Origin of the sequence: Streptomyces sp. NPDC059718 (genome assembly GCF_042733315.1) — a bacterium.
GTDB lineage: Bacteria > Actinomycetota > Actinomycetes > Streptomycetales > Streptomycetaceae > Actinacidiphila.
Genome location: NZ_JBHWGA010000056.1, coordinates 1 through 56322, shown reverse-complemented (window position 1 = coordinate 56322; position 56322 = coordinate 1). Strand labels below are relative to the sequence as shown.

The 56322-nt window shown below is 71.7% G+C and carries 48 protein-coding genes and 2 pseudogenes (1 of these 50 only partly in view); 27 read left to right on the top strand and 23 right to left on the bottom strand.

Annotation, left to right across the window (positions count from 1 at the left end; translation table 11 throughout):
• Together ACFV3E_RS39665 and ACFV3E_RS39660 are read right to left on the bottom strand one after the other, a co-directional pair.
• Window positions 1–445, bottom strand: the start of a protein-coding gene (locus tag ACFV3E_RS39665) for a family 2 encapsulin nanocompartment cargo protein terpene cyclase (protein ID WP_500540336.1). It extends 605 nt beyond the left edge of the window; 445 of the gene's 1050 nt are visible here — the first part of the coding sequence; the start codon lies at window positions 443–445; its stop codon lies beyond the left edge, outside the window.
• A 16-nt stretch (window positions 446–461) separates the two neighbouring features.
• Window positions 462–1901: a family 2B encapsulin nanocompartment shell protein gene (locus ACFV3E_RS39660; protein WP_500540334.1), complete on the bottom strand. Its 1440-nt coding sequence runs from the start codon at window positions 1899–1901 to the stop codon at window positions 462–464.
• A gap of 503 nt (window positions 1902–2404) precedes the next feature.
• On the opposite strand from ACFV3E_RS39660, the gene ACFV3E_RS39655 reads away from it, so the two are divergent.
• Complete coding sequence (locus tag ACFV3E_RS39655) at window positions 2405–3274, top strand: LLM class F420-dependent oxidoreductase (protein ID WP_500540332.1); 870 nt, start codon at window positions 2405–2407, stop codon at window positions 3272–3274.
• 42 nt (window positions 3275–3316) lie between these two features.
• On the opposite strand, the gene ACFV3E_RS39650 is transcribed toward ACFV3E_RS39655, so the two are convergent.
• Together ACFV3E_RS39650 and ACFV3E_RS39645 are read right to left on the bottom strand one after the other, a co-directional pair.
• Window positions 3317–3607 (bottom strand): toxin Doc, encoded by a 291-nt coding sequence (locus tag ACFV3E_RS39650; RefSeq protein ID WP_500540330.1) that lies wholly within the window; start codon window positions 3605–3607, stop codon window positions 3317–3319.
• A 70-nt stretch (window positions 3608–3677) separates the two neighbouring features.
• Entirely contained in the window at window positions 3678–4892 is a 1215-nt protein-coding gene (locus ACFV3E_RS39645) for an FAD-dependent oxidoreductase (RefSeq protein ID WP_500540328.1), read from the bottom strand.
• A 64-nt stretch (window positions 4893–4956) separates the two neighbouring features.
• Here ACFV3E_RS39645 and ACFV3E_RS39640 point away from each other — a divergent pair, with 64 nt between their 5' ends.
• Window positions 4957–5562, top strand: coding sequence for a PadR family transcriptional regulator (locus tag ACFV3E_RS39640; protein ID WP_500540326.1), 606 nt, complete (start codon window positions 4957–4959; stop codon window positions 5560–5562).
• A gap of 36 nt (window positions 5563–5598) precedes the next feature.
• Here the strand turns inward: ACFV3E_RS39640 and ACFV3E_RS39635 are convergent, their stop codons facing one another.
• Both ACFV3E_RS39635 and ACFV3E_RS39630 read right to left on the bottom strand, forming a co-directional pair.
• Window positions 5599–7014 carry a glycoside hydrolase family 47 protein gene (locus tag ACFV3E_RS39635; RefSeq protein WP_500540324.1) on the bottom strand — a complete coding sequence of 472 codons (1416 nt, stop codon included), beginning with the start codon at window positions 7012–7014 and terminating at the stop codon, window positions 5599–5601.
• 143 nt (window positions 7015–7157) lie between these two features.
• The gene (locus ACFV3E_RS39630) at window positions 7158–8120 is read right to left on the bottom strand and encodes a helix-turn-helix transcriptional regulator (protein ID WP_500540322.1); all 963 of its coding nucleotides are present in this window, start codon (window positions 8118–8120) and stop codon (window positions 7158–7160) included.
• A gap of 90 nt (window positions 8121–8210) precedes the next feature.
• Here ACFV3E_RS39630 and ACFV3E_RS39625 point away from each other — a divergent pair, with 90 nt between their 5' ends.
• Complete coding sequence (locus tag ACFV3E_RS39625) at window positions 8211–8897, top strand: alpha/beta fold hydrolase (protein ID WP_500540320.1); 687 nt, start codon at window positions 8211–8213, stop codon at window positions 8895–8897.
• Window positions 8898–8985: 88 nt separating this feature from the next.
• Here the strand turns inward: ACFV3E_RS39625 and ACFV3E_RS39620 are convergent, their stop codons facing one another.
• On the bottom strand, window positions 8986–10155 hold the full coding sequence (locus ACFV3E_RS39620) for a bifunctional class I SAM-dependent methyltransferase/NUDIX hydrolase (RefSeq protein ID WP_500540318.1): 1170 nt from the start codon (window positions 10153–10155) through the stop codon (window positions 8986–8988).
• Between the two features lie 352 nt (window positions 10156–10507).
• On the opposite strand from ACFV3E_RS39620, the gene ACFV3E_RS39615 reads away from it, so the two are divergent.
• Together ACFV3E_RS39615 and rph are read left to right on the top strand one after the other, a co-directional pair.
• Complete coding sequence (locus ACFV3E_RS39615; RefSeq protein ID WP_500540316.1) at window positions 10508–12871, top strand: glycosyl hydrolase family 95 catalytic domain-containing protein; 2364 nt, start codon at window positions 10508–10510, stop codon at window positions 12869–12871.
• A 253-nt stretch (window positions 12872–13124) separates the two neighbouring features.
• Entirely contained in the window at window positions 13125–15716 is a 2592-nt protein-coding gene (rph, locus tag ACFV3E_RS39610) for a rifamycin-inactivating phosphotransferase (RefSeq protein ID WP_500540314.1), read from the top strand.
• 73 nt (window positions 15717–15789) lie between these two features.
• Here the strand turns inward: rph and ACFV3E_RS39605 are convergent.
• The 3 genes and pseudogenes from ACFV3E_RS39605 to ACFV3E_RS39595 form a co-directional block, all read right to left on the bottom strand.
• A pseudogene (locus tag ACFV3E_RS39605) lies at window positions 15790–16470 on the bottom strand (alpha/beta hydrolase fold domain-containing protein); the annotation flags it as partial.
• A gap of 7 nt (window positions 16471–16477) precedes the next feature.
• Window positions 16478–17722, bottom strand: coding sequence for an RNA-guided endonuclease InsQ/TnpB family protein (locus ACFV3E_RS39600; protein ID WP_500540312.1), 1245 nt, complete (start codon window positions 17720–17722; stop codon window positions 16478–16480).
• A gap of 291 nt (window positions 17723–18013) precedes the next feature.
• Window positions 18014–18331, bottom strand: coding sequence for a putative quinol monooxygenase (locus ACFV3E_RS39595; protein WP_500540309.1), 318 nt, complete (start codon window positions 18329–18331; stop codon window positions 18014–18016).
• Between the two features lie 143 nt (window positions 18332–18474).
• Here ACFV3E_RS39595 and ACFV3E_RS39590 point away from each other — a divergent pair, with 143 nt between their 5' ends.
• The 6 genes from ACFV3E_RS39590 (at window position 18475) to ACFV3E_RS39565 (ending at window position 27545) form a co-directional block, all read left to right on the top strand.
• Window positions 18475–19365, top strand: coding sequence for an AraC family transcriptional regulator (locus ACFV3E_RS39590; RefSeq protein ID WP_500540307.1), 891 nt, complete (start codon window positions 18475–18477; stop codon window positions 19363–19365).
• Between the two features lie 364 nt (window positions 19366–19729).
• The gene (locus tag ACFV3E_RS39585) at window positions 19730–20836 is read left to right on the top strand and encodes a maleylacetate reductase (RefSeq protein ID WP_500540305.1); all 1107 of its coding nucleotides are present in this window, start codon (window positions 19730–19732) and stop codon (window positions 20834–20836) included.
• Window positions 20829–21716: a dioxygenase family protein gene (locus tag ACFV3E_RS39580; protein ID WP_500540303.1), complete on the top strand. Its 888-nt coding sequence runs from the start codon at window positions 20829–20831 to the stop codon at window positions 21714–21716. The genes ACFV3E_RS39585 and ACFV3E_RS39580 overlap by 8 nt, the downstream gene beginning before the upstream one ends.
• Window positions 21697–24618 (top strand): AfsR/SARP family transcriptional regulator, encoded by a 2922-nt coding sequence (locus ACFV3E_RS39575; RefSeq protein ID WP_500540301.1) that lies wholly within the window; start codon window positions 21697–21699, stop codon window positions 24616–24618. The genes ACFV3E_RS39580 and ACFV3E_RS39575 overlap by 20 nt, the downstream gene beginning before the upstream one ends.
• 106 nt (window positions 24619–24724) lie before the next feature.
• On the top strand, window positions 24725–25204 hold the full coding sequence (locus ACFV3E_RS39570; protein ID WP_500540299.1) for a flavin reductase family protein: 480 nt from the start codon (window positions 24725–24727) through the stop codon (window positions 25202–25204).
• Window positions 25205–25289: 85 nt separating this feature from the next.
• Entirely contained in the window at window positions 25290–27545 is a 2256-nt protein-coding gene (locus tag ACFV3E_RS39565) for a winged helix-turn-helix domain-containing protein (protein ID WP_500540297.1), read from the top strand.
• Here the strand turns inward: ACFV3E_RS39565 and ACFV3E_RS39560 are convergent.
• Complete coding sequence (locus ACFV3E_RS39560; protein WP_500540295.1) at window positions 27518–29032, bottom strand: 4-hydroxyphenylacetate 3-hydroxylase family protein; 1515 nt, start codon at window positions 29030–29032, stop codon at window positions 27518–27520. The genes ACFV3E_RS39565 and ACFV3E_RS39560 overlap by 28 nt on opposite strands.
• 159 nt (window positions 29033–29191) lie before the next feature.
• Here ACFV3E_RS39560 and ACFV3E_RS39555 point away from each other — a divergent pair, with 159 nt between their 5' ends.
• From ACFV3E_RS39555 to ACFV3E_RS39540, 4 genes are all read left to right on the top strand, one after another.
• The gene (locus tag ACFV3E_RS39555; RefSeq protein ID WP_500540293.1) at window positions 29192–32017 is read left to right on the top strand and encodes a helix-turn-helix transcriptional regulator; all 2826 of its coding nucleotides are present in this window, start codon (window positions 29192–29194) and stop codon (window positions 32015–32017) included.
• A gap of 649 nt (window positions 32018–32666) precedes the next feature.
• Window positions 32667–33260: a malonic semialdehyde reductase gene (locus tag ACFV3E_RS39550; protein ID WP_500540346.1), complete on the top strand. Its 594-nt coding sequence runs from the start codon at window positions 32667–32669 to the stop codon at window positions 33258–33260.
• Window positions 33261–33494: 234 nt separating this feature from the next.
• Entirely contained in the window at window positions 33495–33971 is a 477-nt protein-coding gene (locus ACFV3E_RS39545) for a cupin domain-containing protein (RefSeq protein WP_500540291.1), read from the top strand.
• A gap of 47 nt (window positions 33972–34018) precedes the next feature.
• Complete coding sequence (locus tag ACFV3E_RS39540) at window positions 34019–34663, top strand: RraA family protein (protein WP_500540289.1); 645 nt, start codon at window positions 34019–34021, stop codon at window positions 34661–34663.
• Window positions 34664–34767: 104 nt separating this feature from the next.
• On the opposite strand, the gene ACFV3E_RS39535 is transcribed toward ACFV3E_RS39540, so the two are convergent.
• Window positions 34768–35982: an RNA-guided endonuclease InsQ/TnpB family protein gene (locus ACFV3E_RS39535; protein ID WP_500540287.1), complete on the bottom strand. Its 1215-nt coding sequence runs from the start codon at window positions 35980–35982 to the stop codon at window positions 34768–34770.
• Between the two features lie 50 nt (window positions 35983–36032).
• Between ACFV3E_RS39535 and tnpA the strand changes: the two are divergent.
• The 3 genes and pseudogenes from tnpA to ACFV3E_RS39520 form a co-directional block, all read left to right on the top strand.
• Window positions 36033–36343, top strand: a pseudogene (gene tnpA, locus ACFV3E_RS39530) (IS200/IS605 family transposase); the annotation flags it as partial.
• Between the two features lie 16 nt (window positions 36344–36359).
• Window positions 36360–36857, top strand: a complete 498-nt coding sequence (locus tag ACFV3E_RS39525) for a hypothetical protein (protein ID WP_500540348.1) — start codon at window positions 36360–36362, stop codon at window positions 36855–36857.
• A gap of 112 nt (window positions 36858–36969) precedes the next feature.
• Window positions 36970–37593 carry an isochorismatase family protein gene (locus tag ACFV3E_RS39520; protein ID WP_500540285.1) on the top strand — a complete coding sequence of 208 codons (624 nt, stop codon included), beginning with the start codon at window positions 36970–36972 and terminating at the stop codon, window positions 37591–37593.
• Between the two features lie 72 nt (window positions 37594–37665).
• Here ACFV3E_RS39520 and ACFV3E_RS39515 read toward each other — a convergent pair whose 3' ends face one another.
• Window positions 37666–38841 (bottom strand): alpha/beta hydrolase family protein, encoded by a 1176-nt coding sequence (locus tag ACFV3E_RS39515; RefSeq protein ID WP_500540283.1) that lies wholly within the window; start codon window positions 38839–38841, stop codon window positions 37666–37668.
• Between the two features lie 318 nt (window positions 38842–39159).
• Here ACFV3E_RS39515 and ACFV3E_RS39510 point away from each other — a divergent pair, with 318 nt between their 5' ends.
• Window positions 39160–39612 carry a MarR family winged helix-turn-helix transcriptional regulator gene (locus ACFV3E_RS39510; protein WP_500540282.1) on the top strand — a complete coding sequence of 151 codons (453 nt, stop codon included), beginning with the start codon at window positions 39160–39162 and terminating at the stop codon, window positions 39610–39612.
• Window positions 39613–39616: 4 nt separating this feature from the next.
• Here ACFV3E_RS39510 and ACFV3E_RS39505 read toward each other — a convergent pair whose 3' ends face one another.
• Complete coding sequence (locus ACFV3E_RS39505; RefSeq protein ID WP_500540280.1) at window positions 39617–40396, bottom strand: SDR family oxidoreductase; 780 nt, start codon at window positions 40394–40396, stop codon at window positions 39617–39619.
• A 184-nt stretch (window positions 40397–40580) separates the two neighbouring features.
• Here ACFV3E_RS39505 and ACFV3E_RS39500 point away from each other — a divergent pair, with 184 nt between their 5' ends.
• Together ACFV3E_RS39500 and ACFV3E_RS39495 are read left to right on the top strand one after the other, a co-directional pair.
• A complete protein-coding gene (locus tag ACFV3E_RS39500) occupies window positions 40581–41123 on the top strand; it encodes a DUF302 domain-containing protein (RefSeq protein ID WP_500540278.1) in 543 nt (180 codons plus the stop codon).
• Between the two features lie 100 nt (window positions 41124–41223).
• The gene (locus ACFV3E_RS39495; protein WP_500540276.1) at window positions 41224–41751 is read left to right on the top strand and encodes a DinB family protein; all 528 of its coding nucleotides are present in this window, start codon (window positions 41224–41226) and stop codon (window positions 41749–41751) included.
• Between the two features lie 23 nt (window positions 41752–41774).
• On the opposite strand, the gene ACFV3E_RS39490 is transcribed toward ACFV3E_RS39495, so the two are convergent.
• Entirely contained in the window at window positions 41775–43283 is a 1509-nt protein-coding gene (locus ACFV3E_RS39490; RefSeq protein WP_500540274.1) for an FGGY-family carbohydrate kinase, read from the bottom strand.
• A gap of 222 nt (window positions 43284–43505) precedes the next feature.
• Between ACFV3E_RS39490 and ACFV3E_RS39485 the strand changes: the two genes are divergently transcribed.
• The gene (locus tag ACFV3E_RS39485) at window positions 43506–44144 is read left to right on the top strand and encodes a hypothetical protein (RefSeq protein WP_500540272.1); all 639 of its coding nucleotides are present in this window, start codon (window positions 43506–43508) and stop codon (window positions 44142–44144) included.
• Between the two features lie 249 nt (window positions 44145–44393).
• A complete protein-coding gene (locus ACFV3E_RS39480) occupies window positions 44394–45143 on the top strand; it encodes a lysophospholipid acyltransferase family protein (protein ID WP_500540270.1) in 750 nt (249 codons plus the stop codon).
• Window positions 45144–45269: 126 nt separating this feature from the next.
• Here ACFV3E_RS39480 and ACFV3E_RS39475 read toward each other — a convergent pair whose 3' ends face one another.
• Window positions 45270–45413 (bottom strand): hypothetical protein, encoded by a 144-nt coding sequence (locus tag ACFV3E_RS39475; RefSeq protein ID WP_500540268.1) that lies wholly within the window; start codon window positions 45411–45413, stop codon window positions 45270–45272.
• Between the two features lie 113 nt (window positions 45414–45526).
• Between ACFV3E_RS39475 and ACFV3E_RS39470 the strand changes: the two genes are divergently transcribed.
• Window positions 45527–45985 (top strand): SDR family NAD(P)-dependent oxidoreductase, encoded by a 459-nt coding sequence (locus ACFV3E_RS39470; RefSeq protein ID WP_500540267.1) that lies wholly within the window; start codon window positions 45527–45529, stop codon window positions 45983–45985.
• Here ACFV3E_RS39470 and ACFV3E_RS39465 read toward each other — a convergent pair.
• Both ACFV3E_RS39465 and ACFV3E_RS39460 read right to left on the bottom strand, forming a co-directional pair.
• Window positions 45975–46703, bottom strand: coding sequence for a DinB family protein (locus ACFV3E_RS39465; protein WP_500540265.1), 729 nt, complete (start codon window positions 46701–46703; stop codon window positions 45975–45977). The genes ACFV3E_RS39470 and ACFV3E_RS39465 overlap by 11 nt on opposite strands.
• 116 nt (window positions 46704–46819) lie before the next feature.
• On the bottom strand, window positions 46820–47845 hold the full coding sequence (locus tag ACFV3E_RS39460; RefSeq protein WP_500540263.1) for a C40 family peptidase: 1026 nt from the start codon (window positions 47843–47845) through the stop codon (window positions 46820–46822).
• Between the two features lie 421 nt (window positions 47846–48266).
• On the opposite strand from ACFV3E_RS39460, the gene ACFV3E_RS39455 reads away from it, so the two are divergent.
• On the top strand, window positions 48267–48623 hold the full coding sequence (locus ACFV3E_RS39455; RefSeq protein WP_500540261.1) for a hypothetical protein: 357 nt from the start codon (window positions 48267–48269) through the stop codon (window positions 48621–48623).
• Window positions 48624–48677: 54 nt separating this feature from the next.
• A complete protein-coding gene (locus tag ACFV3E_RS39450; protein WP_500540259.1) occupies window positions 48678–49742 on the top strand; it encodes a hypothetical protein in 1065 nt (354 codons plus the stop codon).
• Window positions 49743–49814: 72 nt separating this feature from the next.
• Here ACFV3E_RS39450 and ACFV3E_RS39445 read toward each other — a convergent pair whose 3' ends face one another.
• Entirely contained in the window at window positions 49815–51062 is a 1248-nt protein-coding gene (locus tag ACFV3E_RS39445) for a phosphodiester glycosidase family protein (protein ID WP_500540257.1), read from the bottom strand.
• Window positions 51063–51326: 264 nt separating this feature from the next.
• On the opposite strand from ACFV3E_RS39445, the gene ACFV3E_RS39440 reads away from it, so the two are divergent.
• Window positions 51327–51878, top strand: coding sequence for a hypothetical protein (locus ACFV3E_RS39440; protein WP_500540255.1), 552 nt, complete (start codon window positions 51327–51329; stop codon window positions 51876–51878).
• Window positions 51879–51893: 15 nt separating this feature from the next.
• Here the strand turns inward: ACFV3E_RS39440 and ACFV3E_RS39435 are convergent, their stop codons facing one another.
• The 4 genes from ACFV3E_RS39435 to ACFV3E_RS39420 form a co-directional block, all read right to left on the bottom strand.
• Window positions 51894–53153 (bottom strand): L,D-transpeptidase, encoded by a 1260-nt coding sequence (locus tag ACFV3E_RS39435; RefSeq protein ID WP_500540253.1) that lies wholly within the window; start codon window positions 53151–53153, stop codon window positions 51894–51896.
• Window positions 53150–53956, bottom strand: coding sequence for a L,D-transpeptidase family protein (locus ACFV3E_RS39430; protein ID WP_500540252.1), 807 nt, complete (start codon window positions 53954–53956; stop codon window positions 53150–53152). The genes ACFV3E_RS39435 and ACFV3E_RS39430 overlap by 4 nt, the downstream gene beginning before the upstream one ends.
• A gap of 386 nt (window positions 53957–54342) precedes the next feature.
• Window positions 54343–55575 (bottom strand): CU044_5270 family protein, encoded by a 1233-nt coding sequence (locus ACFV3E_RS39425; protein ID WP_500540250.1) that lies wholly within the window; start codon window positions 55573–55575, stop codon window positions 54343–54345.
• Window positions 55572–56162 carry an RNA polymerase sigma factor gene (locus ACFV3E_RS39420; RefSeq protein WP_500540248.1) on the bottom strand — a complete coding sequence of 197 codons (591 nt, stop codon included), beginning with the start codon at window positions 56160–56162 and terminating at the stop codon, window positions 55572–55574. The genes ACFV3E_RS39425 and ACFV3E_RS39420 overlap by 4 nt, the downstream gene beginning before the upstream one ends.
• Between the last annotated feature and the right edge of the window lie 160 nt (window positions 56163–56322).

Below are 56322 nucleotides of genomic sequence, written 5' to 3'. Positions count from 1 at the left end.
CTTGCCGCCACTCCTCCTCCAGTGCGGGGGTGCCGTGGTACGGGTCGAGTGCCGACTGGGCGATGACCAGGCGCCCGCCGAGGCCCTTGCGCGCTCCCCCGCGGCCCTCGTCCTCCTCGCAGTAGCAGGAGTCGACGATGTTCTCGGCGAGCAGCAGCTTGCCTGCGGCCGTGAGGCGCTCCAGGTCGGCGGCCCCCGGGTGCTGGAGCACGACGGCACGGCCGAACTGGAAGCCGGCGAAGTCGCCCTGCCAGGCCGCCGGGAACAGGTCGTTGGCGCGGGCCCAGGCCTCCACGCGCAGGTCGACCTCCTGCACCTTCTCAGGGTCGGCGGGCACCGCGGGCCGGTACAGCAGCCCGGGGATCGCGCCGTGGCGCCGCGCTCTCGCGCTGCGGGCGGGGCTGGGGGGTCCGGGCAGGGTGAAGGCGGTGGGGTGTGTGGTCACGGGATGCTCCAGGCCGTCATTCGGGGAGCCGGCCGACCTGGACGTTCTCCAGGATCCCTGCCGCGTCGGGCACGAGGATGGCCAGCGAGTAGTAGGCGGTGACGAGGTAGCTGATGATCGCGGCGGAGTCGATGCCCATGAACCGGACGTTCAGGCCCGGCTGGTACTCCTCCGGGATGCCGGTCTGGTGGAGGCCGACGACGCCCTGATCGGCCTCGCCGGTGCGCAACGCGATGATGCTGGTGGTCTGGTCGTCACTGATCGGGATCTTGCCGCAGGGCAGGATCGGGACCCCGCGCCACGCCGGCACGTCGTGGCCGTCGAGGTTCGCGGTGCCGGGCATCAGGCCGCGCCGGTTGCACTGCCGGAAGAAGGCGGCGATCGCCTTGGGGTGGGCGAGGAAGACCTTCGTCTTGCGGCGCATCGACAGCAGCTCGTCCATGTCGTCCGGGACCGGCGGGCCGGAGAAGGTGCTGACGCGCTGGCCGTAGTCGACGTTGTGCAGGAGGCCGAACTCCCGGTTGTTGACCAGCTCCCACTCCTGGCGCTCGCGGATCTCTTCGACGGTCAGGCGCAGTTGCTGCTCGGTCTGGTCCATCGGGTCGTTGTAGAGGTCGGCGACGCGGCTGTGGAGCCGCAGGACGGTCTGGGTGAGGGACAACTGGTACTCGCGCGGGGCGAGGTCGTAGTCCACGAAGCCGCCCGTCAGCGTCGGCTCGCCCACGTGGCCGGCCTGCACCGGGACGTCGGCCTCGCCCTTGCGGTTCATCGGCCGGTGCTGCCGGTCGACGTAGGACCGCAGATGCGCGCCGAGGGAGGGCGCACGCTGCGTGAGGTCCTCGACGGCGGCCCAGGGCATCGCGAGGACGACCCCGGCCGTCTCGGCCCGCACCGAGGCCGACCACAGCGGGTCGGGCTGTCCCACGGCCTCGTCGCCCAGTTGGTCGCCGTCCGTGACGACCCCGATGATCCCCTCGTCGCCGTACTTGCCGCAGGTGTAGCGGGTGAACCGGCCGCGGACGACCAGGTACACCTCCGTCACGGGCTGGCCGGCCTCGAAGAGCACCTGTCCGGCGCGCACCTCCTGGGGCCGGAAGTGGCCGGCGATGTCCCGCAGGACGTCCGTGTCGGCGTAGCCGCGCAGGATCGGCAGCTCCGTGAGCGACTGCGGGATGACGCGGATGTCGTCGCTCCCGTTGTGCTCGAAGTGCACACGGCCACGGTTCGTGCGCAGTTGGAGGCGTCGGTTGACCCGGTACGTGCCGCCCTTGACGTCCACCCACGGCAGGGCCTTCAGCAGCCACCGCGAGGTGATGGCCTGCATCTGCGGTTCGGACTTGGTGGTCGTGGCGAGCTGGCGTGCCGCGCGGGTGCTCAGGCTCGTGAGCTGCTCGGCCGCGGGATCAGGCGCGGGTTCTTCGACGGCGGGACCGGTGGCGCTGTCCAGTGTGGACACATTCCCTCCAGCAGGGCTGGTGAACGAACACGGGGCGACCGCCGCGGTCGGTGACGACGTGACGGCGGCGACCCCGTGATCCACTCAATCAGGACGGTCCGGGCGCGGGGTACGGCGTGAACGGGGCGGATCAGCGCTCCGGGGGTGGCAAACCTGCTGTTGGGGGCGGGGGTGGCCGACAGTGTGCTCCTGCGCCTCCGGACCGCTTCCGTGAGCCGTGTGACATCACCCTCCGGAGAAGATTGACCACCACGAAACCACCGCCCAAACACCCGGGACACCAAGACGCCGGGACATACGGCCCCCGACATCCCGGGCCCCGCCGCCGAGGGCCGAAGGCGTCCAGGCGAACGTCGGGCCTGGCCGGGCGTGAGGTCGGTCCACGACACCGGCGGTGGCCTCGTCCGTCCGGGTGACACGCTGCGCCACCACCCCACGCGGCGTGCCACGTCACCCGTGCGCGTCCGCACTGCACACCTAGGGTGACGCCCAGGAGGTGGCGGATGCGAGTGGGGTTGCACGCGCTCGGCATCGGTGACGGGGCCCGCCCGGAGGTCATCGGGGCGGTGGCCACGGCCGCGGAGACGCACGGCTTCGCCAGGCTCTGGTGCGGCGAGCACGTGGTCCTCGTGGACGCGCCCGCCTCTCATTACCCCTACTCCCCGGACGGCCGGATCGCCGTACCCGCGGACGCGGACTGGCTGGACCCGCTGCTCGCCCTCAGCTACGCGGCAGCCGTCACCAGCCGGATCGGGCTCGCCACCGGCGTGCTCCTGCTGCCCGAGCACAACCCGGTCGTAGTCGCCAAACAGGCCGCCACACTCGACGTCCTCTCAGCCGGACGCTTCTGCCTCGGGGTCGGGGCCGGCTGGTCGGCCGAGGAGTTCGCAGCGCTCGGGGTCCCCTTCGCCGGGCGCGGGCGGCGCGCCGAAGAGTACCTCGCCGCGATGCGCGTCCTCTGGACCGAGGATCCGGCCTCCTTCGCGGGCGAGTTCACCCGCTTCGACGCGATCCGGGTCAACCCGAAGCCCCTGCGCGGCGGCCGGCTCCCGGTCGTGGTCGGCGGCCACAGCGACGCCGCCCTGCGCCGCGCGGTCAGGCACGCCGACGGCTGGTACGGCTTCAACGTCCCGGTGGCCGACGTCGGCTCGCACGTGGCCGTCCTCGCCGACGAGTGCGCCCGACACGGTCGCGCCTTCGACGAGCTCACGGTCGCCGTCGCGTTGAGCGACGGCACGCCGGAGGATCTGCCGGGCCTCGCCGCGGCGGGCGTCTCGGAACTCGTCGTCGTCGGCGCACCCCCGAGCGGTCCCGACGCGGCAGCCACCTGGGTCGCTGAACTCGCCCGGACGTGGATCAGCCGGGCGGAGTGACCCTGGTGGGGCCGTCGGCGCAATGACCCGCAGACCCGGGCCCTAACGCTTCAAGCTCGCCAGGAGCGGATGCCGTTCGGCGGCGGTGAACACGTCGGCCTTGCCGCTGACGATGTCGCGGGCGAGTTCCACCGGGGCGTAGGGCGCGTTGAGGGTGTGGCCGCCGGCCGTCATGTAGGCCACCGCGGCCATCGCGCCGAACAAGGCGTTGCGAGCGGGGAGGGGGCGGAGCTGGATGATGGTGTGCATCAGGGCGGCCGCACGCCAGGCCTCGTCGTAGTCGGCGCCGAAGGCCGGGGTGTTCACGCGGTGCCGGGCGACGACAAGGATCACCCTGCGTTGCCTACCACGGACATTCAGTAGCCGACCGGGGGATCCCTCGCAGCTCAGCGGGTTCCGGCCGTCAGGCCACCGGGGCGTCGAAGTCGATCGGGTACCGGAACTGCCAGGCGTTCTTCTCGGGCTTCGTCAGCTTGAACATCGTCGGCAGCAGCGCGTCGCGGATCACCCGCGCGACCGGGCCCGCGGCCTTGCGGGCGTTGGTGCGGGCGGTCTCCTTGATGATCCGCTCCACCCTGGGCCGGCGCAGTTCCTCGTAGCGGGCCAACGCCTGAGGCAAGGGCAGGTCGCGCAGGCAGCGGGCGAGTTCGACGGAGCTCTCCGCGGCGAGCGAGGCGCCCTGGCCGGAACTGGAGGAGGGCGCATGGGCGGCGTCCCCGGTGAGGACCATCCGGCCGCGGCTCCAGCGCACCGGCTGCGGCATGCTCTCGGTGCTGCCGGCGAAGACCATCGTCTTGGGGTCGGTGGCCGCCAGCATCCGTCCGGCCGGGGTGGCGTCGCCTTCGCAGACCTTCGCCAGGTGTTCCAGCCAGTAGGCACCGCCGCGCTCGCGCTGCTCGTTGACCGAGAGCGGCTGCGCCACCGGCAGGTTGACGAACCACAGGCCCGTGCCGTCGGCGAAGACCTGCCAGGCGAAGAAGCAGCGCTTGCCGAAGGCCATGTGCATCATGCCGTCGGTGGGCGCGACTCCGGCGTCGGCGACCATGGCGCCGAACCCGGCCGTGCCCGCGAACCGCGGTGCGGAGGCGGTCGGGTCGATCAGGCCGCGGACCGTGGAGCGCAGTCCGTCCGCGCCGATGAGCACGTCCGCGGTCGCCGTGCTGCCGTCCTCGAAGCGCGCGGTGACACCGTCGGCGTCCTCGCTCGCGTCGACGATGCGCCTGCCGTAGACGGTGGCCACGCCCCGCTCCCCGGCGGCCTCGCGCAAGGTCCGGAACAGCTCCGCGCGGAACACGAAGCGCGTCGGATCGATACCGGGCAGCGTGCCGAACTCGGCCAACTTCCTGCCGTTCCAGCTCTGCAGCACCATGCCGTTCATCTCGGTGCTGACCGCGCGGATCGCGTCGCCCACGCCGATCGCGTCGAACGCCTGGAATCCGTTCGGCGCCAGTCCCATGCCGCCGCCGACCTCGTCGGCCGGGCCTTCGTACGCCTCGAAGACCGTCGCCTCGATGCCCGCCTGCTGGAGCGCCATCGCGGTGACGGGACCGGCGATACCGCCGCCGATGACCAGTGCGGAGCGGACCTTGCCATTCGTGGTGCCAGTCGAGTTCGTCATGACTGGATAGTTGCACTGCAACTAGTCTCTAGTCAACTAGTTCAACCGTGGGTAGCATCGAGCCATGAGCACTGCGCCCCGGAGTTCCCCCCTCGCCCTGACCGTCCTGGCCCTGCTGCACTACAAGCCGCTGCATCCCTACGGCATCCAGCGGCTGCTCAAGGAATGGGGCAAGGACCAGGTCGTCAACGTCGGTCAGCGGGCCGGCCTGTACCGGACCATGGAGCGCCTGCTCGCCGCCGGGCTGATCGCGGTCCGCGAGACGGGCAGGGACGCGCAGTACCCGGAGCGCACGGTCTACGAGGTCACCGAGACGGGCAGCGAGACGGCGCACCGCTGGCTCGACGAGATGCTCTCCACGCCGAAGCAGGAGTTCCCCGAGTTTCCCGCCGCGCTGTCGCTGATCATGATGTTGACGCCGGAGGCACTGCGGGATGCGCTCGGCCGCCGCGCCGAGGCCCTGGAGGCCGCCCTCACCAAGCACGACGCGGACCTCGCCCGGGAAACGGACAGCGGGCTGCCGCGGATCGCGACGCTGGAGCTGGGGTACGTGCGCACGATGACGGCGGCGGAGCTGGCATGGGTCCGGGGCGTCCTGGCCGATTTCGCCGACGGACGCCTGGCCTGGTCACCCGAGGAACTCCTCGCACACGCGGGCGACGACGGGTGACCGCCGGGGCGGCCGGGGCGGCCGGGCAGTGCCGCGTCACTTCCCGGCAGGGCCTCCGGTGCCCGGGGCCAGCAGCCCGCGCAGGACGTTGCCCTCCGTCGTCAGATAGCTGGAGCGGTAGTCGAAACGGCGCGCCCGGGCGAACATCAGGAAGTAGTACTTGGCGTTCTCGCTGAACCAGTACGCCGGGGTCAGGTCCCCCAGCTTCATCGGGGACGCCGTCACGTCCCGGACGACCGTGTAGCCGTTGCGGACCTTGCAGTAGCGCTCCTGACGGCCGAACATCTCGCGGGCACGGGCGCGGTACAGCTCCTTCCCGGTGGTGAGCCACAGGAGCAGACAGGAGTTGGCGTACTCCGGGCGCAGCGGATAGGACGGGTCGATCGCGCGCAGGGTGCGGTAGTCGAAGAGGTCCGGCGGCAGGCGGAAGGTGTCGAGCGCGGCGGTCCAGCTGTCGAGGTAGCTCTCGCCGCCGGCGAGGCGGCCGCTCTGGGCGAGCAGGCCGGCGTAGAAGGCGGTCAGCCCGGACTCGACGTGGCCGGCGGGGCGGCCCGTGGCCATCTGCGCCTGCCGGAACCACAGCCGCCCGGTGTCCCGGTCGGCGAGGTACCTGAAGATCCCGGCGGTCAGCGTGGTGTACCAGGTGTGCAGTTCCTCGTCGCCGTAGAGTGCCCAGCCGTGCCACAGACTCTCGTAGAAGGAGTCGACCGGCGGATCGAGGGTGGCGGTGGTACCGGTCCACGCCCCGGTGTCGACGTTCATGCTGGTGCCCACGAGGTCCAGCCGCGAGCGGCGTTCGTAGACGGCACGCAGCGCCCGCTTGGCCGCACCGTAGTAGGAGCGGTCGCCGGTGAGCCGGGACAACTCCCCGAACTCGGTGATGCAGGTGCCGATCTCGGCGAGGTAGTTGACCCCGCCGCCGACCGCGCCCGTGGAGAGGTTGACGTAGCGGTAGGGGGCGCCCGTGGGCGACTTGACGAAGGCGGGCATCAGCCGGTCCGCGAGGTCGCGGGCCAGATCCAGCAGCACGGGTTCCCTGGTCGCCAGGTGCCCCGACAGCAGCCCGCCGACCAGCCGGATGATCGATTCGAAGACCTGGACCGGCACGTCCTGATCGAGGACGAGTTCGTTGCGCACCCAATGGACGGCCGCGGCCAGGTCCTCGTCCAGCTCCATCAGGTACAGCGTGTCGAGCGCCTCGACGATCGTCAGGCCGAACGTGTGACCCCGGGCGAAGAAGTCCGCTCCGCGGCCACGCAGCGGCCGCAGCTCGTCACGGCCCCAGGCCAGCCGCCGGTAGGCGTCCCACGCGCGGCGGAACGAGGCGACGGCCTCCTCACCCAGGTCCGCGTACGGATCGGGCGCGGCGTCGGCAGCCGCACGCGGCACGGCCGGCACGGCGGCGACGGGCGTCAAGGCGGCGACGGCACCGAGCAGCCTGCGGCGTGACACTCCGCCAGGCCTCACGAAACTTCCCATAACCGCACACATGCCCCAAAAGCTGCCCCTCCTTGCCCGGCCCTGGGAGACATCACCACATTGACGGGACATCCTTCCGATGACCGGCTCAAGCGGCGACGCCGACCCCGTAGCGGTCAGGGGCTTTCCGCCACCGCGGCGGCGAGACGCGCCACGAGCGCCGCAACCGCGGCACGCAGCTCCTCCCCGCCCTCGACGCGGAAGGCGAACGGCACTCTTGCCAGCCATTCCTGCGCGTACATCTCCGGGTTGCGGGTACTGCCGACCAGCACGCATCCCTCCCCCGAGGGCTCCAGCCGCCCCATGGGCGGCCGGATCCACGGGGCCACCTCGGACAGGGGCGCGTCGAACACCACGCGGGTGGAGAACTCCCACCCCAGACCCAGGTTCTCCTCGAGCGCCGCCACCGGGTCCAGGCCCTCGGGCGGCTCGAATCCGTGACCGGTCGGCCGGACCGCACGGATCCGGTCGAGCCGGTAGGTGCGGATCGCGTCCGCACGATGGGAGTGGCACAGCACGTACCAGCGCCCGTAGCGGACGACGATGGACCAGGGATCCACCTCCGCCTCCCACTCGTTGCCGGCCTCACTGCGGTACGTGACCGACACGCGCCGCCGGGCCGCGACGGCGTCGACGAGTTCGCTGGTGATGGCCGGATCGGGGCGCGCCGCGTACGGGTCCCCCGCGGCCGACGCGTACTCCCGCAGCAGCGCCGCCTGTTGGCCGACGCCCTCCGGAAGCGCCTTGACGACCTTGCCCAGGGCGGCGCCGACCAGGTCGTCGGTGTCGGCCGCGGCCGGCTGCGCGCTGAGTACCGCCATCACCAGGCCGAGGGCCTCGGACTGCGTGAAGTGCACCGGAGGCAGCCTCGTCCCGCGTCCCAGCCGGTACCCGCCATGCGGCCCCCGTGCCGACTCCACGGGGATGCCGGCCTCCCGGAGGATCCCGACGTACCGGCGCGCGGCGCGCTCGGTGACGCCCAGCCGCACGGCGAGTTCCCCGGCCGTCGTACCGGGGCGGGTCTGGAGGATCTCCAGGGCGCGCAGCGCCCGCGCGGTGGGGCTCAGATCGTTCGGCACGGGAGCAGGTTAATCCCAATGAACCGGCAGTGGATCGTCCGGATCTCCTCCTACGGTGGCGTCCACGAACTTGGAGAAGGGAAACCGACCATGGACATCCTGCTCATCGGCGGCCTGTGGCTGAACGGATCCGTGTGGGACCGCGTCGCGCCCGCGCTGGAATCGCTCGGCCATCGCCCCGTGCCACTCACCCTCCCGGGCCAGGGGGACGGCTCCGTGTCCGCCACCCTCGACGAACAGTTGGCCACGGTGCTCGCCGCGGTGGACGCCGCACCCGGCAAGCCCCTGGTGGTGGGGCATTCCGCCGCCTCCACGCTGGCCTGGCTGGCTGCCGACCGGCGGCCGGAGCGGGTCGCCAAGGTCGCCCTCATCGGTGGTTTCCCGACCGCCGACGGTCAGCCGTACGCGGACTTCTTCGAGGTGACCGACGGCGTCATGCCCTTCCCCGGCTGGGGCCCCTTCGAGGGGCCGGACGCCGCCGACCTCGACGACGGGGCCAGGCGAGAGCTGGCGGCCGCCGCGATCCCCGTGCCCGCGGGCGTGTCCAAGGCAGTGGTGCGACTGACGGACGAACGGAGGTTCGACGTCCCGGTCGTGGTCGTATGCCCCGAGTTCACGCCCCCGCAGGCGCAGGAGTGGATCAACGCCGGTGACATCCCGGAGCTCGCCCGGGCCAAGCACGTCGACTTCGCCGACATCGAATCGGGCCACTGGCCCATGATCACCCAGCCCGCCGAACTGGCCCGGATCCTGGCCCGGGCAGCCGACGCGGCCTGACGAGGGGTCCACCGGGCCCGGACGCAGAGCGGCGGAGATCATCCGGACCGCGGTGGCCCAGGGTGACCCGCCGACCTGCAACGAGAACTCATACGTCGCGGCGGGCCCGCACGGCGCCGGTTCCCCGCAGGGGATGGAGCCGGGCGGGTGGGTGCTCGATCGGCAGGTCGGGGCGCCAGGTGGTCAGGCACTGGGCACTGGGGACGAACAGGCCGTTCGGGAGCCGGTCGAGCGGCCACCACCGCCAGTCGCCCACGCTCTCGCCGGGTTGGTCGGCCGGCTCGCCGTCCCATGCGGTGATCACCGCGGCCACGGTCGCCCGCAGCACGCCCTGGGCTTCGTCCAGGAGCAGGCCGAGCAGCTCGACGTCCTCCTCGCGTACGGTGCAGCCGGTTTCCTCCTTCACCTCACGGGCGGCGGTGCCGGCCAGGGACTCCCCCCTTTCCACCGAACCCCCGGGCAGCTCCCACGTACCCCGCCGGTGCCGGCCCAGCAGAAGACCGCGGGGGCCGTGGAGGATCGCCCCGACGCCGAGGGCGGTGTTCGGCGGCGGCGGGCCGGTGGTGCGGGGGCGGCTGGTGACCCGGGTGCGCCGACGTACGCGGAACAGGCGGCAGGACGTCGGGACACCCTCTTCCGGCGCGTCAAGGACCTCGATCCGCTCGACGACGAAGCCGTGCTCCTCCAGTAGGTCCCGCCACAACTCCGGTGTCAGGATCCACATCTGCACGATGAGCTGCCCGCCGCCTGCCAAGGGCAGGATCTGCGGGCGGGCCGTGACGGTGTCCGAGGGGCCCTGGCCGTCGGAGTCGGTGTGCAGGACCGAGAACACCAGCCTGCCGCCCGGTGCCAGCGCGTCCGCGACGGCGGGCAGCAGCCGGCGCGGGTCGACGTACGCGAAACCGTGGACGGAGTAGATCACCTCGTACGGATCCGCCCGCCGCAGATGGTCGACCGCGTCGGACAGGATCAGGCGCAGTCCCGGCACGGCGGAGTAGCGTGCGGCGGCGCGCTCGTACTGGGTGGGCGAGGCTTCGACGGCGTCGACGTCGGCACCGTGCGCGCGGACCAGATGGGCGGCATGCCTGCCCAGACCCGATCCGAGGTCCGCGACCCGCCGGCCGCGCACGTCGCCCAGGGCCTCCACGCCGTGCCCGTCCGGCCAGAAGCCCCAGGAGATGTCGTCCGCGTCGGGAACGTCGGTGCCTCTGGCCACGTGGTGGGCCCCGTAGGCGGTCCAGGCGTCGGCGTTCGTCACTTCCGCAGGATCCACAGTGCTGTCCTTACCCCACGGTGCGGCCGCGCCTGCCCATGACGGCCATTCGACACCACACCACGCGCCGCCGTCGATGAGCGTGCGTGCGCCGAAACCCGACGAGCCGTCAGATCACTTTCGCCGTCGCACCGTAGACATCCGACCTACTCACGTCGCGGAGCCTTGAACCTCACGCCGGAGATGGGGAAATCACGGACTAAAAGTCCATAAGATCAACAGCGGCGAGGGCAAAGGTCGGGTTAATTTGGCATCAGCCGTTGACATGGGCGAAACAAGTTGATTATTTATGAATACTTTTCGTGGGCTGCTGTGACCCTGGAAGGGAACCCTTGCCGTGTCCGCTTCTTCCCGACGTGACTTCCTCCGCCTGGCCGGCGCCACCAGTGGCGCTCTCGCCCTGTCGAGCGGCCTCTACCCGTTCGCCGCACATGCCGCTCCCGCCCGTCCGACCAGCGTGGACATCGTCCCGGAAGGGAAGGCCACGTCGATCTGGTACCGCACGCCCGCCAACGAGGCGCGCATCATCCAGGAGGCACTGCCGGTCGGCAACGGCCGGCTGGGCGCGCTGGTCGGCGGCGATCCGGCGGACGACTTCCTCTACCTGACCGACGGCGCGTTCTGGACCGGCGGCACCAACGACAACCTGACCGACGACGGCCAGTTGCCGTACGGTCCGGACGACTTCGGCAGCTTCGGCCTCCTGGCCAAGCTCCGGATCGCGCTGCCCGGCCACTCCGGCGAGGCGGTGAGCAAGTACCGTCGCCGGCTCGACCTGAGCAACGGCGTGGTCTCCGCGGAGTACCTGCACGAGGGCAACCTCCACCGGCGCGAGGTGTACGCCAGCCATCCGGACGACGTGGTCGTCGTCCGGCTCAGCGGCGGGCCGCACACCGGTACGGTCTCGCTGGCCGGCACGCACGGCGAGACCACCGCGGGCGGCAGCGGGCACGTGTCGTTCGCCGGGACGCTGAAGAACGGTCTGCGCTACGCGGCGGCGGTGACCGCGGTCAGTGCGTCGGGCCGGGTCAGTGTGGAGGGCGACAAACTGTCCTTCGCCGGGTGCCGGGAACTGCTGATCGTGGTGTGCGGCGGCACCGACTACTCCCCCGACGCCACGAAGAAGTTCCGCGAGCCGGGCACCGATCCCCTCGCGGTGGCCCGCGCCAAGATCGCCGCCGCGGCGAAGGTGCCCGGCAACGAACTCCTCAAGACCCACGTGTCCGACTACCACCGGCTCTACAACCGGTTCAGCATCGACCTGGGCGAGTCGTCGGCGCTGCAGCGGTCCCTGGACTCCTGGTCGCGCATCGCCGTGAGGTACACCGACGCGACCACGCCGGACCCGGAACTGGAGGCCGCCTACGTCCAGTACGGCCGCTACCTGACCATCACCGGCTCCCGCGACTGGCTGCCGATGAACCTGCAGGGCATCTGGGTGCACAACAACAACCCGGACTGGTACGCCGATTACCACACCGACATCAACGTCCAGATGAACTACTGGCTGGCCGACCCGGCCGGCCTCGGCGAGAACGCGTACGCCCTCGCCCGGTACTGCGTGTCCCAGCTGCCGGTCTGGACCGACGTCACCAAGCGGCTGTACAACGACGAACGCAACCGGTTCCGCAACAGCACGGGGAAGATCGCCGGCTGGGCGGTCGCCTTCTCCACCAACATCCACGGCGGCAGCGGCTGGGCCTGGCACCCCTCCGGCAACGCCTGGCTGTGCAACTCCCTTTGGCGGCACTACGAGTACAGCCAGGACCGCGCCTACCTGGAGCTGATCTACCCCGTCCTGAAGGGGGCCGCGGAGTTCTGGCAGGCGCGCCTGATCACCACCACGGTCACCGGCACGGACGGCACGTCCCAACAGGTCCTGATCGACGACACCTCCTGGTCCCCGGAACACGGTCCGGACGGGAAGGGCAACACCTACGGGCAGGAACTGGCGTGGGAGCTCTTCGAGGAGTTCAAGGCCGCCTCCCGCGTGCTCCACCGCGACACCGAGCTGGCCGCCGAGCTGAGCGCGATGCAGGCCAAGCTCTACCTGCCCCGGGTCAGCCCGAAGACCGGCTGGCTCGAGGAGTGGATGACCCCCGACAACCTCGGCGAGGTCACGCACCGGCACCTGTCTCCGCTGATCGGCTTCTACCCGGGCGACCGGATCGCCGCCGACACCAGCCCGGCGGAACTGCTCGAAGGGGTCCGTGCCCTGCTCACCGCGCGCGGCATGGACAGTTTCGGCTGGGCGTGCGCGTGGCGGTCGCTGTGCTGGTCCCGGCTGAAGGACGCGGAGAAGGCCTACCAGCTGTACCTGACGGTCCTGCGGCCGTCCATCACCAACGGCAACGGCACCTCCGCCAACTGGTTCGACATGTACAGCCAGGGCAGCTACACGATCTTCCAGATCGACGCGAACCTGGGCGGTGCCACCGCCGCGCTGGAGATGATCCTCTACTCTCGGCCGGGCGTCATCGAGCTGCTGCCCGCACTCCCCCAGGCCTGGGCGGCCAAGGGTTCGGTGACCGGCGTCGGCGCCCGCGGCGGCTTCGAGGTGGACCTGTCCTGGCGCAACGGCAAGGTGACCGAGGCCACCGTCCGCAGCACCGGCGGGACCGCCACCGAGCTGCGCGCCGGCGCCTTCCGCAAGCAGCTCACCCTCAAGCCCGGCAAGTCCGTGACGATACGCATCCCCTAGCCACGGTCTTCGTGACGGCCCGCCGGTCCCCCCGGCGGGCCGTTTCGCATTCCCGGTTCCGCTCCGCGGCCGCATCCGTGGCCCGGTGGGACGTCCGGCTCGCCGGTTCCAGCAGACGGGAAAAAGCAAAGGCAAGGAGACCTCTCTCCTCGCCACTCTCAAGGTATAGCGCACCGGGGGGCTTGCGGCAAGGCCCGGGGGGTGGCGCACAATCGTCGGCCGAAGCCACAACCTGCGGAAATGAGGGCACGACGTGCAGTACGTGATCGATCTGCCAGAGGTCGACGAAACGCAGGTCACTGTCGTCGGCGGCAAAGGCGCGCACCTGGGCGGGCTGTCGCGGATCGACGGCATCCGCGTGCCGGGCGGCTTCTGCGTGACGACGGACGCCTTCCGGCGGGTCATGGCGGAAGCCCCGTCGATCGACGACCGGCTCGATGAGCTGTCGCGCCTGGACCCGGACGACCGCGAGGCGATCCGCACGCTCAGCGCGCAGATCCGCCGGGCCATCGAAGGGATCGCCATCCCGGACGATCTCGCGGCGGCGATCGCCCGCCCGCTCACCCGGCTCGGTGAGCAGGCCGCCTACGCCGTGCGGTCCAGCGCGACGGCGGAGGACCTGCCGACGGCCTCCTTCGCCGGCCAGCAGGACACCTACCTGAACGTCGTGGGGCCGGCGGAGATCCTCCGGCACGTCAGCCGGTGCTGGGCCTCGCTGTTCACCGAGCGGGCCGTGACCTACCGCCGGCGCAACGGAATCGACCACCGTACGGTCCACATGGCCGTGGTCGTGCAGCAGATGGTGTTCCCGCACGCGTCCGGCATCCTGTTCACGGCCGACCCCGTCACGGGCAACCGGAAGCTCGCCACCGTGGACGCCGGCTTCGGCCTCGGCGAGGCCCTGGTCTCCGGCCTGGTGAACCCGGACGTCTTCACGGTGCGGGACGGCGAAGTCGTCACCAAGGCGATCGCCGCCAAGCAACGTGCCGTTCACGCCCTGCCGACCGGCGGCACGCACGAAGTGGCCATCGACGCGCAGCGGCAGGAGCAGCCGGCGCTGACGGATGCGCAGGTCGTACGGCTCGTGCAGCTCGGGCGGCGGATCGAAGCGCACTTCGGCCGCCCGCAGGACATCGAATGGTGCCTGGTCGACGACGCCTTCCAGATCGTCCAGAGCCGGCCAATCACGACGCTGTTCCCCATCCCCGAGGCCGGGGACGAGGAGAACCACGTCTACGTCTCCGTCGGCCATCAGCAGATGATGACCGACCCCATGAAGCCCCTGGGGCTGTCCATGTGGCAGCTGACGGCCATGGCGCCGATGCACGCGGCCGGCGGGAGGCTGTTCGTCGACGCCACCCGGCGCCTGGCCTCACCCGCGAGCCGCGCCGCCCTCCTGGACGTCATGGGGAAGGGCGATCCACTGGTCAGGGACGCCCTGGAGACCGTCCTCGACCGCGACGACTTCGTACCGTCGCTCCCGGACGCACCTCCCGGCGGGCTCCCGTTCGGCGCTGCTCCCGCCCCGATCGAGACCGATCCGGCCATCGTCACCGAGCTGATCAAGCGCAGCCAGGTGTCCATCGCCGCCCTGGAGCGCGACATCCAGGCGAAGACCGGCCCGGCGCTGTTCGCCTTCCTGCTGGAGGCCTTCGAGGAGCACAAGCGGGCCCTCGGTGATCCGCTGAACATGCAGGCGATCATGGCGGGGATGGAGGCCACCTGGTGGCTCAACGACAAGCTGCAGGAGTGGCTGGGCGAGAAGAACGCGGCTGACACACTCACGCTGTCCGCCCCCGACAACATCACGTCGGAGATGGGACTGGCGCTGCTCGACGTCGCGGACGTGATCCGCCCGCACGCGGAGGTGGTGGCGTTCCTGCAGGGCGTACAGGACGAGGGCTTCCTGGACGAGCTGCCGAAACTCGCGGGCGGGACCAAGGCGCGCGACGCCATCGAGACCTACCTCGACCGGTACGGCATGCGCTGCGTCGCCGAGATCGACATCACGAGGCCGCGCTGGCGCGAGCGCCCCACCGCGCTCGTGCCCGTGATCCTCGACAACGTCAGGAACTTCGAGCCGGGCGCCGCCGAGCGACGCTTCGAGGAAGGTCGGCAGAAGGCGCAGGAGAAGGAACAGGACGTGCTGTCACGCCTGCGGGCCCTGCCGGACGGGGACCGCAAGGCCGACGAGACCAAGGGGATGATCGACCGGGTCCGAACCTTCATCGGGTACCGGGAGTACCCGAAGTACGGCATCGTCAGCCGCTACTTCGTCTACAAGCGGGCCCTGCTGGAGGAGGCCGAACGCCTCGTGCGGGCCGACGTGCTCGCCGACAAGGAGGACGTCTTCTACCTCACGTTCCAGGAATTCCACGACGTGGTGCGCTCGCACCAGGTGGACGCCCCGCTCATCCAGCAGCGCAAGGACGCCTTCCGGTCGTACCAGGCGCTCACACCGCCCCGGGTCCTCACATCGGACGGCGAGGCCCTCACCGGGGCGTACCGGCGCGACGACGTGCCGGCCGGCGCCCTGATCGGCCTCCCGGTCTCCGCCGGGACCGTCGAGGGACGTGCCCGCGTCATCCTGGACATCGCGGAGGCCGATCTGGAGGCGGGCGACATCCTGGTCACGACCTTCACGGACCCCAGCTGGTCGCCGCTGTTCGTCGCCATCGCGGGCCTGGTGACCGAGGTGGGCGGTCTGATGACCCACGGCGCGGTGATCGCCCGGGAGTACGGCCTGCCGGCCGTCGTGGGCGTGGACCAGGCCACCCGGCGGATCCGGGACGGGCAGCGGATCCGCGTGCACGGAACCGACGGGTACGTCGAGATCCTGCCCTGACGGAGAGGGGGTTGTGCGCCGGGAATCGGGCGCACAACCCCCCGCACCCATCTCGGGACCCACGCGTGCGGCGTTACGCGGCGGGGTGGGGGGACAGGAGCCGGGCGAGCCAGTCGGTGCGGGTCCGGCGGGCCGTGGCCGAGATGCGCGCCTGCGGGTACAGGGCGTCGAAGCCGTGGAAACCGCCTGCCCAGACGTGGAGTTCGGCTTGGCCGCCAGCCGCCCAGATGCGGGTGGCGTAGTCGGTGTCCTCGTCGCGGAAGACTTCCGCGGAGCCGGTGTCGACGTAGGTGGTCGGCAGGCTTGAGAGGTCGTCGGCCAGCGCGGGCGAGACGTACGGGGACACCTCGTCGCCGGTGCGGTCACCGAGGACCGCGCGCCATCCGAACGCGTTCATCTCGCCGGTCCAGACGCCGGGCCCGCCGGAGTACTGGCGGCTGGAGACGGTGGTGTCGCGGTGGTCGAGCATGGGGCAGATCAGCATCTGGGCGGCGATGGCGGGGGTGCCGAGGTCGCGGGCCAGCAGGGTGACTCCGGCCGCGAGTCCACCGCCCGCGCTGGCACCGGCGACCACGATCCGGGCGGGGTCGATACCCAGTTCCTCGGCGTGTTCGGAGATCCAGAGCAGGCCCTGGTAGCAGTCCTCGACGAGGGTGGTGCCGGTGGCCTCGGGGGCGAGCCGGTAGTCCACGGAGGCGACGACCGCGCCGAAGGTGTCGAGCCACTCCAGCGGCATGTCGATCTTTGACATCCTCCCCGTCCTAATGGACGGGGATTCCTGGCTCACGTGGGCTGGGGACCAGCGGTCCTCCAGCGCTTACACGATCGGCACCAGCCGGGTTGAGACCAGCCCGGACCAGCATCACGCGGGCGGAGTTCTTGTCCCTGGGGGACACGGCTCCGCACGCGGTGCAGGTGTAGGTACGTTCCGAGAGTGGGAGTGCGTGCTTGGTTCTCGCTCCGCACGACGCGCAGTCCATGGTGGTGTGCGCGGGATGCACCAGGCGGACGTCCCGCCCGTGCTTGCGGCCCATCTCGATCAGAGCCGTCTTCGTGGCGCCGATCGCGGCGTCCGCCGCCTTGCGCGCCATGGTCGTCTTCGCGAGGAACTTCGGCCGGAAGTCCTCGACCGCGATGACGTCGTGGTCGCGCACGACGCGCTTGGCCCACTTGCGGGCGGTGTCCTGCCGCCGGCGCGCCACCTTCTTGTGCAGCTTCGCCGTCTGGTGCCTGGCCTTGCGGTAGCCCCTGGACGCGGACTGCCCACGAGCAGGCTTACGGCGGGCCATCATCTTCTGGTACCGCGCGAGACGCTGCGCGGCGGTCTTGCCGTGCCGGGCGTGCGGCAGGTCGTGGGCGTCGCTGGTGGTCGTCGCGGTCTCACGCACGCCCCAGTCGATACCGATCACGGCGCCGGTGGCAGGTAGCGGCTCCGGGGTAATGGCGATGACGAACGAGGCGTACCAGTGGCCGAGGCGGTCCCGGTACACGCGTACCGACGTGGGTGCGGACGGCAGGTCGCGGGACCACACCACCGTGAGCACGATGCCACCGGCCAGGTGCAGACGTCCGTCCTTGAGCCTAAAACCCCGGGTGGTGTAGTTCAGTGTCGGCGCGGCCTCCCGCTTGCGCTTGATGCGGGGCATCCCGGCCCGCTGCCTCATCGGCAGCCGCGTCGCGATGTCCTTCAACGCCTTGGTCCGGGACTTGGCGAAATCCCGGATGACCTGCTGCTGCGGCACCGAACTGCCCTCCCGCAGCCACGCCATCGACCGCCGCGCCTCGGTCAGCATCCTGTCCAGCTGCGCGGGGCCGCACGTGATCTTCTGCCCGGCACTCTTGTTCAGGCCGTGGACCTTGCGGGACACGGTCACGCACTCGTTCCACACCCACCGGCAACGCGCCCACTCCGCCTCCAGAGCGGCACGCGCCGTGGACGACACACGCAGCCGGTAGGTGTACCGGGCATGCCCGACCCCCTGCTCGGCCACCACGGTCGTCGTCATGCTCCGGAACCTAACAGCCCCCACCGACAATGGAAGAGAGCGCATGTCAGGACGGATATGCAGAGAGCTCCGCCGCTTCGCGGCTCCGGCTCAAGGACCCATTCCTCCCCGGCCTGAAAGCCCGGGCATCCATGTCGGCCAGGAGATCACGCAGTTCGGGGTCGAGGGCGGGTCGCGGCGTGGTCGTGGAGGTGGTCGCGGGCATGCTCGCGCTCATGGTCGTGGGCCTTTCGTGAGGTGGTGACGGACGGCAGGTCGGGGACGGGGTCACCCGGGCAGCGGCTTCCGGCTTCAGAAGGCGGCCTTGCCGCGGACCGGGACGTAGTCGGTGTACGCGGGCTCTTCGGCCAGCAGTCCGGCGATCTGCGCCACGATGGCCTGGGCGGCCTCGCCGGCGAAGATCCGGTGGTGGTCCTCCTCGCTGGTCCATCCCTCGGTGACGTGGACGACGTCGGGATCGGAGGCGGAACGGGAGACGAGGTAGACGAGGCAGTGTTCGCTCGCGCCGGGGCTGCCCTCGTTCAGCCCGGTCAGCAGCAGGTCGACCAGCCGGTCGCCCGTGCCGGGCCTGGCGGTCAGGGTGGCGTTGAAGCCGTACTGCGCAATCATGGATTCCTTCTTCCCGGTGATGGAGTGGGGTGGTTCCATTGAACCGAGCTGACCTGCGGAAATGTTAGAACGATGCTCGCTCGTCCTTGCACGTTCCTCTCATGCAGGGGAGCTGTCGTACGCGATGGTGCTGCAATGGGCGCATGCCCTTCGAAGAGCTCCGCACCCTGCTGGCCCGGCACGCCCGCCCCGACTCGACCACGGACATCGACGGCGTCCTGGTCTCGAGGGTGGACCGGCGGGATCCGCCGGCGCCCTCGACGTCCGGCACGGTGCTCGCGGTCATCGCCCAGGGCGCCAAACGCCTCGCGCTGGGCGACCGGGTCTACGAGTACGGCCCCGGGCAGTACCTGGTCGCATCCGTCGACCTGCCCGTGACCGGGCAGTTCACCCAGGCGGACCCCGACCGGCCGGCGTTGGGCTTCGGGCTCACGCTGGAACCTTCCTCCGTCGCCGAGTTGCTGTTGCAGGCCGGCCCGGGGGACATCCCCCGGGCCGGCGGGAGCGCCCCGTCGGGGATCGCCGTCAGCGACGCCCCGGCGGCGCTACTGGACGCGGTGGTCCGGCTGTTGCGCCTGCTCGACGAACCCCGTGACCGCGCCGTGCTGGCCCCACTGGTCAAGCGCGAGATCCTGTGGCGTCTGATCACCGGCGAGCAGGGTGCGGCGGTGCGCCAGCTCGGCCTGGCCGACAGCGGCCTCAGCCACGTCTCCCGTGCCGTGCGCTGGATCCGCGAGCACTACGCCGAGCCGTTCCGGGTCGAGGACGTGGCGCGTCGCTCCGGGATGAGCGTCTCCGCCTTCTACCGCAACTTCCAGGCGGTGACCGCGATGAGCCCGATCCAGTTCCAGAAGCAGATCCGGCTACAGGAGGCACGACTGCTGCTCGCCACCCACCCGGGCGACGTCACCGGGGTCGGCCAACGCGTCGGGTACGACAACCTCTCGCAGTTCAGCCGCGAGTACCGCCGCCAGTTCGGCGCTCCCCCGAGCCGGGACGCCGCGCGCATGCGGAACACCGCGCACACCCCGTAGGCGCGCAAGGAAGCGGGAACGAGGGCCCATTGAGGCCGCCCAGGCGATCCCGGCTTGACGTGTCGTCAGTGACGGCCGGCGGCCCGGCGTTGTTCGGTACGCGACCGGCTATCGGGCGGCGGCGTTTCCTTCGTCCGTGCCGACGGTGGCGTTTCCGCCGCACTCCTCCATGGGCGGCCCTCACGCCGCGCATCACCAGTATGGGTGATATCCGCTGCGGTCCCCTGATCCAGGGAGCCGGCTGTTCGTCGCGTGAATGGGGTAATCGGCGCCATGCGCGCGCGATCGCGCGAAACATTCATTGACGCATCACCGCGCGGCCGATGAGACTCCATTTCCGGTAAAGAATGTGCAAGGGGCAACTATGAAGTCGTTCGTGCATAGAGGACAGATCACTAAGGTGGTCTTCGGCAGCGGAACGCGCAAGCGGCTCGCCGACGAGGTCAGGGCGCTGGGACGCGGCCGGGCCCTCATGCTGTGCACCCCCGGCCAGACCGACCAGGCCCGGGAGGTGAGCGAGCTCCTCGGCCCGCTCGCCGCCGGGGTGTTCGACCAGGCGGCCGCGCACACGCCCGTACCGGTCACCGAGCAGGCGGTCCACGCGGCCCGCGCGGCCGGCGCGGACTGCCTGGTCGCCGTGGGCGGCGGCTCGACGATCGGCCTCGGCAAGGCCGTCGCGCTGCGCACCGGGCTGCCGCAGCTCGCCCTTCCCACCACCTACGCGGGTTCGGAGATGACCCCGATCCTGGGCGAGACCCAGGGCGGCGCGAAGACCACCCGGCGGCTGCCGGAGATCCTGCTCGACACGGTCGTGTACGACGTCGACCTCACCCTGACCCTGCCCCCGCACGTCGCCGCGGTCAGCGGGCTCAACGCCTTGGCGCACGCCGTGGAGGCGCTGTACGCCCAGGACGGTGACCCGCTCGCCTTCCTCACCGCCGGTGAGGCCCTGGACGCCCTGGCCGCGGCCCTGCCGGCGATCCTTCGGGATCCCGCGGACACCGAGGCGCGCGCCGCCGCGCTGTACGGGGCATGGCTGGCGGGGACCTGTCTGGGCACCGTCGGCATGGCCCTGCACCACAAGGTGTGCCATGTCCTCGGCGGTTCCTTCGGCCTGCCGCACGCGGAGACCCACGCCGTCGTGCTGCCCCACGTCATCGCGTACAACGCCCCGGCGGCCGGGGCGGCCATGGCCCGGATCGGCCGGGCGCTGCCCGGCGCCGACCCCGCCACGGCGGTCTTCGACTTCGCGGGCGGCATCGGCGCGCCCCGGGCACTGCGTGACCTCGGCATGCCCGAGTCGGGCATCGGCGAGGCCGCCGACCTGATCGTCCGGGACGGCTACTGGAATCCGCGGCCGGTGCGGCGGGACGCCGTGCGCGACCTCCTGCAACGGGCCTGGGCGGGCGAACCGCCGCACCGGGCCGCCGACGACCATTCCTCCGACCCGACGGGAGCCCGTCATGCGTGACCTCACCGATTCCACCATCACCGGGGCCGTCGTCTCCACGGTCAGCGGCGCGAAGGACGACCGCCTCGCCGAGATCCTCGAGTGCCTGGTCCGGCACGCGCACGACTTCGTCCGTGAGACCGGCCTGACCGAGCAGGAGTGGGCGCGCGGCGTGGACTTCCTCACGCGTACGGGGCAGAAGTGCACCCCCACACGGCAGGAGTTCATCCTGCTGTCCGACGTGCTGGGGATCACGATGCTGGTCGACGCGCTCGGCAACCGGCGGGCGGAGGGATCGACGCAGAACAGCGTCCTCGGTCCCTTCTTCCGTGACGACCGCCCGCAGGCGGCCGACGGCGCCGACATCTCCGAGGGGCTGCCGGGCACGCCCTTGTTCTTCGAGGGACTGGTGACCGACGACCACGGCGCGCCGGTCGCGGACGCGGGGATCGACGTCTGGCACAGCGACGCGGACGGCCACTACGACGTGGACGTCCCCGGCCTGTCCGACCCGGCCATGCGGGCCCTGCTGCGCACCGACGGCGAGGGGCGCTTCCGCTTCCGCTCGATCCGCCCGTCGAGCTACCCCATCCCGGACGACGGTCCGGTGGGCGAGATGATGCGCGCCACCGGCCGGTCCGTGATGCGGCCGGCGCATCTGCACGTCGTGATCGCCGCCGAGGGGTTCCAGCGTGTGACCACGATGCTGTTCCCCTCCGACGACCTGTACCTCGACCAGGACCCGGTCTTCGGCGTCAAGCAGTCGCTCGTGACGCAGTACGCGGGCCACCCGGCCGGCACCGGCCCGTACGGCACGCTGACCGACCAGCCGTACACGCTGCTCCGTCACACCTTCGTGCTCGAGCCGGGACGGTCGGCTCATGACCCACGGCCTTCCTGACGGGCGGCGCCCGGCCCTGCCGGACCTGCCGGCGCACGTCGTGCCCCGGCCGCGGGTGACCCGCCGCGTCCTTCAGGCGCTGGCGGGGCATCCGGTGCTGGTCGTCGCGGCCTCCGCCGGGGCGGGCAAGACCACCGCGGTGCTCCAGGCGGCACGGGCCCTGCCGGGCCCGGCCGCCTGGATCCCCCTGGGCGGGCTCCCCGCCGGGGACGGCGCCGGTGAGGTGCTCCGCGGCCGTCTGGCGGAGGCGGTGTCCGGCGCCGGCGCGGGGCCGCCCGTGCTCGTGGTCGACGGGCTGGAGCACGTCGCGGGCCGGGCCACGGCCGAGGAGGCGCTCACCGCGCTCGTCGTGGAACCGCCGCGGGGGCTGCGGCTGGTGCTCGTCACGCGCGCAGAGCCGCCCCAGGGCGTCGGAGGTCTCGCAGACGTCCATCGCGTGGCGTTCCTCGACGACACCGACCTCGCCTTCGACGTCTCCGAGGCGGCCCGCGCCCTGCGTCCCACCGGGCAGGACGGCCGGGCGCTGTTCCGGGTGCGGGCCACCGGGGGCTGGGTCACCGGGGTCCTGCACGACTGGTGGGCCACGGACCCCGCGGCCGCGCCGGGCAGGCTGGACCTGCTCTCCTCCGACCTGCTGCGGCAACTCACCGAGGACGAGACGGCGCTGCTCGTGGCCACCAGCGTGCTGGACGAGGTGACCGCCGAGTCCGCCAACGCGCTGGGGCTGTACGGGCCGGACCGGGTCATGGCCTCCCTCCGCCACCGCCGGCTGCCGCTGACCTGGTCCCGCGACGGCACCTGCATGCGGGCGCTGCCACGGTTCCGTCAGTATCTGCTCAAACGCGCCGACGCCATGGAAGTGGGCGCCCGGCGCGAGCTGAGACGCCGGCACGCCGCGTTGCTGGAGACGGCGGGCCGTCACGAGGACGCCGTGACCGAGCTGCTGATGGCCGGGGAGTCGGCGGCCGCCCGGCGCGCCGCAGAACAGGTCCTGCCCGGCATCCTGGACCGGCTGGACCTGACCACGGCGGAGAGCTGGCTCGACCGGATGCGGCCGGTGCCCGGGCCGCCCGCCCCGGGGCTCGCGTCCGCCGCGCTGCGCGTCGCGTTCGGCCGCGAGCAGTGCTGGCGCGGGCTGCGGCTGGCCGACCACCACGGACCGTCCTGGTGGGGCCGGCTGCCCGAACAGCCCGGCGGCAGCGAGGACCTGGCGCTGCTGGTGTGGTGCTTCTGGCACGCGGGCAGGCTCGACGAGGCCCGGCGGATGCTGCGGGTGATGCCCCCCGGCCGCCACCGCGACATCGCCACCGCCCTCATGTCGCTGGCGGACGGCGGCCCCCTCACCCCGCTCCCGGACCTGCGGGCCGACGCCGCGGGCCCGGTCGAGGTCATGCTGATGCGGATCGCCTACATGGGCGGACGGCTCGCCGAGCTCCAGGACGATCCCGCCCCGCCCGGTGCCTGGCGCCGGGCGACCGGCGCCCCGTGGACCGTCGCCGCGCTCCGCGCGACCGGCCGCATCTCCCAGGCCGGCGAGATGTACGCGTCCCTCGGGGACGGACCCCGGCCGGTGTGGCTGACCGCCATCGACGACGTGGAGCTGATGGCCGACCTCGGACGGCGCGAGGAGGCCTGGGCCGCGCTGGCGGCCGGACGCCCGGCCATCGCCGCGACCGGCTCCCGCGTGTACGAGATCCTCAGCCTGCTGCTGGAGGCCAAGCTCGCGCTGCGGCTCGACCGCGACCTGGCGCGGGCCGCCCGGGCGCTGACCGCGGCCGGCCGTCGGGGCAGCGCCCGCTACGCCTTCACCGGGGAACTGTCCGGCACGTGGCGCGGCCTGCAACTGCTCCTGGCGGGCCGTGACCAGGAGGCGGCCCGCCAGCTGGCCGACGCCGTCGCCGCCATGACCGTGGGCGACCGGCTGCTGGAACTGCCCACCGCGGCCGTCTACTTGAGCGAGGCGATGTGGCGCGCCGGTGACGTGGAGGCCGCGGACGCCGCGGCCGACCTGGCCCTGGGGGTGGCCGCCGCCCACGGCGGCCGCCACCTGCTGCTGCAGGCGCTGGACGACATGCCGGCGGTCGCCGTGCGCAGGGCCGACGCCGAGCCCTCGCACTCCTCGCCCTGGCACGAGCTGGTGGCGGCGCGGTCCTCCGGTCCGGCGCTCAGCGCCCCCGCCGCACCGCGGCTGGTCCTCGAGGAGTTCGGCGCGGTCCGGCTGTCCGCGGACGGGCGGGAGGTCCACCCGCGCCTGGCCAAGAGCACCGAACTGCTGGCGTTCCTGCTGGCCAGGACCGCCGCGACCGCGCGGCGCCCGCTGCTGCTGAGCGCCTTGTTCCCCGGCCGGAGCGACGCCGCGGGGCGCAGCTACCTGCGGCAGGCGGTGTACCGGCTGCGGGAGGTGCTTCCGGAAGGGCTGGCGCTCCTGCAGGACGGCGACGTCTACCGGCTGACGCCCGAGGTGTCCGCGGCGGGCTCCTCGGGCACCTTCCGGCGGCTGCTGGCCGAGGCCGGCAGGCAGGACGGCGAGCACCGGCTCCACACCCTGCTGCAGGCGCTGCGGACCGCGGGGCGCGGCCCGTACTTCGAGGGCGTGTCCACGCCGTGGCTGGACGCCCGGCGCGAGGAAATGGCGGCCGCGCTCATCCAGGCGCAGGTCGACGCCGGCGCCGTCGCCCTGCGTCTGGGCCGGATCCGTGAGACGCGGGAGCTGGCGGGAGCGGCGCTGGAACGTGATCCGTACCGTGAGCAGGCCTGGCGGCTGGCGCTGGCCGGCGCCGAGGCGGCCGGGGACGACGACGAACTCATCGAGCTGTACCGGGGTTACCTGCGGGCCATGGCCGATCTCGGCGTGCGCCCGTCGGAAGAGATGAGACGCCTGGTCGAGCGGCTGCGCCGATGAGCCGTGAACCCCCGGCCACACTGCGGTTTCCCTCCTATTAACAGGTGGCGGCGCACAGTTCACCACGTCCACCAGGGCTCGGCACACTCCTTCCCGGAGGTCTCCCATGACTGAAACCCTCGACATGACCGTCGCCTTCCGCGCCACGATGGGACGCCTGGCCACCGGGGTCAGCGTCATCACCACGCGGACCGCAAGCACCCCCGTGGGCATGACGGCCAGTGCGGTCTCCGCACTGTCGCTGGACCCGCTGCAGCTGATCGTGTGCATCGGCAACCACCTGTTCACCCGCACCGCGATCGCCGAGCACGGCCGTTTCGCCGTCAACGTCCTGGGCGAGGACTGCGAACACCTGGCCCGCACCTTCTCCGCTCCGGTGAAGGACCGCTTCGCGGGCGTGAGCGTCGACGAGGACCACGGCGTGCCGGTGCTCAAGGAGGCGATCGCCACGATGGTCTGCGACGTCTCCCAGGCGCTGCCCGGCGGCGACCACACCATCTTCGTCGGCGACGTCCGGCACTTCGAGCACAAGACGCAGGCCCGTCCGCTGCTCTATTTCGCGGGCGGATTCGGCGTCCTGAGCTAGGTCCTGTCGTCACAGTCCCCCCGGTGCCCGGTGCCGTGTCGTGCCCGCCGGGCACCGGGGACCCTACGGCCCGGTGGGAGGCTCCATGAACACCATTGCCGAGTACAAGCTCCACCCGCCCGCGCGGCCACGGCAGTTCGTGCCGCGGCCGCGGCTGCTGCGTCGTCTGGACGCCGCGGTGGAGCCCGTGGTCGTCGTCTCGGCGCCGCCGGGCGCCGGGAAGAGCTTGCTGCTCGCCGACTGGGCCCGCGCCCTCCAGGCCCGTGACGGCCAGGTGGCGTGGCTGGAGCTGGACGCGTACGACAACACCCCGGCGCGGCTGTGGGCCGGGATCCTCACGGCGCTGCGCCCGTTCCGGCCGGGGCTGCCCACTCCCCCGCCCGCCGCGGCATGGACGCTGGAGGTCTGGGTCCAGGACCTGCTGCCCCGCATCCTGGCGGCGCCGGCGGGCGGATCGCCGCTCACCCTGGTGCTGGACGGGGTGGAGTGGCTCACCGACCAGGCGGCCCTGCGCTGCCTGGGGGACTTCCTGACCGCGCTTCCCGCGGGCATGCGGGCCGTGCTGGCCACCCGCCACTTCCCCGGGGCGCCGGTGCCGGCGCTGCGCGCCCGGGGGCTCGCCGCCGACCTCGCGGCGGACGAACTGCGCTTCACCCCTGAGGAGGCGGCCGCCCTGCTGGCGAGCCGCTCCGGCGGCCCGGTGGACGAGCGGAGCGTGCGCGAGCTCTACCACCTGACCGAGGGATGGGCGGCGGGCCTGTGCATGCTGGGGCGCACGCGCGCCGGGGCCGCGGCCGGCGCCCGTCCCGGCGGGCCTGCCGTCGACGGCGCCCGCGCGGTCGCCGACTACCTCGGCACCGAGGTCCTGGACCGGCTCACCACCGAGCAGCGCGCCTTCCTGCTGCGCACCAGCGTCCTGGACGAACTGAGCCCGGAGTCCTGTCATGCCGTCACGGGCAGCGACCGGGCCGGAGTGCTGCTGCGCGACCTCGCGCGGACCGTGCAACTGCTCGTGCCCTCGGGTACGGCTGCGGGGGCCTACCGGCACCACCCGGCGTTGCGCGCGCTGCTGTCCGGGGTCCTGGCCACCGAGCAGCCCGGTGGGGCCGCGGCACTGCACCACGCGGCCGGGCACTGGTACGGCGAGCGGCGTCGGACGACGCCCGCCGTACGGCACTTCGTGGAGGCCGGCGACACCCCCGGCGCGCTGGCGGCCGTCCTGCAGGCCTGGGAGGAGACCCTGGCCGCGGGCCGGACCGCGGACGTCGCACGGTGGCTGCGCATGCTGCCGGCTCGCGCGGTCCGCGTCGACGCCCGGCTGTGTGTCGTGGCGGCGATGACCGCGTTGTGCGAGGGCGATCCCGAGGCGGCCGAGCGGTGGCTCGACGTGGCGAAGGCCCGGCCGTGCGGGCCGGGCACCGTGGGGGAAGGGGGAACGGTGGCGCAGGCGGCGGCCGTTGCCCGTGCCCTCGTCCGCTGTCTGCGGGGGGAGGGCCCCGCTCAGGTCCGGCTCGACGGGGCGGACGTGCGCCGTCCCGCCGCGCTGACCGCCTGGCGGGCGCTGGCCTGCGTCGCCCAGGGCACCGCACTGCTGTGGCAGGGGCGTACGCAGGAGGCGGACGCCCGCCTGGCCGAGGCGGTCCGCGACGCGCACGGCGCCCGGCACTCGCTGGTCCTCGTCCGCGCCCTGGGCTCGCGGGCCCTGTGCGCGTATCTGGACGGGAAACGGGAACGGGCGCGCACCCTGGTGGAGCAGGCGCTGGACACCGCCCGTGCCGACGGACTGACCGGCCACTTCACCGCCGCGCCCGCCCATCTGTGCCATGCGGGACTGCTGTTGGAGGACCTCGCCCGCACCGAGGCCGCCGAGTCCCTGTCCGGCGCGACACGGGCGCTGACGGCGACCGTCCACGGCGGCGAGCCGCACTTGTGGGCGCTGGCCGGCGTCGTCGCGTCGGGTCTGCCACGCGGCGTTCGCGGCGCCGTCCCCGTGTCCGTGCCCGAGGAAGGCGGTGCCGTTCCGGAGGTGCTGGGCGGTCTGCTCGCGCGCCTTGGCACGGCGCGGCCCGAGCCGGCCACAACAGCAGCACCGGTGCCGCGAGCGCGGGACCTGTCCCCCGGGGAACGCCGCATCCTGCGCGCCTTGTGCGGTCCGCTGACGCTGCGGGAGATCGCCGCCGAGCTGCACGTGTCCCGCAACACCGTGAAGACCCAGGTCAGTTCCCTCTTCCGGAAGCTCGACGCGCACAGCCGCAGCGGCGCGGTGGCCCGGGCCCGGGAGTGCGGTGTGCTGCATCCCGGGCCCGGCACCTCCTACGAGGCGTCCTGCCGGCGGGCGTAATCCGCCTGGGCCGTGTACGCGGTGTCCTTCTCCTCGGCGGGACCGTCGATGCCGCACACCTTCCGGGCGAGGTCGGCGATGGGCCCGCTCGGGGACAGTTCGGCGCGCTTCATGGTGAGCGTGCGGATCGCCAGCAGCGGCGTGCCGTTGAAGTTCTCGAAGGTGCTGATGCGGTCGCCCCAGTCGGACAGGAACAGGTCGCGAATCACCCGGCTGATCTTCAGCCGGTCGTGCGGCCTGCCGACCGGGCCGGTCTGCAGTGCCTCCAGCCAGGGCCGCAGCTCCGGGCGCTGCCACTGCCCCTCGGTGGGGAAGATCAGCGAGGCGCGCCCGGCCAGGTCGATCACCTCGTTGACCATGCGGGCGATGTTCTCCAGGTAGTACGCCCTGCCGTAGTCGAACATCAGGACGTTCGGCTTGTACAGGCCGCCCGGGGTGGTGAAGCCCTCGTCCTCGCAGGCGAGCACGTGGGCCTTCAGCGTCTGGTGGAACCCCGCGAACTGCGAGATGCGCGCCTGCACCGGGGGCAGCTGGTACGTGCCGATGTGCTCGGTGATCAGCAGGGTCAGTCCGAGCATCAGCTCGGCGCGCACCATCTGCCGCACGAGCGCCTGGTAGTGCAGCCAGTCGAAGACGCGCTGCGGGTACAGCGCGGCGTGCTGGGGGTTGCCGATGTGGAACACCCGGTCCCAGGGGATCAGCACGTCCTCGAAGAGGATGACGCTGTCGAGCTCGTCGCCCTGCGAGGCGAGCGGGTGCTCGACGTCCTCGCCGTCGCGGACGTTGCTCTCCCGGCAGATGACGGTGACGCCGGGCGCGTTGGGCGGGACCGCGCCGAAGACGACCTGCTCCGGCTGGATGCCCGGGCGGTAGAACACGCCGATGTGGATCCAGTCGCCGAAGGCCGCGCCCGTGCCGATGGCCTTGACGCCCCGGACGGTGATGCCCTCGTCGGAGGTGGCCACGACCTTCAGCGCGGGCGATTCCGCCTGGGCGGACTCCCGGGAACGGTCGGTCTGCGGGTCCACGAACGCCGGCGTCGTGTTGAGGTCGCCGTCCCGCGCCTGCCGCCAGAAGTCGAGGATCCCCGCGGTGAGGTCCCGGCCGTCGGTCCCCACGGCCTGGCTGCTCCAGGGCTCGGGGTCGTCGACGTAGGTCAGCAGGACGTAGTTGTTGACGTCGGGGGTGCGCGGGGTGGCGCCGCCGCCCAGCTCGCGCAGCACGGTCTCGATGTAGCGCCGCTTGCGCTTCAGGTCGTCCTTGCTGCGGTGCTGGAACCACGTCATGGACCGGCGGACACCGTCCTCGTCCACGAACGTCATGACGTCCTGGAGGTCCGGGCGGTGGTGCAGGTCGTAGAACTCGGCGATCCGCCGGGCGTACGCCCTGGTCTTCGGGTGCGTGGCGACGTTGTCGACGAGCTCGTCGCCCACCCACACCTTCCGGCCGTCGTCGAGTGCCGCCAGGTATTCCTTGCCTGTACGCACGTCGTGCTCCTTTCCGGGACACGGGATCTGGACGGAACGCAGCCTGCGCCCCAACGGGGTGAGAGCGAGCCCCGCCGCGGCACATCACCCCGGGTGAAACCGCCGGTCACAGGCCCTCCGGCATTGAGGAGGCCCGCTCCCGTGCGGCACCATTGCGGCATGCACGATGCGGTCTCCCGGACGACGCACTCCCCCCGCCTGAGGGGCCGCGACGACGAGATCGCCGCCCTGCGCGCGGCCCTGGACGGGGTGCTCCGCGGGGAAGGCGCGTGCGTGCTCGTGGAGGGCGCGTCCGGCACCGGCAAGAGCGGACTGCTGACCCGCCTGGGAGAGCTGGCGGACGCGGCCGGTTTCGACGTCCTGTGGGTACGGGCCGACGAGCTCGACCAGTACGCCCCACTGGCCGCGCTGTACGCCGCGGTGCACGGCCCCGCCGCCGGCGCGGGCCGGGCCCCCGACGCCACCGGCGACCGCCGGCTGTGGCTGCTGGACGGCATCACCGACGCCCTGGAGGACCGCGCGCAGCGCGCCCCGGTGGCGGTACTCGTCGACGACGCGCAATGGGCGGACCCGGCCACCGTGTTCGCCCTGCGGACGCTGCCCGGGCGGCTGGCGGCCTCCCGGGTCCTGTGGATGATCGCCGTACGCTCCGGCACCGAACGGACCGACGTCACCCGGATGAGCCGTACGCTGCGCGAGCGGGGCGCGCGCGGCCTGGCCCTCGGGCCGCTCCCGCCCGCGGCGCTGCGGCAGCTGGCGGCGGACGTCCTCGGGGCGGCGCCCACCCCCGCCCTGTCCCGGCTGCTGGACGGCAGCGCGGGCAACCCCTTCCTGGCGATCGAACTCCTGCGCTCGCTGCGCGACGCCGACGCCGTCGGCATCCATGACGGCACCGCGACCCCTCTGTCCCAGGAGATGCCCGCCGGATTCCGGCGCAGCGTCCAGGAGCGGCTGGACCGGCTCCCCGAGGACGCACGGCATCTGCTGCAGATCGGCTCGGTGCTGGGCCGCGCGTTCGACCTCGGCGTCGCCGCCCGGATGCTCGGCAGGCCCGTCGGCGGGCTGCTGTCCGCCGTGGACAGCGTCCTGGGTGCGCAACTGCTGGTCAGCGCGGGCCGCCGGTTCGCCTTCCGGCACGACCTGATCCGGCAGGCCGTCCACGACGACCTCCCGCTGCCCGTGCGCGTGGCCCTGCACCGGGAGGCCGCCGACGCCCTGCGCGACGGCGGCGGCGACCGGGCGGAGATCGCCTGGCACCTCGTCCTCGCCGGCGGCACCATCGACGACGCGTCCGTGCACACGCTGACCACCGCCGTCCGGGAGCTGTCGCGAACGGTCCCCGGCTCCGCCGCCGACCTCGCACGTCAGGCGGCGGACCTGCTGCCCGCCCACGACCCGCGGCGCGTCGAACTGCTCACCCACGCGGCCGAACTGCTCGGCTGGACCCGGCGGGTCAACGAGGCCCTCGAACTGGTCGACGCCACCATCTCCGACGGACTGCAACCCGCCCAGGAGGCCGCGCTCCGGCTGGTCGGCGGCGAGATCCACCAGGCGGCGGGCGACGACGCGGCCGCGATGAGCCATCTGCGGCGGGCCCTGGAGCTGCCCGGCCTCCCGGAGGACCTGCGCGTCCGGCTGCTCAAGGCCAAGGCGACCGCCCACATCCACCGCCGCGAGATCGCGGCCGCGGAGGAGACGGACACCGGGCTGGTCGAGGCGGCGTACCGCAGCGCCGACCCGGCCGTCGTCGTCAGCGCCATGGTCTTCCAGTCGCAGACCGCCTTCTACCGCGGCCACCTGGCCCGCGCCCTCGAACTCGCCGAGAACGCATCCGGACGGGCCGCCACGACCGCCGACGGCCTGCGGCTGCGGCCGCCCCGCATCCCGGCGCTGTGGCTCGCCATCGTGATGCTGTCCACCGACCGGCTGGAGGACGCCCCGCGGGTACTGCGCGAGGGGCAGCGCTCCGCCGAATCCCTCGGCCTGGGCTGGTCACTTCCCCACTGGCACGCCTGCCGGGCCATCGCCCTGCTGGAAGGCGGCGCCCTGGACGACGCGGCCGTGGAGGCCGAAGCCTGCCTCACCGTCGCCGCGGAGCTGGAGACGGCCCGCGCGGTACCCCTGGTCCGCGCCGTCCTGGCCCTGGTCGACACCGCGCGCGGCGACCTCGCCCAAGCCGGTGCGCATCTGCGGGCCGCGACGGCGGCCGCACCGGGCGGCACCCCGTACGGCCCGTGGACGGCGCTCGCCCACGCCCGCCTCCTGCGGGCCCAGGGTCACGACACGGCGGCGGCCGAGGCACTCGGCGCCTTCTTCCACGCGGGCGACCGTACGGCCTGGCTGCTCTGTCTGCCCCCCGGCCACTGGCCGGCCCTGGCGCGTACGGCGCTGCGCGGCGGCGACCGGGCGACGGCCGAGGCGGTGGCCACGGTCGTGCGCGACGTGGCCGAGGCGAACGGCGGCCAGGACGTCGTCCTCGCCGTACGGGACCACATCGACGGGCTCCTCCACGACGACCCCGCGGCACTGGGGGCGGCCGTCGCAGGACACCGTCTCGGGGGCCGCCTCCGGGCGGTGGCCGCGGCCCACGAGGACCTGGGCACCCTCCTGGCCGCACACGGCCGTACCGATGCGGCGGTCGCGTCGCTGGAGGAGGCCGCGCGGCTCACGGCGGCGGCCGGGGCCCTCCACGACAACGAGCGTGTCCGCCGCCTCCTGCGGGACCTCGGCGTACGCGCCTCCGGGATGCCCCGCCGCGCGGCCGCCACCTCCGGCTGGGACAGCCTGACCGAGTCCGAGCTGAAGGTGGTGCCCCTCGTCGCGGAGGGGCTCACCAACCGGGCCATCGCCGACCGCCTCTACCTGTCCGTCCACACGGTCAACACCCACCTGAAGCACGTCTTCACCAAGCTGGGCATCAACACCCGCGTGGAACTGACCCGGTTGGCGATGGAACGGACCCGCGTCGGCACCGGCCGGACCTGACCGCGGCCTGATCGGGGCTGATCGCGGCTGATCGCGGCTGATCGCGGCCTCACCGCGCGGGCCGCCAAGATCCCTTGAATGGGCGATGCCCGCCCATGGCCCTCCTCCCGATGCTGGTGGCGGGGCAGGCCTCCGGTCCGGTGGCCGCCCCACTCAGTTCAGGGAGTGAGGGACCATGACGACCGCGCGCGGATACCGCGGCTCTCTCCAGGGCATCGTGGCGGCCGGCGCGGCACCCCACGGCTACACCCTGGCCCTGTGGACGGCCACCGCCGTGACCGCGTCCGCACGGGACACACCGTCCGCCGCGGAGGTGATGGCGCTGCTCACCGGCGCCACGCTCACCTACGTCGCGGTGGGGGCCGCCGCCCACGGCGGCCCCGGGCGTCCCCTGGCCCGCACGGCACCACCGGCCGGCCCCGTCTGGGCCGCACTGCACCTGCCCACGGTCGCCCTCGGCGCCGTGCTCAGCGCACTGCTGGCGCACGTCCTGTCCGGCCCCCTGCTGTGGGGCCTGGCGGGGGCCACCGCCACCGGCGTGTACCTGCTCGGCGCGGGCGCCCAGTTCTGGTGGGCCAGGACCGTACGGCGCCTCTCACCCCCGTCACCCGGACCGACCGTACCGACCGTACCGACCCGAGGAACCACCATGACGCTCGTACTCGACCCCGCCGCACAGGACCTGCTCTTCCGCGAGGCCCGCACCGCCAACACCTTCACCGACGCCCCGGTCACCGACGAGCAGGTCCAGGACATCTACGACCTGGTCAAGTACGGCCCGACCTCCATGAACCAGCAGCCGCTGCGGGTGGTCCTGGTCCGTTCCGAGGACGCCCGCGCACGCCTGGTCCAGCACCTGGCCGAAGGCAACAAGCAGAAGACCGCGACCGCGCCGCTGGTCGCCCTGCTCGCCGCCGACAACGAGTTCCACCAGGAACTGCCTGCCGTCTTCCCGCACTTCCCGCAGGCCAAGGACGTGTTCTTCGCCGAGCGCGCGGTCCGCGAACGCTCCGCCGCCCTGAACGCCGCACTGCAGGTGGGCTACTTCATCGTCGGCGTCCGCGCCGCCGGGCTCGCCGCCGGCCCGATGACCGGCTTCGACGCCGACGCGATCAACAAGGAGTTCTTCCCCGACGGCGACCACTGCGTCCTCGCCGTCGTCAACATCGGCAACCCGGGCACGGACGCGTGGTTCGCGCGCAACCCGCGACTGGCCTACGACGAGGTCGTCAGCACCGTCTGAGCCGGACGGCGAGGATGGGCGCGCTCAAGCCCCCGGGGCCGATCCCGGGGGCTTGAGCCATTTCGCGCGGGCCTGAATTCAGCCCGATCGTCAGTCGACAGCAAACCAGGCGGAGGGACCGATTCCGCTTTAGGATCCTCGATGGGTCGGCTGCCGCAGGGGATTCGCATTCCGGAACCCTTCGTATTGCGCGCCGCACATCGCAGAATTCGAACAGGAATAGGAGAGCCGCGCATGACCCCGATGGCGTTCCGTCGTGGCATTCTCACTTTCGGCCTCACCATGGCGGCTGTCGCCGCATGCGCCCCCGCGGCGAAGGTCGACAACGGCGAGGCGCCGGCTGCCGTCGTCGCTCCGGAAACGTCCATGCGGCCGACCGACAAACTGTCCGTCCTGCTCGAGCAGGCACTCCCGAACGTCAAGGGCAAGACGTTCACCTCAGCGGTCGTCGACTACCCGCCCGATGGGAGTACGCCCCCGCATCGGCACGGGGATGCCTTCGTCTACGCCTACGTGCTCAAGGGCACGGTGCGCAGTCAGCTCGCCGGAGAGCCGGTTCACACCTACCGCAAGGGTGAGTACTGGGTCGAGTCGCCGGGCGCCCACCACGTGCTGTCGGAGAACGCCAGCCGAACGGAGCCCGCGCAGTTGCTGGTCGTCTTCATCAGCGACACGGGGGATGCGATCAAGGTCGACGATCCGGCGAGCTAGGACATCGGTTGCGGTCGGCACCGCCGCGGCAGGCTCGGAGGAGAAGCATGAGCAGCCATGACGACGCGGATTACGCGGCCAGGGCGGCACGGCTGGGCTGTGCCACGCTGGTGGACGCGATGGGCCGCGTCCACAGCCATCGCGCGCACATCCTCGCCCTGTCCAGCCCTGATCCTTCCAGGACGCTGTTCGGGCCGGCCGTCACCATCGCGTACCAGCCCTACCGCGACGATCTGCCGCAGGCCGGGATCGGCTTCGGTGAACTCTTCGACCAGGCGGTCGGCGACGACCCGGCCGGGAAGGTCCTCGTGCTGTCCAGCGGCGGGTACCCGGACATCTCGCACGGTGGCGGTACGAAACTGTCTCGGGTCAAGCGTCACCAGCTCGCCGGTGTGCTGGCGGACGGCAGGCTGCGGGACTTCGCCCAACTGCGCGACCACGGCTTCGCGTCATGGTGCCGGGGCGAGGCGACGCGCTGGGGCGGCGACGTCGTCATGCCGTACGCGGCCGGCGTCGCCGTCGAAGTCGCGGGGGTGTGCATCACTCCCGGTGATTACGTCTTCGCCGACGCGGCGGGAGCCGTGGTCATCCCTCAGGCCGGCTTGGAGCGGGTGTTCCAGGAGGCGGCCAAGGTCGAAGCCGAGGAAGCCGAGTCCGTCGCCCGGCTCCTCGACGAACGCCCGCCCCGGTAGCGGCGCGGATTCCCGGCGGCCGCAGGCCCACGACACGAGACACGACACGACACATCGCTCCTCGCCACGTGACTCCTCCCCCGGTTGAAGTCGGGGGCTTCTCGTTACGCCGGGTTGGCGTCGCGACGGACCAGCCCGGCCCGTAAGACGTTGAGAGCTCCCACTGTGTCGGCGTGCGCGGTATGGCCGCAGGCGACGCAATGGAAATTCTCCTGTGTGGGCCGGTTCTCCTTCGCGGTGTGCCCGCATCGCGGGCAGGTGCGGGAGGTGTTGCGGGGGTCCACGGCGACCACTTCCCGTCCGGCGCTTTCAGCCTTGGCGTGCAGGATCGTCAGGAACACCCCCCATCCGGCATCGTTGATCGACTTGTTTAGCCCGGCCTTGGCGGCGGCCCCGTTGGGCAGGAACGTGCCTGGCTGATCGGGGTCGGGCTTCGGTGCGGGAGCCTTGCTCATGTTGCGGATCTTGAGGTCTTCGTGCGCGATGAAGTCGTGTGCACGAACCAAGCCGAGTGCGGTCTTGTGCGCGTGGTCAAGCCGCTGGCGACGTACCTTGCCGTGGAGCTGGGCAACCTTGTCCACCGCGCGTTGGTGGTTGGCGGTGCGGTCCTTCCTCTTACGGCGCGGGAACCGGGACAGGGCCTGCTGCGCTTCAGCAAGCTTCTGGGCCGCCCGGCGGCCGTAACGCGGCCCTGGCACGAACTCGCCACCCGAGTCGGCAAGGAAGTTCGCGATACCCAGGTCGATCCCGACCACGCTACCGGTCGCGGGCAGCGGTTCGGGCTGGTCCTGCTCGGTGGTCAGCACGACGAACCACTTGCGGCCCTCACGCTTGACCGAAACGGTCTTGATCCGGCCGGTCACGGCACGGTGCTGGTTGACCTTGACGTGGCCCACGCCCTGGAAGCGGACCCGGGTGACGAGATCGTGCGGGGTGGAGTTCCAGCGGCAGCCGTCCCCGTCCTTCGGGAAGTCCACCGTGTCGAACCAGTTCACCCCGCGAAAGCGCGGGTAACCCGGGGCATCACCAGATGCGACCCGGCGGAAGAACCCGGCGAACGCTTTGTCCAGACGGCGCAGGGTGGCCTGCTGCGAGGAGAACGACCAGCGGCCCTGACGCTCCGGGTCGAACGCCCGGATGTCCTTGAGCTGCGCGGACTGCATCCCATACGTCACGCTCGTCTTTGACGCGTGCCGGAAGGCGTCGCGCCGTTCCTGCAAGGCCCCGTTGTACAGGGAGCAGTGATCCCGCAACATCTCACCCAGCGCCTGCTCCTGGCGGACAGTGGGCCGCATGAGGAACTTGTACGCACGGATCATCCAACCCACCCCCTCCAGCCGAGTTTCACGTGATCCTACTGCGCTGGCGTATGTCACTGCGTTGGGAACCAAATCCCGACATCAGACGGGGAAACCACGTCGTTCACCACCTGCACGCACACTTGGTGTTCGTCACCAAGTACCGGCGTAAACCAGCGACAAGCTGCTGACACGCAGCGTGGTGATCATGCGGGACGTGTGCAAGAGCTTCGCCGCGGAGCTGCACGAATTCAGCGGTGAAGGCGATCACATCCACCTGCTCGTGTACCTTCCGCCGAAAATTGCCCTGTCCAAGCTCGTCAACTCCCTCAAGGGCGTCAGATCCCGACACCTCCGGGCGGAGTACACCGGCCGGATCAACCTGCGAAGAACAGGTGATGGACAGGTTGTCGGTCGAAACCGGCCGGTCGGTGGTCCTGTCCTTGTGGGGCGCGTCCGGTCCCGTGGTCTCGCTCGTCTCGGAGGCCGGCACGCATCCGATCCTGATCACCGTCCGGATCGGCTCGACCCTGGGGCCCGACTCGGCGCAGACCCGGCTGTTCGTCGCGCTGTGCAAGGACGAGGAGCGGGTGAAGAGGTACCTGGCCCGGATTCCGGACGAGGCGCGGACGGCGCTCGAGGGCACGCTGGAGCCGTGCCGGTCCCGCGGCCTCAGCTGGATCCGGGTGCCCTCGATCGACGGCGTGGTACTGGCCGCGGCCGTCTTCGACGAACACGACGTCGCGGCCACGGTGGCCTTGGTGGGCACCACGTCCTCGTTGCCGGAGCACGCGACGGAGATGGAGTCGGCGCTCCTGCGGACGGCAGCCGCCATCACCGAGGAACTGGGCGGCTCCGGCACCCGCGACGCGGCACTCGGCGACCCGGGCGTCTGAGCCCGCGGCCCGACCGCTTGCACACGGGCGGGGCGCGAGTTAGCCTCCGAATATAGTCACTTATGTTGACTATCGAGGTTTGTCCATCTCTCCGGCTGCAGGAGCGTGCACCATGCCGGACAACAAGTTCCACGAGTTCCTGACCCCCGACAACAGCGCCCTCGTCCTGGTCGACCACCAGGTGGGCCTCTACAGCGGCGTGCGCGACACCGGTCTGCTGGAGCTCAAGCACAACGTGGTGGCCTTGGCGAAGGCGGCACAAGTGCTCGAGGTCCCGACCGTCGTCACCACCACCTCCGCGGACAGCCTGTGGGGTCCGCTGATCGGCGAACTGGCCGAAGTGCTGCCCGACGGGGCCAAGGTCATCGACCGCAGCACGGTCAACGCCTGGCACGACGACCGGGTACGCGAGCGCATCACCTCCACCGGACGCGGGAAGCTCATCTTCTCGGGCATCTCGTTGGAGGTGTGCGCGACGCTGCCCGCCATCGCGGCCGCCGCGGAGGGCTACGACACCTACGTCGCGCTCGACGCGTCCGGGACGTTCTCCGACGCCAAGCGGGAGGCCGGCCTGATCCGGCTCCAGCAGGCGGGTGTCATCGTCAGTGACTACGCCACGCTGATGGTCGAGATCCTCGGCGACAACGCCTCGGTCAAGGCCGCCGAGGTGTACGCGGCCCTCGACATGCCGTTCGCCGTGCTCGTCGGACAGATCTCCGCCGCGTACGGCACGTAGCGGCCGCGAGTCGTGTTCCCGGTGCCGGGACCGCCATCGGCCCCGGCACCGGGATGACGCATGTCGGCTCGGCTACTCGCCGGTCTGCTGCCGCAGCCGCTCGTCGAGCCAGGCACGGGCCACGCCCCAGGAGTGCCCGTCCGGGTCGATCACGTCGAAGTGGTCCGCTCCGGGTGACATGACGAGGGTGACGTCCGCTCCCTTGGCCGTGGCCGCTTGCGCGTAGGTCTCCGCGTAGGCCGGCGGGATCACCTCGTCGGCGGAACCGTGGATGACCAGGACCGGGACCCCGCCGTCGGCGAGTTCGACGGGGGAAGCGACCGCGTACCGGTCGGCGTGTTCCGCGACGCTCCCTCCGAGCAGCAGCCGGGCGATGCCGTCCCCGGCCCGAGCCGCCACCGCCGGCCACACGTCGGTGTGGGACGGCGGCGGCGCGTTGGGCGGGACGTCGGCATCGGAGTCCGTCATCCCGTTGCCGAGTGCCACCGAGTCGGCGTGGACCAGGTCCAGCACGCCGGCCAGCGACACCACTGCGATGGGCTTGATCCCGGGACGCGCGCCGGGAACGCCGTCCGGCAGGGCGGAGCGGTGCGCGACCCATGTGGCCAGGTGCCCGCCCGCCGAGTGTCCGACCACCAGAACACGGCTCGCGTCGACCGCCGGGTCGAGGTGGGCGACGGCGTCGACGGCCGCCGCCATGTCGTCGAACGTCCCCGGCCACCCGCCGCCGGGTTCGCCGATCCTGCGGTACTCCACGTTCCAGACGGCGTAGCCGCGTGCCACGAGGTCCTCGGCCAGCGGTACGACCTGCCGGCGGTCGAACATGGCCGTCCACCATCCGCCGTGCACCAGGACCACGACGGGGAAGGGCCCGTCGCCCTCGGGGAGGTACAGCTCCCCGACCTGGGACGGCTGGGGTCCGTACGCGACGGTCCGCACGGCTCGGGAGCCGTCGGCCGCGTCGTCGTAGCGCACACCGCTGTCGGCGCTGACGAGCCGGTCGATCGTGGCGAAGAACGCGGCGATCTCGGGGAGGTTGCCCCCCTTCGCGCGCGACTCGTCGAAGGCCAGCGCGTCCGCCCATTCGACGACGTCCAGCCAGGTGTCGTCGGCGAGGCGCACCAGGCGTGCGCCGATGAAGCCCCTGCGGTCCTTGCGGAACGCCGACAGCATGCCGGAGCGCGCCGACAGCATGTCCGACGTCCTGTCCGGTGCGACGACGAACGTCGTCAGCTCGATCACAGACATCCTCAGCTCCTGACGGGTGATGCACGGAACACGTTTGGTGATTAGTGAGCAAACTTGATAGTCACTGATCTTGACTATTCAACCTTAGGTGTCCGCGGGGACGGCTGCAAGCGAGAGCGGAGGCCGGGCGGAGGGCCGGACGGCATGCGCGTGGGCATCCACCGCGGTGAACACACGGGCGGTGCGCCCCGGATGCACAGCGGGCACCCGGCGAGGCCGCCACACTACGATCGACCGTAGTGAGGGACTCCAGACGCAAAGGGGTGGCCGGCCGTGCGGCGCAGTGAACGGAAGGTGACGGATCCCGACATCGGGATCATGTCCGCACGCGTGCTCTTCTCGGTCCAGAAGGAACTCTTCGAGAAGCTCGCCGAGCAGGGCCATCCCGAGCTGCGCCCTCAGCACGGCGCGGTGCTGGGATACATCGACGAAGAGGGCAGCCGGGCGACGGAACTGTCCCGGCTGTCCGGCGCCCACAAACAGGTCATCGGCAATCTGATCGACGAACTCGAAGCCCTGGACTACGTGGAGCGCCGCCCGGACCCCAGTGACAGGCGCGCGAAACTGATCGTGCCCACCGCCCTGGGACGCGACCAGATGCGCAAGTCCGACGCCATCATGGCCGCCATCGAGGGGCGTCACGCCGAGGAGATCGGCAAGCAGGAGTACGCACGCTTCAAGGACGCGTTCCGGCGGATCACCGCGCTCCAGACCGAGCGGTTCGACGAGGCCGCGACGCCCCGGCGGCGGCGCCCGGCGGCCGGAGACTGACCGTCTACAGGCGGGCGGTCATCCCGCCGTCTATCGCGAGCGCGGCTCCGGTGATGAACCCGGTCTCGTCGCTCAGCAGGAACGCCGCGAACGCGGCTATCTCCTCCGCCCGGGCCATCCGCCCGAGCGGGTGCATCGCTTCGGCCGAGCGCCAGGAGTCCTCCGGTGCCAGGTCCGGGTCGGCCCGCGCAAGAGCCCGCGACAAGGGCGTGTCGACGCCGCCGGTGACCAGGGCGTTGACCCGGACGCCGGCCGCGGCCGCGTCCAGCGCAGCCGACTGGGTGAGCCCTATGACGCCGTGCTTGGCCGCGTTGTAGGGGGCCATGTGCGGGTAGGCGGCGACGCCGCAGACGGAGGCGTTGTTCAGGATCGCGCCCCCGCCGCTCGCCTGGAGCGCGGGTATCTCGTACTTCAGGGCGTAGAAGACGCTCGTGAGGTTCAGCTCCAGGTCCGCGTGCCAGGCCCCGCTGTCGACCTCGGTGACCCTGCCGTCCGCGGTGGGGGCGCCCGCGTTGTTGAACGCGCCGTCGAGCCTGCCGTACCGGCTCAGCGCCTGCCCGACCGCCTCCTCCACGTCGGCCTCCACGGTCACGTCGGTGGGTACGAAGGTCGCCTCGCCTCCGGCGGCCTTGATGTCGGCCGCCAGCGCCTCACCGACCTCCCGGCCGCGTGCCGCGAGGACGAGCTTCGCGCCCTCGCCCGCGACGCGCTCCGCTGTCGCCCAGCCCATGCCCGAGGTGGCCCCGGTGATCAGGATGACCTTCTCTGCGAAACGTGCGTACACGATCACTCCCATGGCCGGTCGGGCCGGAAGGTGGAACTCCCACGCGAAACGGAAAGTAATAAGTCTTGATTGTCGTAATTTGCACCATAGAGGTTAAGCTGCTCCGCGCCCGGCGGCAACCCTGCCGAAACCGCTCCACCGCCCTAGGCTGACTGTTGTAGGGCAAGCCAGAAGGGAGCAGGTCATGGCCGACAACGCCACGACGACGCACCCCGCGACCCACGCACTCCCCCGCTCCGTCACACGACTGGAGATCCCGGTCGGAGAGGATTACGCGGACTTCCGCGCCCGTTACGAACAGGCTGTTCCTCCGCTCGACTACCAGCGCACCTTCGAACTGGTCGCCGAAAGGGCGACGTGGAGCGCCGTGCGCGATCTGGCGGACGAGAACGCGCCGCTGGGGTTCATGATCTACTGGAAGTTCGACGCCCAGCCGCTGTTCGGCGTGGCCGGCGATCAGGCCCGCTGCACCGAGTACCTGATGGGCAATCACATCATCGCTGAGCGCATGTACCGGCACGATGCCGGGGCCCTGATGTACGCGCCCCTGCGCACCACGATCCACGAATCCCCCTCCGGGGAGGTGCTGTTCGCGATCGACCGCCCCAGCGACACGGTCGCCGCGCTCGGGCGGCCCGAGATCACCGACGTGGGACGCGAGCTGGACCGCAAGGTCGGAGACCTCCTGCGTCATCTCGGCGCCCCCGTGCCCGAGGAGCTGACCTGACCAGGCGGCGCTCGTAGGTCCTCGGCCCGCGTTGTCGTACCCCCGGCGTAGCATCCGCCCGGAGTCTGGATTGCGGTGTGTGGCTGACGGAGGCGCGTGGATGACGAGCACGACGAGGGAAGCCGAATTCGAGGCCCTCAAAGGCGGCCTGGACCGGCAGCGGCAGCATGTCCTCGGGATCCTCGCCGGCCTCTCGGAGGACGACCTGCGCCGGCCGGTGCTGCCCAGCGGCTGGAGCTGCCTGGCGCTGGTGCGCCATCTGACCCTGGACGTCGAACACTTCTGGTTCTCCGGCGTCATCGCGGGCGAGCCGGCTGCGGCCCGGCAGCTCACGGCGGAGGCGCAGGCACACTGGTCCGTGCCCGAGACGATGAGTGCCGAGGAGGTCTTCACCGACTACCGGGCGGCCGTCGAGCGCGCGGACGCCGTCCTGGCCTCCACGGCACTCGAACAGCCGCCTGCCGCCTGGCCCGAGGAGATCTGGCCCGACTGGCGGCTGCCCGACGTGCGCCACATCCTGATCCACGTGCTCACCGAGGTCGCCTGCCACAGCGGCCACTTGGACGCCGCCCGCGAACTGATCGACGGCACGACCTGGCTCGGCGGCGACCCCTACGCCCGTGACTGACCGCAGCGGGGTGTGACGGCTCGTCAGGAAGCCGAGGAGCCGGGCCCGGCGCCCGCGATCCCGGCGGCGTCACGCTGGAGCCGGGCGAGGGCGTGGACCGTGTCGCGGGTCGCCGGGTACAGGCCCCGGTAGAGGCTGTGCAGCCTGTCGTACGCAGCCTCCGTGGCCGGGTCCGGTACGCACTGCTCGCGGACGGGGTTCCACGTCGCGGTGGCCGTTCCACCGTCCCATTGGGCGGCGAGCCGGGCGGCCCCGTAGGCGGCTCCGACGGTGACGGTAGGGATGTCCTGGGGCAGCCCGGTGACGTCGGAGACGATCTGCGTCCAGAGCCTGCCCTGCGTGCCCCCGCCGACCGCGACGACCCGCTCGATGTCGGCGCCCGCCTGGCGCACAGCCTCGACGTTGTGGCGCACGCCGTGAGCGGTGGCCTCCAGCGCGGCCCGGTACAGGTCGCCGCGGGTGTGCTCGACGGTCAGGCCGGCGATCACCCCGCGAGCGTCGGGGTCGGCGATCGGTGTCCGCTCACCGGCGAAGTACGGGAGCATCGCGAGCCCGCGCGCGCCGACGCCGCTGTCCGCGGCCTCCGCCAGCAGGTCCGCGCGGTCGGGTGAGCCGAACAGGCCGCGCAGCCACTCGGTGACCGCGCCGGAGGTGGCCATGCCGCCGGCGAGTGAGCGCGTGCCCGGGAAGGCGCCGATGGTGCTCCACAGTTCGGGCACGCGCAGTTGCCCGGTGACGGTGGCGATGAGGAACATCGTCGTGCCGTACATGAGCATCAGGTCGCCCGGTCGGGTCGCGTCGACGCTGACGGCCTCGGCCCAGGCGTCGATCGTTCCGGTGAGGACGGGCGTGCCCGGCAGGAGCCCGGTTGCCGCTGCCGCCCCGGCCGTCACCGTGCCGGCCTGGTCACCGGGCCAGCGCAGCTCGGGCAGCTCCGCGTGCGGCCACACCGCGTCCACCCAGGGGCGGTACCACTCGTGCGCCCGGGTGTCGTAGAAGGGGACCGACTGGCTTGCCGAGTGGTGGTCGAGCACGTAGGCGCCGGTGAGCCGGTGGGCGAGGAAGGAGGCCGGCATGAACAGCCGCCGTGCGGCGCCGAACACCTCGGGCTCGTGCTCGGCCACCCAGGCCACCTTCGGCCCCACCGCCTGTGTGGACAGCACGCTGCCGCACCGGTCGAGGACGGCCAGGCGGCCGAGTTCGGCGTCGAGCCGGGCGATCTGCGCGACGGCCCGCGTGTCCACGCCGTACAGGACGGCCGCACGCAGCGGCCGGTTCGCGGCGTCGGCCAGAGCGACGCAGGGGCCCATGCCGCTGACGCCGACCGCCTCCACGCGCGTACCGCCCGACAGGAGGTCGCGGGTGATGCCGCGGAACTCCCGCCACCACACCTCGGGGTCCATCTCGACGTGTCCTGGTCTCGGGCGGGAGACGGTGTGCGTGCGCACGGCGGTCGCGATCACCGTGCCCGATGCGTCGACCAGGACGCCCTTGCTGCTGGATGTGCCGACGTCGACACCGAGAAAGGCCATACCTGCATGTCACCACACGGGTGGGCCGTCGCACCGAAAACGCAGGTCCTGCTGTGGGCAGGTGCGCATCATTCGCCGCCGGCCCCGCCTCCCGCGTCCCGGCCGCGCCCTTCGCGTCGCGCGCCGAAGTGCGCCCTGCCCGCTTGCCCGGACAGTGCCCCGAGCCGTCGGCTCCGGGAGGTCGGGGGACGGAGCGCCGCGGGCCTGGTAGAACAGGCGTCGATGGGCATCCGGGAGCGCGACCGCAAGGTGTACCGGCCGCTGCGGCGGGCCGGCCTCGAGGTGATCCCGAACGCCGTGCCGGACGGCACGATGCCGTTCGTCCACGGATACGGCACCGAGGACGTGGACGGCGGCTTCTCCCGCCCGTACGACACCGCGCGGCTCGTCGAGCGGCTCAATGGGGACTGGTACGACCTCGCCGTCGCCTCGGGACTTTTCGACCACCGCCGCGAATTCCTCGTCCAGCTTCCGCAGGGCGCCCGAACCCACCAGGCCGCCCTGCGGGACCTGCACAACGGCAGCCACCCCGCGCCGGCGGTCTGGACCCGGGTCCGGCTCCTGGAGCGCTGGGACATCATGGGACGGGGTGCGGCATCGGCGTTCCTCGGCGTCCACGCGGGTCACCCCGGCTTCGCCATGATGGCGCTCGACGGCAGCGTGTACCTCGGTGCCTCGACGGGCGAGGTCGGCGTCGACGTGCTCACGGTGCGCCACCCGGACCGATCGGAGAACGTCCTGCGGTACCTGGAGTGGATCGCGCTGCACGACCGTCCCTACGTCAACCGCGAGTTCAGGGAGCGGATCGCCGTCTGGCTCGCCGGCCGCACACCGGACGCCGTCGGCCTTGCGGGCGGCTGACGCCGCGATCCAGGCGACGGGCGGCAGGCGGCAGGCCACGGCTGGGGGCGGCGGCCGGGAGGCAAGTTGATCGTTGCACCACACACCCATTAGGCTCTTGCATCATCAAGTAAATTGTCGGACGTGCAGGGCGCTCCCGGCGAACGGCGAGCCGGCGAGGACGCCCGACACGCCACCGGTCTGCCACGCACCGGGGAACGACAGGAACGAGCGGCCGGTCAGCGCCGCGCATGTGAGGGAGGAACCGGGGTGTCCGGCAGATCACACAGCCCCTACGGCTTCTGGTACCGGCTGGCCGCGGCCATCGCGAAACCCGTGCTGTTCGTCCTCGTCAGGCGCCGGTGGCGCGGGCACGAGCACATACCCGCCGAGGGCGGTTTCATCACCGCGGTCAACCACATCTCGTACTTCGACCCGCTCACCTACGGGCACTTCCAGTACAACAGCGGTCGGCCGCCCCGGCTTCTGGCCAAGGCGTCCCTCTTCACCATCCCCTTCGTCGGCACGGTGCTGCGCAGGACCGGCCAGATCCCCGTCCACCGTGGAACCGCCGACGCCGCGCTGGCGCTCCGTGACGCGATCGCCGCCGTCAACGAGGGCGAGTGCGTCGCGGTCTACCCGGAGGGCACCGTCACGCGCGACCCGCACCTGTGGCCGATGGCCGCCAAGACCGGTGCGGCACGCATCGCGCTGACGACCGGCGCGCCCGTCATCCCGGTCGCCCAGTGGGGCGCGCACCGGATCGCACCGCCTTACGCGCGCGGGGGACGTGGCAACCGCCGGGTGTGGCTGGTACCCCGCCAGACCGTGCACGTCGTGGCGGGACCCCCGGTCGACCTCAGCCGCCACCACGGCAAGGAGCTCACGCCGGGCGTTCTGAAGGACGCCACGGAGGACATCATGACCGCCATCACCGCGCTCCTCGCCGACATCCGCGCCGAGCAGCCGCCCGCCGAACGCCACAGCGTGCGCCGCGCCGCACGCGAACGCGGCAAGTGACCCGCGGGGCCGCGCGCAGCGGCAAAGGGTACCGCCCACAGGTGAGTTGATCGCCGGACGTGTCACGGCCCGTGGCGGAGGATTCTCCGCCACGGGCCGCTCAACGGCGCCCGGTGGGTCACGCCGTCACACGCTTCGGTCGCGCCCCCGCACCCGCGCCGGGGTGCGCGCCGTCACGATGGGCTCGAGCAGCCGCCGCGGGGTGTTGATCGCGCTGGAGACGGGATCGTCGTCGGTCCCCTGAGGCTGGAAGCCCGGTCCGGGTTCCATGCGGATTTCCGGGACCGGGACGGCCGCACCGCATTCCTGGCAGCGTCCAGGGCCGCGGCCCCGGCAGCCCTCCAGAAGCTCTTCCACGGCACGAACACGGCGGAGCGCTGCGGGTGGCGCAGGCGGTGCTGCCGGCGATGCGCGAAAGGCGGGCGGGTCGTCTCGTCTTCGTCTCCAGCATCCAGGGGCGCCTGGTACTGCCGATGATCGGCCCCTACGGCGCCGGCAAGTGGGCGCTGGAGGCGCTCGCCGAGACGCTCGCCATCGAGACGGGTCACTTCGGCGTCAAGGTGACCGTCGTGCAGCCCGGCGCTGTCTCCTCGGGGGGCGGGGAGCGCGCCAAGGTGTTCCTGAAGGAGGACGATCCCTACGCCCCGCTCTACGCGGCCCTGCCCGTCCTCCGGGGTGAGCTCATCACCCCCGAGGACGTGGCCGCCGCGGTGGCCGACACGATCGAACAGCCCGCGCCTGCACTGCGCGTGCCGGTCGGCGCGCCCGCCGAGCAGGTGTTGCGGGCCCGCAAGGAGGCCCCGGAGAACGAGCCCTTCCTGACGGCGAAGATCAACTGGTAAGGGTCCCTGAGGCACCCTTCGCCTGCCACAGGTCGCGGAGCAGGGCGATCTCGGCCATGTGGTGGATGAGTTCCAGGTTGCCGCCCGCGAGCACGCCGACGAACGGCTCGTCGGGGTCGGAGCCGTACGGGTACTGCGAGAAGCCGATCGTGTCGAGCTGCTCATCGGTGACGGTGGCGACGCTCTCGCGCCAGCGGTCGATCACCGCCCAGAACCGCTGGAGTGCCACGTCCGCGGAGGGCGTGAAGTCCACGAGCAGCTTGGGCTCGTGCCGCCGTTGGCCGAAGGTCCACTCCCATCCGCCCGCGAAGCAGAAGTGCAGGTGCCCCAGGCGCCACGCGATGGTCGTGACCGGTGTCCGGTCGGGCTCCGGCGGGCCGATGTGGGCCAGGACCTGCTCGACCCGTTCGGCGCTCACGCTCCAGTCCTCGGCGATCTTGTCGACGGTCATGCCTCCTGCGGCCTGCCGGGCCACCTCCGCGTACTCGCTCGCCGGGATGTCCGGGGCGCCCAGGTCCAGCACCCACTCTCCCGGACCGAACGCCCTGGGTGTCGTCGCCTCACCCCGGCGCCGGATCGACCAGCAACCGGGCACGGGCTCCCACAGGTACTCCTCGTCCCCGAGCCCCGCGAGCCGCACCTGGGCCATCTCCCGGGCGTGGTCGAACTGGTCGAGCAGCAAGCCCAGCCGGTCGGTCCGCGCGCCCTCTGTCGCCATGTGTCCGGCTCCCTCCGCGGTCGCTTTTCGTCACTGCGCCCAGCGAAGCTAACGGTTCACCTCACGGGACGCGACCGATTTCCCGGCCCACGCCCTCAGCGCTCGGCACAAGGCGCTCAGATGCGGATGCCGAACTGGAACGGCATGTTGTTGATGGACTCGTAGCGCACGAGCGTGCCGGTGCGCGGCGCGTGCAGGACCAAGCCGTTGCCCGCGTAGAGACCCACGTGATGCAGGTCGCCGTAGAAGAGGACGAGGTCGCCGGGCATCAGCTGGCTCATCGACAGACGCGTGCCCGCGTTGGCCTGCAACTGGGAAGGCCGCGGTATGTGTGCGCCGGCCTGGGCGTAGGCCCAGGAGGTGAGGCCGGAGCAGTCGAAGGCATTGGGACCGGACGCGCCGTAGACGTACGGCAGGTCGAGCTTGGTCTTGGCCGCGGCGAGGGCGGCGGCGGCGAGCGAGGAGGCCGGGGTGTCGTTGCCCAGGTCGACGCGCTCGTTGGAGCGGTTGGCGCGGGCGTCGGCGGCGGCGAGGGAAGCGCGCTGGGAGGCGGTCAGCGAGTTGAGGAGCTTCTGCGCCTCGGCCAGCTTCGCCTGGACTTCCTTCTTCTTCTTGCCCAGCTCGGTGCGGGTCTCGTCGAGCTCGTTGAGCTTGCTCGCGGCCTCCGCCTTCTGCTGGTTGAGGGTGCGCTTCTTCTCGGCGATCTGCTGGAGCGCCTCGGCCTGCTTGGTGCTCAGCTGGTCGAGGGTGGACGCCTTGTCGAGGTAGGTGTCCGGGTCGGCGGAGAGGAAGAGCTGGAGCGTCGGGTCGATGCCGCCGCTGCGGTACTGGGCGCTGGCCAGGGTGCCGAGGTCGTCCTGGAGGTCGTTGAGCTCCGACTGCTCGCGGGCCACCTCGTCCTGCAGGTCCTCGACCTGCTTCTGCAGATTCTGCTGCTTCTCCTTGGCGCCGTTGAACTTCTCGGTCGCCTGCTCGGCCTGCTCGTAGAGACCGTCGACCTTGGCCTTGACGCTCTTGACGGACGGCTTGGCCGGCGCGGCCTGGGCGGCCTGCGCGGACAGGGCGACGGCTGCGGCGGCGGTCGCGGTGAGCACGGTGACACGTGTGCGACCGGCCTGCTTGGGACGACGGTGGGACGCCACTGGCGCGAGCTCCTTCTTCCTCCGGCCGCCTGCCGCACGCGTACGGCACTTGAGAATCGGCGGGGACCTCCGCCGCCATCCCGAATGGATGACCGACCGGGCAGAGGTTCGAGTCACGACACTAATCATTGATTCGCGACCGAATCAAACCCCTGGAGGGAAAAGGCCGTCCAGCCACTATTTCTTTACCCGCACCATCCTTCTCCACCGATGTGGCGCAGGTCACACCGTGAAAAGTTGCCTCAATATCGGGCGCATTTCAGCCACATCGGCATCGGCCCCGGATACGCGCCATCAATACCCCTGACAGGTTTCCCGCATTCGGGCCGCCGTGAATTCCGCCTTTACGGTGGCCGGCGTCGGGTCCGTGCAGGGCGGGCGGTAGCCTCTTCTCTGTCCGCGGAGGAGAGGGATCCACCAAGTGAAGCCCCTGGGAAGCCTGTTGCTGGCGACGGGAACATCCGCCGCCACGTTCGTCACCTGGGCCTACGGGACGTTCTCCGGTGGCATGGACGTACGGGAGACCTGCGAACTCGTCGCGGGCGAGCATTATGATCCCGGCTACAGAGCAGCACACTTCCAGGAGTTCGCCCAGGTCTTTCCCCTGCACAACAAATGCAACGCCTCATACGACCTGGTCCCGGGATGGGTCAACGCGGCCGTCCTCGTCCTGGCTCTGGCGACGGTGGTGCTTGTGGGCAAGGCCCTCGCGGGGACCGTCAACCATTTCAGGTACCGTCGACGCGCAACGGCACCCTCTGTCCCCGCCGGCAACTGACCATCGCCTTCGCGCCCAGGGACCGTGTCAGTGCCCCGCCGCATACTGACGCCCATGCAGATGACGGAGCACACACTCGCTCAGGCATGGCAACGGACGGTCGCGGGTTCCGACCTGCTCGACGACGCCATGCTCCCGCCGATCGGCACGTCCCGCGACCAGTACGCGCGGCGCGTGGGCGCTCACGGCGGCCTCCTCCTCGTCCTCGACGAGGACGGCACGGTGCACGGCTACAACAGCCCCTACCAGGAGGTCTTCGCCACCCGGGACGTGGACCAAGTGCTGTACTACGTCGCCGAGCAAGCGGTCCGTCACCTCGCCGAGCACATCGTGGCCCACTCCCCCGGCCAGGGCCCCGTCGGCAACCTCGTCGCCGGGCAGGCGAAGATGCTGGAGGAGATCAACCCCGCCTGGGGAAGCCGATTCCGCAGCGGCGGCGTGGACGGAACACGGGCGCGCCCGTGCGGACGCGACCCGCTGGAAGGCCTCGCCTGGATCGCCCGAACCTGGCGGGATCAGGACCCGTACACCGACATCGTCTTCTTCCGCGGCGAGGGCGTCAGCGCCGAGGAGATCGCGCTGCTGCACGGGGCCGACCCGGAGCATGTCGCCGCCGGGACGCGTCTGTCGGACCTGCACGGCATCGACGGCCACGGCCGCGACCACGGGGACACCGCCTGGAAGTCCTGCTGCTTCGGGCAGGCGGGCGAGTGGGCGTTCCTGATGTACCACGAGACGCCGCCCGGCAACCGGGCCGGCAAGGCGGAGCTCTCCCGGCTCGGGGTCACCGAGACGGTGCGCCTGAGCGCCTGCTCCGCGAAGGCCATCTACACCTTCGACTACACGCGCGACGGCGCCCGTGTCGACGACGACTCGGGCGTGATGGAACTGATCTGGTACCACCGGGGCCAGGCCCCCTACTACCGGGGCGGCCGGCTCGACTTCCTCAACCAGGCCATACGCCGTGCCGAACTGGACCACCCCGAGCTGACCGACGCGTTCGAACTGTACTTCCACGCCCTGGACGACGCGCTCGGTCTGCGACTTCCCCAGCACGACATCGAGGAGGGAACGGTCCGGGCCGCGCTGTGGGCACCCCGGGACAAGGGCCGGGGTTGAGGGTCCGGCAGGTCCGGCGCGCCCGCGCGTGCACCCGGGCAGCCGCGACGCCACCCGGGTGCGGCAGCCGGGTCAGTCGCGCGAGAACAGCCCGATGCCTTCGGGGATCGCGCGCTCGGCGCCGCCCGTGGGATGGTTCCGGACGACCGGCGCGCCGGACACGGGGTCACGGGTCACGAGGGTGGAGGAGCCGCCGCCGTCCAGGTTCACGCCGTCTTCGGCGCCCACGGCCTGGAAGACTCCGGCCAGTTCGGCGACCGTCAGTCCGGCCCCCGCCTCCGCGCTGCCGTCCAGCACCAGGAGGTGGAGCAGCCGGCCGTTGTCGCCGATGGCGGCTCCGGTCCTGGTCGCCACGGCCTTGTCGTCCAGGCCGGGCAGCGGCGCGCCGTCGCGCAGGACGGGGTAGCCGCCGACGGCGAACTTCAGCCGCTTGCCGCTGGTGCTCCGCAGCGTGTCGGAGACGTGGACGCTCTCGCCCACCCGGAGCGTACGGAGTGCCGCCGCCCCGCCCTCGCGGCCGACCAGGACCACCGTGCCGGGTTCGATGGCGCCGGCGCCGATCGTGTCGGACCCGGCGACCACCCGGCCGTCCCGCACGGTCACCTCATACGCGTCCGTGGTGCAGGCGGCAGCGCGCAGGGTGTCGGTGCCGCACACGGCGCGCCGGCGCGACACGTCTCCCCACCGCGAGTCGAAGGCACCGATCCCGCCTTCGGGGATCGCGTACTGGTTCAGGCCCTCGAGGTCGAACCGCTTGCCCTTCTGGGCCCGTACCGTGCCGTCGAGGGTGAGCTCGTCCAGCCGCGCCTTGCGGTTGTAGCCGACGCCGATGACGTCGCGGGTCGACGTCCCGGGCGGCAGACCCGGCCCGAAGCGCTGACCGTTCGGTACCGCCGCCTTGAGCGCCACACCGTCGGAGATCGCCGGTCCGACCGCGGAGCCGGTCGCCTGGACGCCAGGGTGCTGCGTCTCGTCGATGTTGAAGAAGTCGGCGTTGACACCCGCCACCGCGCCCTGTGCCGCGGCCAGTTGGGACAGCTTGGCGCGGGAGGCTACCTTCCCCGGTGAGAGCAGGCCCACCGAGACATGGCGGTCGCGCAGATCGGCGGTGACCACATGGCCGGTGACCGTGCCGTGCGACGCGGTCACCGAGAAGGACTGGTAGGTGATGCCCGGCGCGATCGTCACGCCGTCCGCCACCCGGACCCGCTCGACGGCGTCCGCCTGGCCTGCCCCTGCGCCGAACAGCATCGTCGTCGTCGTGATCAACGCCGCCGCGGAAACGGCGGCCCCGCGGACCCGACCGATCGTTCTCGTCATCTGATGTCCCGTCGTATGTGCGTGCGTGACGCACGAGTACTGGCCGGAGTCATCAGAAGGGGCTCAAGGGAAGTGCTGGTAGCGGTTTCCTGACGGGTCGAGGAATCCTTGCGGACCGGACCGGGGGCGCACCTCGTGGTCCGGCCCCGACGAACCGGCCGCGCTGCGTGAGCTCGTTACCCAGCCGCACGTCGGTGGATGCCGCATCGACGACGCAAACCCGACCTGATCACCGATGACGGACGGCCTCTGGCATCACGTCGCATGATTGCACTGGTCGTCACCATCGGTCTGGCGTTCGTCGGTTACGTCGTCACCTACCTCAACGGTCTTCGCCTGTCACAGCGCCAAGAGCGACTTGCGCGCGTGAACCGCCAGCTCAGTGACTTCTACGGACCGCTGTTCGCCCTCACAGAGGCCAACAGTCGCAGCTTCCGCGCGTTCAAGGAACGCAACGCTCGTCCCGACGGCAGATCGCCGTTCGTTCATGAGACGCCTCCCACCGAGGAGGAACTCGCGGAGTGGCGGTTGTGGGTCACCACCGTCTTCCTGCCGAACATCCAGGCCATGCGCGATCTCGTCATCAGGCATGCGGATCTCCTGACAGAAGCCGAGATGCCGCCGATCCTGCTTCACCTGTGTGCGCACGTCTCGGGCTACGAGATCACGGCTGCCAGGTGGACGCAGGGCAACCACGAACACCACCTGTCGTTGGTGTCCTTCCCCAGCGAGGAACTCGCCACGTACGCACAGCACGGGTTCGCCGGCCTGAAGACGGAGCAGGCCCGGCTGTTGGGACAACGCAGCCTCCGCTGACCAGTGCACGAACACCTACGCCAGCGCAGAGCCGGCCTTCCACTGCTCCCAGGGCATGTTCCAGCCGTTGAGGCCGTTGTCGGGCGCGATGGTGTGGTCGTGGGAGTGCTTGACGACGACCACGTCGCCGATGAGGGAGTTGTTGTAGAACCACGCCGCGTCCTGCCCGGAGTCGCCGCCGCCTTGGACGTCGTTCAGGCCCACGCAGCCGTGGCTGACGTTGGAGTTCCCGAAGACGGAGTCGTCCGCCCAGTAGTTGCCGTGGATGAAGGTGCCGGAGGTGGACAGGCGCATCGCGTGCGGGACGTCGGGGATGTCGTACTCCCCCGCGTATCCCACGGTGGCGCCGTCCATGCGGGTGGAGATGAGCTTCTGGGAGATCACCATCTGTCCGTTGTACGTGGTGCTGCCCGGTGCGCCGGAGGTGATCGCGATCGTGCGGACGGTGCTGCCGTCGCGCTCGACGCGCATGGTGTGGGCGGCGGCGTCGACGGTGGAGACCTGACGGCGGCCGACGGTGAAGCGGACCGTCTTGTCCTGGGTTCCGTAGGCGTTCGCGGCGCCCTTCACTCCGTCCAGGCGCAGGCTCAGGGTGACCTCGGTGTGCGCCTTCCAGTACGTCTGCGGACGCAGGTCCAGGCGCTGGTCGCCGAACCAGTGGCCGACGATCTCCTGGCCGCCGTCGCTGGTGACGCGTATGCCGCGTTCGACGGCCGCCTTGTCGGTGACCGGCTTGTTGAAGGTCAGCGACACGGGCATGCCGACGCCGACGGTCGAGCCGTCCTCGGGGGTGAAGGTGCCGATGAGGCGCTCGTCCTTCGTGAGCGTGGTGAAGGACAGGCGCCGGGTCTGCGTCCGGCCGGCTTCGTCCGAGGCGTGGACGACGAGCCGGTACGAGGTGCCGTGGGCCAGGGTGCCGTCCGGGGACCAGCGGCGGTGGTCGGCGGCCACGGTGCCGCGTACCGGATCTCCGGCCGCGGTGGTGAGGGTGACGGACGAGATCTTCCCGCCGGAGACCTCGACGTCGCCGGCGCTGCGGACGGATGCGTGCCGCTCGCCGTCGGCGGCGCCCGTGGTGAGGCGGAAGGCGGCCGACGCGGCCCGCAGCTCGGGTGAGGAGGCCGTGGACGGCGCCGTCCCGTGCGCGGCGGGCGCGGTGGCGGGCTGCTGGCCCGCGCAGGCGGTGAGCACCGACGCCCCGGCGACGGCAAGGGCGATCACGGTGCGGTGGGGAAGGGACGACACGCTTACTCCTGTGGACCGCGGAACTGTCATCGGGCGAGAGAGGCCGCGTCGCCCATGACGACGACGGGGTGGTCGGCGGGCTCGAGGGCCCGCAGCAACTGCTTCATGTGCGACTTGGAGAGGCTGACGCAGGCATGCGTGGGGCCGCCGTGGTCGACGTGGATCCATATCCCGCCGCCGCGGTTCGCGCCCATCGGCTGGGCGCCGTTCATCGGCGACGTACCGGGCTGGCGGTTGTAGTTGATGGCGATGACGTAGTCGAAGGAACCCGCGAGCGACTCGCCCTCGAAGCCGACGCCGCTGATGGAGAAACCTCCGGAACGGTGGTAGGGCAGCTTGGTGCCGGGGTCGGCCAGGAGTCCGCCGGCGTCGGTGAGACCGAACACCCCTATGGGGCTGTGCAGGTCGCCGGCGTAGTGCTCGTCGGTCCAGCCCTTGTAGCCGTTGTGCGCGGCCCATTCCGCACCCGGACGCCAGCCGCCGTCGACACGCTCCCAGAGCACGACCTTCGCGGACGACGACTTCTTGCCGGCTCCGGTGACCAGCACGACCTGCCGGGTGCGGGCCGGGATCTGCGACAGGGTCTGGGGGCCGAGCCCCGGCAGTTGGGCGGGGTACTGCGGTTTTGGGGGCTGCGACGGGACCGTCGTCCGCGGTGTGGCGGGGGCGCCCGCCGGCTGACCGGTCGCCGGGTCGGGGGCGTCCTGGACGACGGAGGCCGTCTCGGGGGAAGGGGTGGGGTTCGCCTCGGGTACGTGCTGATAGGCGGCGATGCCGAGCGAGGAGACGATGACCGCGGCGGTCGCGGATATGTAGGGCCTGTGGAGGCGCATGGGTGCTGGCTTTCTCACGAGGGCGGGAAGTCGGGGGCGGCCCCGTGGCGGGGCGCGCGGTTCCGGCCGGGGACCGGGTGGTGTCGGTGGGCGATGCGGCACGCCGGGCATCGCCGCCCGTGTCATGGGCGCGGCCCTGGGCCGTGAAGGGGGTCTCACACCCGTTCAACCGGGCGGACTCCAGTTCGGGTTGCCCCGATGTCGGGGACCCGGGCCGGGACGCCGGGGACACGGGACATGCCGGTCATACCGGTCATGCCGGCCGTCGCCGGGGAACCGCCGCGGCGCGTCAGCGGCGGATCCCCGGGTCCGTCAGTCGGTGCTCGCCGGGGGCGAGTCACCTTCGTGCGTGCTCCTGGTGGGCCGAGGAGAGCTCGGCCGTGGGCTCAGCTGCGGGCGTTCTTCGGCACGGTGATCTGGTGCTCGCCCCAGCTCATCCGGGTGGTCGCGTTGTAGTTCACCGTCGTACCGGCGCCGAGCCCGGCTTCCTTGGCCCGGGCGGACGGTTCGGCCAGTACGAGCACGTCACTGAGCATGGCGCCGGTGGACGGATCCACGATCAGCCGCTCCCGCGTCGTGCCCAGCGGTCCCGGGTAGCCGATGGGGAAGTCGACCCCGACACCCTCGCGTCCCAGGGGATCGGTGACCTGCCCGGTCACCCGGACTCCGGGCAGCTCCGCCATCACCCGGTACGCGGCCGCCCGGACGCCGGGCTTCACGGGCATCGTGATGAGGTTGCCGGCCTGGCGCAGGATCCAGGCGCTGCGCGCCGAGGCGCCGGTGTCGGCGCCGCCGTCCTGCGCGTACAGCCGCTCCAGGTGGCGGCGCAGTTCCGCGCTGGTGGAGGGCAGTGCGCGCAGGTCCTTGTACGTGACGTTGTGCGGGCCGACGGCGTAGATCTTGTCGTCGACGTTGGTCCGCATGACCATGGGCCGCCGCCCGGTGCCCATCACGGTGCTGAGCCTGCCGGTCCCGTTGTTCTTCCCGACCTCGAACTCCACCGTGCCGGGCGAGCCCGCGGCCTGCCAGCGGGCCTTGTCGGCCGCGGTCCGGGGCTCGGTCACGGAGTCCAGGCCGGAGACCATCAGGCTCCCGGTTCCGGGCCGCACGCCCACCGACCACTCGTCGGTCGACGCGCTGCGCACGGCGAAGAGGTGGCCCTCCTCACCGGCGACGTCCACGTTCTCCGAGCGCGTGGTCGTCTGCCAGTACGTTCCCTCGGCGACCGAGGTCTCCGCCTGCTTGGCCGCGCCGAGCAGCTCGATGTGGCCGTCGACACGGATGTCCGCGCCGGTGCCCGGGACCTCCGTTCCGGCGGAGGACCGCGGCTGGGCGGCCTGCCCGTCCGCCGGCTCCTGCCAGTCGAGCGTGCTCACGGCCACCACGGACGCCGCCACCGCTGCCAGGGCCACCGCTCCCAGCGGCCGGAACCCGCTCCTGCGGCGCGGCGCGAGAAAGCGTGCCGCGGGGCCGTCCGTCGCTCCGGCGACGATGCGTGCGAGGTCCTCCCGCTGCCGGGCGGGGTCCACGAGCCGGGACGGGTCCAGTTCGTCGGGCCGTGCGTCCGCGAGCACCTTCATGACGTCGGGCCGCCCGGACGGCTTGTGGATGTTCTTCACGCGGGTGCTCCTTGGCGGTGAGTGGGGTACGAGGTCTCTGCGGAGGGCGCGGACGGCGGCTCGGACGGCGGCTCTGCCACGGGCTCTGCCGGAGGCGCCGCGTCCAGGGCCTTCTCCAGTCGGCGGCGCGCCCGGAACAGCCGGACGGTCAGCGTCGCGGTGGTGCAGTCCAGGACCTGGGCCGCTTCCTTGGCGCTCAGGCCGTGCCAGGCGATCAGCGTCAGCAGTTCCCGGTCGGCCTCGGGCAGGCTCGCGAGGGCCTGCAGCGCGTCGTGCCGGTCGGTGACCTGCGCCGCGACGTCACCGGCGTCGGTCCGGGCGCCGCTGCTGATGCGCTGTGCCTCCTCGGTGGCCAGGAGGTACTGGTGGGCGTCCCGGCGACGCAGTTCGCGCACCAGGTTGCGTGCCACGCCCAGGAGCCACGGCAGTGCCGGATGAGGGATGTCCCGCACCCGCCGCCAGGCGACGGTGAACGTCTCGCTGGTGATGTCCTCCCCTACCTGCCGTCCGACCAGGCTGGTGGCGTAGGCAAGGACACGCGGATAGCACTCCTCGTAGACGTCCCGGAAGCGTTGGGCATGTGTCACGCGCCGTCCCCTCATGTCGCACTCTCACCATGCAATGAGCTCGGCGGCCGGTTTCTTACATCCCGGATCGAGAAATTCCGTGGATGTGGTCCACATCACGCCGGGGAGCCAGATCCTGACGCCGCCTGGCCCGGACGGCGTCGGGAAGCCGGCGGGGGTG

What these genes read in the sequence shown, in the direction of transcription:
- ACFV3E_RS39625 (WP_500540320.1), top strand. Translation starts at nt 8,211, where the DNA reads ATGGACATCCTGCTCATCGGCGGCCTGTGGCTGAACGGATCCGTGTGG.
- ACFV3E_RS39600 (WP_500540312.1), bottom strand. Translation starts at nt 17,722, where the DNA reads ATGACGACGACCGTGGTGGCCGAGCAGGGGGTCGGGCATGCCCGGTAC.
- ACFV3E_RS39575 (WP_500540301.1), top strand. Translation starts at nt 21,697, where the DNA reads ATGACCCACGGCCTTCCTGACGGGCGGCGCCCGGCCCTGCCGGACCTG.
- ACFV3E_RS39570 (WP_500540299.1), top strand. Translation starts at nt 24,725, where the DNA reads ATGACTGAAACCCTCGACATGACCGTCGCCTTCCGCGCCACGATGGGA.
- ACFV3E_RS39565 (WP_500540297.1), top strand. Translation starts at nt 25,290, where the DNA reads ATGAACACCATTGCCGAGTACAAGCTCCACCCGCCCGCGCGGCCACGG.
- ACFV3E_RS39495 (WP_500540276.1), top strand. Translation starts at nt 41,224, where the DNA reads ATGACGAGCACGACGAGGGAAGCCGAATTCGAGGCCCTCAAAGGCGGC.
- ACFV3E_RS39655 (WP_500540332.1), top strand. Translation starts at nt 2,405, where the DNA reads ATGCGAGTGGGGTTGCACGCGCTCGGCATCGGTGACGGGGCCCGCCCG.
- ACFV3E_RS39515 (WP_500540283.1), bottom strand. Translation starts at nt 38,841, where the DNA reads ATGTCTGTGATCGAGCTGACGACGTTCGTCGTCGCACCGGACAGGACG.
- ACFV3E_RS39535 (WP_500540287.1), bottom strand. Translation starts at nt 35,982, where the DNA reads ATGATCCGTGCGTACAAGTTCCTCATGCGGCCCACTGTCCGCCAGGAG.
- ACFV3E_RS39440 (WP_500540255.1), top strand. Translation starts at nt 51,327, where the DNA reads ATGATTGCACTGGTCGTCACCATCGGTCTGGCGTTCGTCGGTTACGTC.
- ACFV3E_RS39645 (WP_500540328.1), bottom strand. Translation starts at nt 4,892, where the DNA reads ATGACGAACTCGACTGGCACCACGAATGGCAAGGTCCGCTCCGCACTG.
- ACFV3E_RS39550 (WP_500540346.1), top strand. Translation starts at nt 32,667, where the DNA reads ATGACGCTCGTACTCGACCCCGCCGCACAGGACCTGCTCTTCCGCGAG.
- ACFV3E_RS39555 (WP_500540293.1), top strand. Translation starts at nt 29,192, where the DNA reads ATGCACGATGCGGTCTCCCGGACGACGCACTCCCCCCGCCTGAGGGGC.
- ACFV3E_RS39595 (WP_500540309.1), bottom strand. Translation starts at nt 18,331, where the DNA reads ATGATTGCGCAGTACGGCTTCAACGCCACCCTGACCGCCAGGCCCGGC.
- ACFV3E_RS39640 (WP_500540326.1), top strand. Translation starts at nt 4,957, where the DNA reads ATGAGCACTGCGCCCCGGAGTTCCCCCCTCGCCCTGACCGTCCTGGCC.
- ACFV3E_RS39585 (WP_500540305.1), top strand. Translation starts at nt 19,730, where the DNA reads ATGAAGTCGTTCGTGCATAGAGGACAGATCACTAAGGTGGTCTTCGGC.
- ACFV3E_RS39540 (WP_500540289.1), top strand. Translation starts at nt 34,019, where the DNA reads ATGAGCAGCCATGACGACGCGGATTACGCGGCCAGGGCGGCACGGCTG.
- ACFV3E_RS39465 (WP_500540265.1), bottom strand. Translation starts at nt 46,703, where the DNA reads ATGGCGACAGAGGGCGCGCGGACCGACCGGCTGGGCTTGCTGCTCGAC.
- ACFV3E_RS39445 (WP_500540257.1), bottom strand. Translation starts at nt 51,062, where the DNA reads ATGACGAGAACGATCGGTCGGGTCCGCGGGGCCGCCGTTTCCGCGGCG.
- ACFV3E_RS39545 (WP_500540291.1), top strand. Translation starts at nt 33,495, where the DNA reads ATGACCCCGATGGCGTTCCGTCGTGGCATTCTCACTTTCGGCCTCACC.
- ACFV3E_RS39525 (WP_500540348.1), top strand. Translation starts at nt 36,360, where the DNA reads ATGGACAGGTTGTCGGTCGAAACCGGCCGGTCGGTGGTCCTGTCCTTG.
- ACFV3E_RS39490 (WP_500540274.1), bottom strand. Translation starts at nt 43,283, where the DNA reads ATGGCCTTTCTCGGTGTCGACGTCGGCACATCCAGCAGCAAGGGCGTC.
- ACFV3E_RS39590 (WP_500540307.1), top strand. Translation starts at nt 18,475, where the DNA reads ATGCCCTTCGAAGAGCTCCGCACCCTGCTGGCCCGGCACGCCCGCCCC.
- ACFV3E_RS39500 (WP_500540278.1), top strand. Translation starts at nt 40,581, where the DNA reads ATGGCCGACAACGCCACGACGACGCACCCCGCGACCCACGCACTCCCC.
- ACFV3E_RS39450 (WP_500540259.1), top strand. Translation starts at nt 48,678, where the DNA reads ATGCAGATGACGGAGCACACACTCGCTCAGGCATGGCAACGGACGGTC.
- ACFV3E_RS39435 (WP_500540253.1), bottom strand. Translation starts at nt 53,153, where the DNA reads ATGACAGTTCCGCGGTCCACAGGAGTAAGCGTGTCGTCCCTTCCCCAC.
- ACFV3E_RS39520 (WP_500540285.1), top strand. Translation starts at nt 36,970, where the DNA reads ATGCCGGACAACAAGTTCCACGAGTTCCTGACCCCCGACAACAGCGCC.
- ACFV3E_RS39485 (WP_500540272.1), top strand. Translation starts at nt 43,506, where the DNA reads ATGGGCATCCGGGAGCGCGACCGCAAGGTGTACCGGCCGCTGCGGCGG.
- ACFV3E_RS39510 (WP_500540282.1), top strand. Translation starts at nt 39,160, where the DNA reads ATGTCCGCACGCGTGCTCTTCTCGGTCCAGAAGGAACTCTTCGAGAAG.
- ACFV3E_RS39580 (WP_500540303.1), top strand. Translation starts at nt 20,829, where the DNA reads ATGCGTGACCTCACCGATTCCACCATCACCGGGGCCGTCGTCTCCACG.
- ACFV3E_RS39430 (WP_500540252.1), bottom strand. Translation starts at nt 53,956, where the DNA reads ATGCGCCTCCACAGGCCCTACATATCCGCGACCGCCGCGGTCATCGTC.
- ACFV3E_RS39475 (WP_500540268.1), bottom strand. Translation starts at nt 45,413, where the DNA reads ATGGAACCCGGACCGGGCTTCCAGCCTCAGGGGACCGACGACGATCCC.